Source organism: Methanobrevibacter thaueri (assembly GCF_015062915.1).
Taxonomy (GTDB): domain Archaea; phylum Methanobacteriota; class Methanobacteria; order Methanobacteriales; family Methanobacteriaceae; genus Methanocatella; species Methanocatella thaueri_B.
Genome location: NZ_SUTJ01000007.1, coordinates 3,448 through 61,118, shown reverse-complemented (window position 1 = coordinate 61,118; position 57,671 = coordinate 3,448). Strand labels below are relative to the sequence as shown.

At 36.2% G+C, this 57,671-nt stretch carries 51 protein-coding genes (1 of these 51 running past the window's edge); 19 read left to right on the top strand and 32 right to left on the bottom strand.

Going from position 1 to position 57,671, the window contains the following annotated elements; all coding sequences use genetic code 11:
- Together E7Z78_RS06150 and E7Z78_RS06145 are read left to right on the top strand one after the other, a co-directional pair.
- A protein-coding gene (locus E7Z78_RS06150; protein ID WP_303724284.1) for a hemolysin family protein crosses the window boundary here: on the top strand, positions 1–137 show its final stretch. It extends 1,186 nt beyond the left edge of the window; 137 of the gene's 1,323 nt are visible here — the last part of the coding sequence; the start codon falls outside the window, past its left edge; its stop codon occupies positions 135–137.
- Positions 137–1,081 (top strand): calcium/sodium antiporter, encoded by a 945-nt coding sequence (locus tag E7Z78_RS06145; RefSeq protein WP_303724283.1) that lies wholly within the window; start codon positions 137–139, stop codon positions 1,079–1,081. The genes E7Z78_RS06150 and E7Z78_RS06145 overlap by 1 nt, the downstream gene beginning before the upstream one ends.
- On the opposite strand, the gene E7Z78_RS06140 is transcribed toward E7Z78_RS06145, so the two are convergent.
- Positions 1,049–1,915 (bottom strand): TIGR00269 family protein, encoded by an 867-nt coding sequence (locus tag E7Z78_RS06140; RefSeq protein WP_303724282.1) that lies wholly within the window; start codon positions 1,913–1,915, stop codon positions 1,049–1,051. The genes E7Z78_RS06145 and E7Z78_RS06140 overlap by 33 nt on opposite strands.
- A 51-nt stretch (positions 1,916–1,966) precedes the next feature.
- On the opposite strand from E7Z78_RS06140, the gene E7Z78_RS06135 reads away from it, so the two are divergent.
- Entirely contained in the window at positions 1,967–2,272 is a 306-nt protein-coding gene (locus E7Z78_RS06135) for an MTH1187 family thiamine-binding protein (RefSeq protein ID WP_303724281.1), read from the top strand.
- Between the two features lie 18 nt (positions 2,273–2,290).
- On the opposite strand, the gene E7Z78_RS06130 is transcribed toward E7Z78_RS06135, so the two are convergent.
- On the bottom strand, positions 2,291–3,397 hold the full coding sequence (locus E7Z78_RS06130) for a DegT/DnrJ/EryC1/StrS aminotransferase family protein (RefSeq protein ID WP_303724280.1): 1,107 nt from the start codon (positions 3,395–3,397) through the stop codon (positions 2,291–2,293).
- A 100-nt stretch (positions 3,398–3,497) separates the two neighbouring features.
- On the opposite strand from E7Z78_RS06130, the gene E7Z78_RS06125 reads away from it, so the two are divergent.
- The 5 genes from E7Z78_RS06125 (at position 3,498) to cofG (ending at position 8,057) form a co-directional block, all read left to right on the top strand.
- Positions 3,498–4,655 carry a tRNA (guanine(10)-N(2))-dimethyltransferase gene (locus E7Z78_RS06125; protein ID WP_303724279.1) on the top strand — a complete coding sequence of 386 codons (1,158 nt, stop codon included), beginning with the start codon at positions 3,498–3,500 and terminating at the stop codon, positions 4,653–4,655.
- A 262-nt stretch (positions 4,656–4,917) separates the two neighbouring features.
- On the top strand, positions 4,918–5,394 hold the full coding sequence (locus E7Z78_RS06120; RefSeq protein ID WP_303724278.1) for an Lrp/AsnC family transcriptional regulator: 477 nt from the start codon (positions 4,918–4,920) through the stop codon (positions 5,392–5,394).
- 180 nt (positions 5,395–5,574) lie between these two features.
- Entirely contained in the window at positions 5,575–6,513 is a 939-nt protein-coding gene (mptA, locus tag E7Z78_RS06115) for a GTP cyclohydrolase MptA (protein WP_303724329.1), read from the top strand.
- 12 nt (positions 6,514–6,525) lie between these two features.
- Complete coding sequence (locus E7Z78_RS06110; protein WP_303724277.1) at positions 6,526–6,966, top strand: DUF2120 family protein; 441 nt, start codon at positions 6,526–6,528, stop codon at positions 6,964–6,966.
- Positions 6,966–8,057: a 7,8-didemethyl-8-hydroxy-5-deazariboflavin synthase subunit CofG gene (gene cofG, locus E7Z78_RS06105; protein ID WP_303724276.1), complete on the top strand. Its 1,092-nt coding sequence runs from the start codon at positions 6,966–6,968 to the stop codon at positions 8,055–8,057. The genes E7Z78_RS06110 and cofG overlap by 1 nt, the downstream gene beginning before the upstream one ends.
- On the opposite strand, the gene E7Z78_RS06100 is transcribed toward cofG, so the two are convergent.
- Positions 8,044–8,772 carry a class I SAM-dependent methyltransferase family protein gene (locus E7Z78_RS06100; protein WP_303724275.1) on the bottom strand — a complete coding sequence of 243 codons (729 nt, stop codon included), beginning with the start codon at positions 8,770–8,772 and terminating at the stop codon, positions 8,044–8,046. The two genes, cofG and E7Z78_RS06100, sit on opposite strands and share 14 nt — an antisense overlap.
- Before the next feature lie 182 nt (positions 8,773–8,954).
- On the opposite strand from E7Z78_RS06100, the gene psmB reads away from it, so the two are divergent.
- From psmB to E7Z78_RS06075, 5 genes are all read left to right on the top strand, one after another.
- The gene (psmB, locus tag E7Z78_RS06095; RefSeq protein ID WP_303724274.1) at positions 8,955–9,569 is read left to right on the top strand and encodes an archaeal proteasome endopeptidase complex subunit beta; all 615 of its coding nucleotides are present in this window, start codon (positions 8,955–8,957) and stop codon (positions 9,567–9,569) included.
- 131 nt (positions 9,570–9,700) lie between these two features.
- Complete coding sequence (locus tag E7Z78_RS06090) at positions 9,701–11,614, top strand: beta-CASP ribonuclease aCPSF1 (RefSeq protein WP_303724273.1); 1,914 nt, start codon at positions 9,701–9,703, stop codon at positions 11,612–11,614.
- A gap of 94 nt (positions 11,615–11,708) precedes the next feature.
- The gene (gene purM, locus E7Z78_RS06085) at positions 11,709–12,728 is read left to right on the top strand and encodes a phosphoribosylformylglycinamidine cyclo-ligase (protein WP_303724272.1); all 1,020 of its coding nucleotides are present in this window, start codon (positions 11,709–11,711) and stop codon (positions 12,726–12,728) included.
- 26 nt (positions 12,729–12,754) lie between these two features.
- Positions 12,755–13,783 carry an L-sulfolactate dehydrogenase gene (gene comC / locus E7Z78_RS06080; protein WP_303724271.1) on the top strand — a complete coding sequence of 343 codons (1,029 nt, stop codon included), beginning with the start codon at positions 12,755–12,757 and terminating at the stop codon, positions 13,781–13,783.
- A gap of 244 nt (positions 13,784–14,027) precedes the next feature.
- On the top strand, positions 14,028–16,859 hold the full coding sequence (locus E7Z78_RS06075) for a hypothetical protein (RefSeq protein ID WP_303724270.1): 2,832 nt from the start codon (positions 14,028–14,030) through the stop codon (positions 16,857–16,859).
- A 43-nt stretch (positions 16,860–16,902) separates the two neighbouring features.
- Here the strand turns inward: E7Z78_RS06075 and E7Z78_RS06070 are convergent, their stop codons facing one another.
- The 5 genes from E7Z78_RS06070 to E7Z78_RS06050 are packed head-to-tail and all read right to left on the bottom strand — an operon-like array spanning position 16,903 to position 21,984.
- Positions 16,903–18,687, bottom strand: a complete 1,785-nt coding sequence (locus E7Z78_RS06070) for a DNA-directed DNA polymerase (RefSeq protein ID WP_303724269.1) — start codon at positions 18,685–18,687, stop codon at positions 16,903–16,905.
- The gene (locus tag E7Z78_RS06065) at positions 18,688–19,710 is read right to left on the bottom strand and encodes an AI-2E family transporter (RefSeq protein WP_303724268.1); all 1,023 of its coding nucleotides are present in this window, start codon (positions 19,708–19,710) and stop codon (positions 18,688–18,690) included.
- A gap of 15 nt (positions 19,711–19,725) precedes the next feature.
- Positions 19,726–20,523, bottom strand: a complete 798-nt coding sequence (locus E7Z78_RS06060) for a dihydroorotate dehydrogenase electron transfer subunit (protein ID WP_303724267.1) — start codon at positions 20,521–20,523, stop codon at positions 19,726–19,728.
- Positions 20,516–21,421 (bottom strand): dihydroorotate dehydrogenase, encoded by a 906-nt coding sequence (locus tag E7Z78_RS06055; protein WP_303724266.1) that lies wholly within the window; start codon positions 21,419–21,421, stop codon positions 20,516–20,518. Before E7Z78_RS06055 ends, E7Z78_RS06060 begins: the two co-directional genes overlap by 8 nt.
- Before the next feature lie 20 nt (positions 21,422–21,441).
- A complete protein-coding gene (locus tag E7Z78_RS06050) occupies positions 21,442–21,984 on the bottom strand; it encodes a glycosyl transferase (protein WP_303724265.1) in 543 nt (180 codons plus the stop codon).
- A 75-nt stretch (positions 21,985–22,059) separates the two neighbouring features.
- Between E7Z78_RS06050 and E7Z78_RS06045 the strand changes: the two genes are divergently transcribed.
- Together E7Z78_RS06045 and E7Z78_RS06040 are read left to right on the top strand one after the other, a co-directional pair.
- The gene (locus tag E7Z78_RS06045; protein WP_303724264.1) at positions 22,060–23,211 is read left to right on the top strand and encodes an NOP5/NOP56 family protein; all 1,152 of its coding nucleotides are present in this window, start codon (positions 22,060–22,062) and stop codon (positions 23,209–23,211) included.
- Positions 23,212–23,214: 3 nt separating this feature from the next.
- The gene (locus tag E7Z78_RS06040; protein ID WP_303724263.1) at positions 23,215–23,856 is read left to right on the top strand and encodes a fibrillarin-like rRNA/tRNA 2'-O-methyltransferase; all 642 of its coding nucleotides are present in this window, start codon (positions 23,215–23,217) and stop codon (positions 23,854–23,856) included.
- Positions 23,857–24,420: 564 nt separating this feature from the next.
- Here the strand turns inward: E7Z78_RS06040 and E7Z78_RS06035 are convergent.
- From E7Z78_RS06035 to E7Z78_RS06025, 3 genes are all read right to left on the bottom strand, one after another.
- Positions 24,421–25,626, bottom strand: coding sequence for an ATP-binding protein (locus tag E7Z78_RS06035; protein ID WP_303724262.1), 1,206 nt, complete (start codon positions 25,624–25,626; stop codon positions 24,421–24,423).
- Positions 25,627–25,870: 244 nt separating this feature from the next.
- Complete coding sequence (locus tag E7Z78_RS06030) at positions 25,871–28,096, bottom strand: right-handed parallel beta-helix repeat-containing protein (protein WP_303724261.1); 2,226 nt, start codon at positions 28,094–28,096, stop codon at positions 25,871–25,873.
- Between the two features lie 176 nt (positions 28,097–28,272).
- Positions 28,273–33,828, bottom strand: coding sequence for a PQQ-binding-like beta-propeller repeat protein (locus E7Z78_RS06025; RefSeq protein ID WP_303724260.1), 5,556 nt, complete (start codon positions 33,826–33,828; stop codon positions 28,273–28,275).
- Positions 33,829–34,079: 251 nt separating this feature from the next.
- Here E7Z78_RS06025 and E7Z78_RS06020 point away from each other — a divergent pair, with 251 nt between their 5' ends.
- The gene (locus E7Z78_RS06020; RefSeq protein WP_303724259.1) at positions 34,080–38,819 is read left to right on the top strand and encodes a hypothetical protein; all 4,740 of its coding nucleotides are present in this window, start codon (positions 34,080–34,082) and stop codon (positions 38,817–38,819) included.
- 1,144 nt (positions 38,820–39,963) lie between these two features.
- On the opposite strand, the gene E7Z78_RS06015 is transcribed toward E7Z78_RS06020, so the two are convergent.
- From E7Z78_RS06015 to E7Z78_RS05970, 10 genes are all read right to left on the bottom strand, one after another.
- Entirely contained in the window at positions 39,964–40,578 is a 615-nt protein-coding gene (locus E7Z78_RS06015; RefSeq protein WP_369693469.1) for a phosphopantothenoylcysteine decarboxylase, read from the bottom strand.
- A gap of 31 nt (positions 40,579–40,609) precedes the next feature.
- Complete coding sequence (locus E7Z78_RS06010) at positions 40,610–41,122, bottom strand: flavoprotein (RefSeq protein WP_303724257.1); 513 nt, start codon at positions 41,120–41,122, stop codon at positions 40,610–40,612.
- Between the two features lie 24 nt (positions 41,123–41,146).
- Positions 41,147–41,695 (bottom strand): PsbP-related protein, encoded by a 549-nt coding sequence (locus E7Z78_RS06005; protein ID WP_303724256.1) that lies wholly within the window; start codon positions 41,693–41,695, stop codon positions 41,147–41,149.
- Positions 41,696–41,745: 50 nt separating this feature from the next.
- On the bottom strand, positions 41,746–42,507 hold the full coding sequence (locus tag E7Z78_RS06000) for an endoglucanase (RefSeq protein WP_303724255.1): 762 nt from the start codon (positions 42,505–42,507) through the stop codon (positions 41,746–41,748).
- A gap of 61 nt (positions 42,508–42,568) precedes the next feature.
- Positions 42,569–43,372, bottom strand: coding sequence for a prephenate dehydratase (gene pheA, locus E7Z78_RS05995; protein WP_303724328.1), 804 nt, complete (start codon positions 43,370–43,372; stop codon positions 42,569–42,571).
- A gap of 38 nt (positions 43,373–43,410) precedes the next feature.
- The gene (locus E7Z78_RS05990; RefSeq protein WP_303724254.1) at positions 43,411–44,214 is read right to left on the bottom strand and encodes a CBS domain-containing protein; all 804 of its coding nucleotides are present in this window, start codon (positions 44,212–44,214) and stop codon (positions 43,411–43,413) included.
- A 22-nt stretch (positions 44,215–44,236) separates the two neighbouring features.
- On the bottom strand, positions 44,237–45,172 hold the full coding sequence (locus E7Z78_RS05985) for a CBS domain-containing protein (protein ID WP_303724253.1): 936 nt from the start codon (positions 45,170–45,172) through the stop codon (positions 44,237–44,239).
- Positions 45,173–45,243: 71 nt separating this feature from the next.
- The gene (locus tag E7Z78_RS05980; protein WP_303724252.1) at positions 45,244–45,942 is read right to left on the bottom strand and encodes a 7-carboxy-7-deazaguanine synthase QueE; all 699 of its coding nucleotides are present in this window, start codon (positions 45,940–45,942) and stop codon (positions 45,244–45,246) included.
- Entirely contained in the window at positions 45,939–46,457 is a 519-nt protein-coding gene (locus tag E7Z78_RS05975; RefSeq protein ID WP_303724251.1) for a 6-carboxytetrahydropterin synthase, read from the bottom strand. The genes E7Z78_RS05980 and E7Z78_RS05975 overlap by 4 nt, the downstream gene beginning before the upstream one ends.
- Positions 46,454–47,047, bottom strand: coding sequence for a DUF366 family protein (locus E7Z78_RS05970; protein ID WP_303724250.1), 594 nt, complete (start codon positions 47,045–47,047; stop codon positions 46,454–46,456). Before E7Z78_RS05970 ends, E7Z78_RS05975 begins: the two co-directional genes overlap by 4 nt.
- A gap of 68 nt (positions 47,048–47,115) precedes the next feature.
- On the opposite strand from E7Z78_RS05970, the gene E7Z78_RS05965 reads away from it, so the two are divergent.
- The 3 genes from E7Z78_RS05965 (at position 47,116) to cas4 (ending at position 50,852) form a co-directional block, all read left to right on the top strand.
- The gene (locus tag E7Z78_RS05965; RefSeq protein WP_303724249.1) at positions 47,116–48,189 is read left to right on the top strand and encodes a DNA polymerase subunit beta; all 1,074 of its coding nucleotides are present in this window, start codon (positions 47,116–47,118) and stop codon (positions 48,187–48,189) included.
- 253 nt (positions 48,190–48,442) lie between these two features.
- Positions 48,443–49,921 carry a sodium-dependent transporter gene (locus tag E7Z78_RS05960; protein WP_303724248.1) on the top strand — a complete coding sequence of 493 codons (1,479 nt, stop codon included), beginning with the start codon at positions 48,443–48,445 and terminating at the stop codon, positions 49,919–49,921.
- A 136-nt stretch (positions 49,922–50,057) separates the two neighbouring features.
- A complete protein-coding gene (cas4, locus tag E7Z78_RS05955) occupies positions 50,058–50,852 on the top strand; it encodes a CRISPR-associated protein Cas4 (RefSeq protein ID WP_303724247.1) in 795 nt (264 codons plus the stop codon).
- 49 nt (positions 50,853–50,901) lie between these two features.
- Here cas4 and E7Z78_RS05950 read toward each other — a convergent pair whose 3' ends face one another.
- The 11 genes from E7Z78_RS05950 to E7Z78_RS05900 are packed head-to-tail and all read right to left on the bottom strand — an operon-like array spanning position 50,902 to position 57,653.
- Positions 50,902–51,561, bottom strand: a complete 660-nt coding sequence (locus tag E7Z78_RS05950) for a DUF5612 domain-containing protein (RefSeq protein ID WP_303724246.1) — start codon at positions 51,559–51,561, stop codon at positions 50,902–50,904.
- Complete coding sequence (locus E7Z78_RS05945) at positions 51,554–51,817, bottom strand: energy-converting hydrogenase B subunit P (protein WP_303724245.1); 264 nt, start codon at positions 51,815–51,817, stop codon at positions 51,554–51,556. Before E7Z78_RS05945 ends, E7Z78_RS05950 begins: the two co-directional genes overlap by 8 nt.
- Before the next feature lie 12 nt (positions 51,818–51,829).
- Positions 51,830–52,828, bottom strand: a complete 999-nt coding sequence (locus E7Z78_RS05940; protein ID WP_303724244.1) for a respiratory chain complex I subunit 1 family protein — start codon at positions 52,826–52,828, stop codon at positions 51,830–51,832.
- A 3-nt stretch (positions 52,829–52,831) separates the two neighbouring features.
- Entirely contained in the window at positions 52,832–53,959 is a 1,128-nt protein-coding gene (locus tag E7Z78_RS05935) for a nickel-dependent hydrogenase large subunit (RefSeq protein ID WP_303724243.1), read from the bottom strand.
- 11 nt (positions 53,960–53,970) lie between these two features.
- The gene (locus tag E7Z78_RS05930; protein ID WP_116592432.1) at positions 53,971–54,417 is read right to left on the bottom strand and encodes an NADH-quinone oxidoreductase subunit B family protein; all 447 of its coding nucleotides are present in this window, start codon (positions 54,415–54,417) and stop codon (positions 53,971–53,973) included.
- Positions 54,418–54,909, bottom strand: a complete 492-nt coding sequence (locus E7Z78_RS05925; protein ID WP_303724242.1) for a 4Fe-4S binding protein — start codon at positions 54,907–54,909, stop codon at positions 54,418–54,420. It abuts the gene before it with no gap.
- Complete coding sequence (locus E7Z78_RS05920) at positions 54,910–56,313, bottom strand: 4Fe-4S binding protein (RefSeq protein WP_303724241.1); 1,404 nt, start codon at positions 56,311–56,313, stop codon at positions 54,910–54,912.
- Between the two features lie 12 nt (positions 56,314–56,325).
- Positions 56,326–56,577 carry an energy-converting hydrogenase B subunit J gene (locus tag E7Z78_RS05915; RefSeq protein WP_303724240.1) on the bottom strand — a complete coding sequence of 84 codons (252 nt, stop codon included), beginning with the start codon at positions 56,575–56,577 and terminating at the stop codon, positions 56,326–56,328.
- Positions 56,574–57,050, bottom strand: a complete 477-nt coding sequence (locus E7Z78_RS05910) for an MnhB domain-containing protein (protein WP_303724239.1) — start codon at positions 57,048–57,050, stop codon at positions 56,574–56,576. Before E7Z78_RS05910 ends, E7Z78_RS05915 begins: the two co-directional genes overlap by 4 nt.
- Positions 57,047–57,325, bottom strand: coding sequence for a hydrogen gas-evolving membrane-bound hydrogenase subunit E (locus E7Z78_RS05905; protein WP_303724238.1), 279 nt, complete (start codon positions 57,323–57,325; stop codon positions 57,047–57,049). The genes E7Z78_RS05910 and E7Z78_RS05905 overlap by 4 nt, the downstream gene beginning before the upstream one ends.
- On the bottom strand, positions 57,318–57,653 hold the full coding sequence (locus E7Z78_RS05900) for a hydrogenase (RefSeq protein ID WP_303724237.1): 336 nt from the start codon (positions 57,651–57,653) through the stop codon (positions 57,318–57,320). Before E7Z78_RS05900 ends, E7Z78_RS05905 begins: the two co-directional genes overlap by 8 nt.
- Positions 57,654–57,671 lie beyond the last annotated feature (18 nt).

Genomic DNA, 57,671 nt, shown 5'->3' with positions numbered 1-57,671 from the left:
GTACAATACCTGATGAAGAGGACAGATACGATTGTGGCAGATTCATTTTTGAAATCGTAGATATTGACGGACACCAAATCGATAAAGTCCTTGTGATTGATTTGGGACCTCAAGAAGAAATTAAAGAGGAAGAGTGATGGATTTCGGAATTATTATACAAGTTGTTTTATTGCTTGTAGGTTTTGTATTTTTAATTAAAGGATCTGACTTTTTTGTCGATGGTGCAAGCAGCATTGCATCACTTCTAAAAATACCTACAATAATTGTTGGTTTAACCATTGTTGCATTTGGAACAAGCGCACCCGAAGCGGCTGTTTCAATTACTTCATCATTGGTTGGAAATAACGCAATGGCTGTAAGTAATGTTATTGGAAGTAACCTTTTCAATATGCTGATGGTCATTGGTATTGCAGCATTACTCAGTAACCTGTTAATGGAAAAAAGTGTTTTAGAAAAGGACTTGCCTTTCCTTGTTGGAATAACTGCTTTATGGGCAATATTCATATTCATCGGATGGGACATCAACAATATTGAAGGAATAATATTACTCATTATCCTCCTTGCTTATGTATATTACCTTATCCGTAGCGCAAGGAAGTCAAAGGACGCTAATGAAGTTGAAAAACCTAAACTAAGCCTTCCAAAAAGTATAATCTTCATCGTTGTCGGACTTGCAGGAATCATTATTGGTGGAGACTTTGTTGTAGATAGCGCTTCAGCTATAGCAATGGCACTTGGAATGAGTGAAACATTGGTAGGTTTAACCATTGTTGCAATCGGTACCTCTTTACCTGAACTTGTAACCTCAATTACTGCTTTAAGGAAAGGGGAAAATCAGCTGGTTATAGGTAACGTAATTGGTTCAAACATCTTCAATATTTTGTTTGTACTGGGAGCAAGTAGCGCAATAAGTTCAATACCTCTTAACCCAAGTATGATAATAGATGTCATATTCATGATTGCAGTTACCATTTTATGCTTCATATTCGGTAAAACACAAGACAAATATGATAAAAAAGAAGGAATAATTTTAATTGCTTTGTTCATATTATATATGGCCTTCGCAATTATGAGAAATTAATTCTTTTAATTCACAAGCTTTACAAATATTTGATGAAGTCGGCTCACCACAGACTTCACATTCATTTAAGCTTGTGGTCATTTCATTTTCAAAATTCAATATTTTCTGGAAGGACTCCATCACATTATTTTTAACTCCAGGATACTTATCCTCACTGACATTTAAAAACTCTTTTATTTTAGCTCTCAATGACAGATGGGAGTATGGGCATTCATCAAGGTGAATGTCAATATCATTTAGCACAGCCCACATTCCAACTTCCTTTTCCGGAGTGTTCCATAACGGTTTGATTCTTGGAACGAGTTTTGGATGTATAACGTCAAGCTCCGGGCCGAACTTTGAGAACTTGATGGTATCTCCACGGGCAAAGCTCATCAGGAATGATTGAATCTCATCATCCAGGTTATGGCCTGTGGCTATTTTAACCGCACCTAGATCATAAGCGGTTTTGTTCAGTATGTTTCTTCTAAAAACACCGCATGGAATGCATGCACTCTTGAAATCAGCGTAAATATCGTCAAGCGCAAATCCTTCCTCATCCTTAAATGATTTCTGAACCAGTTCAATGCCCAATTCCTTTGCATTATTCACTGCTGAATCGATTCCGTGTTGCCTGTATCCTTCAATTCCCTCATCGACACTGATGGCCACCAAATCAAAATCCAGATATTGCTGATAGTTTTTAAGGGCATGCAATGTGAGCACACTGTCCTTGCCTCCGGACAATGCAACTGCAATTAGCTCATTTTCCTTAATTAACTCATAATCAGAAATCAGATTGTTAATTCTTGTAAAAATCTTGTTGTTGAATTCTTCCTTGTTTAATTTTACCATTACTAAATTGATTTATAGAAAGATAAATAAATAATTTTACCAGGTGAAAAAATGATAACTTGTGATTTTGCAATATTACCTGTTGGAACCGAAACTACAGAATGTAAAGACTACGTAACCGCAGCGGTTCAATCAATCAAGGATTCAGGTTTAAGCTATCAGCTGACTGGAATGGGAACACAGATAGAAGCGGATAATCTGGAAGAGCTATACTCTGCAATAGCCAAAGCCCAAGAGGCAGTTTTTGAAGTTGGTGTCGGTAGGGTGTACACTGTCATAAAGGTTGATGACAGAAGGGATCTTGAAAACAGGACTTTGGACGCCAAAGTCGATACTGTAAATGAAATGTTAAAATGAAAAAGAGAAAGTTAGAATTTAATCTAACTCATTTGAGGCGGTTTTTACCGCTTCAATTACTAAATCTAAATCTTCTTTTGTTAATGATGGATGAACTGGTAGGGAAATAACATTGTCCGCTGCAAGTTCAGCATTTGGACAGTCCCCATCAAATCCTAGGATTCTGTAGATTGGCTGGTTGTATAATGGAATAGGATAATGGATTCCTGTTCCAACACCGCAATCGTTGATGATGTCAACCCAATCGTCACGGTCTCCTTTTTCAACCCTGATTGTGTATTGGTGATATACATGCTTGGAGTCATATGCACAGTAAGGAGTTATCACTCCATCAACATCTTTTAATCCTTCGTTTAAATATGCTGCATTGGCAATTCTTTTGTCGTTGAACTCATCAATCTTGTTTAATTGTGCAAGTCCTATTGCTGCGGAGATATCGGTCATTCTAAAGTTGTAACCTATTGCGTCGTGGTGATATCTTACGCTGGCCCCATGTGCCCTGAATATTCTTGCATTTTCAGCCAATTCCTCATCATCAGTGGTGATTATTCCACCTTCTGAAGTGGTCATGTTCTTGGTTGGGTAAAAACTGAAACAAGCCATGTCTCCCATGCTTCCCACTTTTTTACCGTTGCAGGTTGCACCATGTGCCTGAGCTGCGTCCTCAATGACAATCAATCCATATTTTTCAGCAATTTCATTGATTTTATCCATGTTTGCTGACTGACCATATAACTGTACAGGCAAAATAGCTTTAGTGTTTTCAGTGATTAATGATTCAATTGAATTAGGATCTAAAGTGTATGTTTTTAAGTCAATGTCTGCAAATACCGGTTTTGCACCAGTGTATACAATTGAGTTTCCGCTTGCTATGAATGTGAATGGTGTTGTAATCACTTCATCCCCTTCGCCGATTTCACATGCAAGAAGTGCAGTGTGCAGTGCTGCAGTTCCGGAGTTTACTGCAATACCGTATTCAGCTCCAACCCATTCAGCGAATTTTTCCTCAAATTCTGCAACTTTTGGGCCTTGGGCAATCATTCCTGATTTTAAAACTTCAACCACATTTTCTATTTCTTCGTCTCCAATTATTGGTTTTGCAATAGGTACTTTAATATCTGACAAGATTATCACCAATTAAGATTTATCATAATAATATTTAAATCTAATAATATTTAAAACATTATTACATAGACTATAAAAAAAGAATTAAAAGTGAGAATTAATGGAAGAATATAAAATAAAACACATTGAAGAAGGATTGACACAAATTGAATTTCCCGAATTTGATAAGGTTTCATCAGACGCTCCAGTCTTTTATAATCCTCATATGGAGATGAATAGGGACTTATCTATCCTTGCAATACAAGTATTTCAAAAGGAACAGGACCGTGAAATTAACATTTGCGACCTGTTTGGAGGCAGTGGAATACGCGGAGTCAGATACAAAAATGAGATAGATGGCGTTGGAGAGGTTTCCATAAATGACATCAGCGAAACCGCAAACCATTATGAAAGGCACAACATCGAATTGAATAATTTAAGCGATGTTGAGGTTTACCAGCATGACGCAAGCATGTTTTTAAGGTTGAAACGTGGAGAATTCGATGTCATTGACATTGATCCTTTCGGAACACCTTCCCCATTTCTCGATTCAGCAGGCTATTGTGCCCGCAGAAACTCACTTTTATGCGTTACCGCAACCGACACCTCAGCATTATGCGGAACATATCAGGAGCCTTGCATCCGTAAGTACAATGCAAAGCCATACAAGAGCGAGTATTGCCATGAAAACGGAATCAGAATACTTGCCGGTTTTGTTGCACTGACACTTTCAAAATATGCAAAGTTCATTGAAGTGAAAATGTCACACAGCACTGAACATTATATGAGATTATACCTGGAAATTAAAAAAGGTTCAAAAAGGACAGATGAATCCTTGAAAAACATTGGATATATCAGCCACTGCAAACACTGTCTGCACAGGCAGGCAAGTGAAGGTTTGGCAAGCCCAATTGATGAAGTGTGCCCTGTTTGCGGCGAGAAACTTGTCCATGCAGGACCATTATGGATTGGAGACATCCAAGATGCTGATTTTATTGAAAAAATGATTGATGAAACCAATCATAAAAAAATCAACACTGAAAAGGATGCATTGAAACTGTTGAACAGTTGCCTTTTAGAGGCTGGTGCTCCAGTTACTTTTTATGATGTGCATTCAATCTGCAAGTCCCTAAAAATCAGTGCACCCAAGCTGGACTTGATTTTTGAGGGAATTAAAAATAAGGGATTTGTCGCCATTAAAACCCATTTCAGCCCGATAGGCATAAAGACCGACGCATCAATTGAAGACATTAAAAACGTTTTGATGGAATTGCAATAATCAGTAAAGTAATGATTTTTTCATTGATGAAACAGAATATTATGAATTATAACATGTATATAAATTATTTATCAAAATCGCATTTTTGGGCCAAACTGTTTAATGGATATTTAATTGTAAAGGTCAATATAAAAAATCTATAAATTTAATATAAAAAATTTTTAAAAAAATATATAAAGTTTATATATTATGATGAATTTATAGTTATATAAGTTAATTTTTCAATTAACAAATATCAAATTAAATAAAAGGGAGAAATACAATGGTAAAAACTAAAGACAATATTGTTAAATTGGATAATACCGATATCAATATTCTTAAAATAATTAATGAAGATGTAAGAACTTCTTACAGACAAATTTCCCGCAGTTTAGATGTTTCTGTTGGTACTGTCCATAACCGTATTGACAAAATGGTCAAATCAGGAGTTATCAAGAAGTTCTCACCTATTATCGACCATGAAAAGTTAGGTTTTGTCTTAACTACCATTATTGGCGTCAGAGTAAAAGGTGGAAAACTCAAGAACTGGGAAGAAAAAACATTCTTTAATAAAAATGTTGTTGGAATCTATGACGTTACAGGCGAATATGATGCATTCTTAATCGCTAAATTCAGAAACACCAACGAATTGAACGCTTTCATTAAAGAATTATTGAAAGATCCAATTATAGAAAGAACATACACCCAAACTGTATTGGATGTAATCAAAGAAGACATGGGTTCTTCAAACATTTTATAGACTTTTTTTACAAGTAGTTTTTAACTACTTTTTTTTCTTATTTTTTTATTTTAAAACTTCTTTTTAATATATGTGTAAAATATATTACATAAGTTACATTGAGATTACAATAATCATTTAACTATATAAATAAAAAGAAACAAAAAATATAATATTTAATTTAAAAAAGAGGTTATGAAATTGGCAGTTTGCTTACCCGATACTCAAGACGACGCTCCCAATATACCTATCGAATTAACTAGAGTGGGTGTAACCGGAGTAAAAAAATTATTACAACTAGAAAGAACAAATAAAAGACCTATAATTTTATTACCAACTTTTGATGCGTTTGTAGATTTACCAAGCAATCAAAAGGGCGTACACATGTCTAGGAACCCGGAAGCTATTAGCGAAGTTCTCGAAGAAGTGGCCAACGGCTCAACAGTAGATGTTGAATCATTATGTGCAAAAATTGTAGAAAAAATGATGACCAAACATGAATATGCAAGACGTGTTGAAATATCAATGACTACAGACTTCATGTTCATGAAGGAATCACCTGTAACCAAAAACAAGACCCAGGAAATGGCTCAGTTAAAAGCAAAAGCTATTGGTTACAGAACTGATGATGGTGACATTGAAATCAGAAAAAGTGTTGGTGCTGAACTAATCGGAATGACCGTTTGCCCATGTGCACAAGAATCAGTAAAAGAATCAGACAAAAATAAACTATTAGAATTCTTAGATGAAGAAACCACTCAAAAAGTTTTAGATACTGTTACTTTTGCTTCACACAACCAAAGAGGAGTTGGAACATTATTGATTGAAGTTCCTGAAGACAAGGTTGTTAAAGCGGAAGACCTAATTGAGATTATCGAAACTTCAATGAGTTCCCCAGTATGTGAATTACTTAAAAGGCCTGATGAAAACGCAACAGTAATGAACGCACATCGTAAACCTGTTTTTGTAGAAGACTGTGTCCGTAACATGATGGAAAAGATAGTCAAAAAATATGCTGATTTCCCAGATGACACATTAATCACTGCACGTCAGGAAAATCAGGAAAGTATCCACAGACACAATGCATTTGCAGAAAAGGTAACCACATTAGGAGACCTCAAAGAAGAATTGAATATCTAAGGACTTGATTTAATGAAAAAAACTTATGAAATTGCAGGAGAAGTAATGGGCTTTTTTGATGCATTCAAAGGCTCAAGACCTGCGATAAACAATGAAAGTATTTTAATCGTTAGAGGAAGATCCAGAAAAGTCATCCCAATTGACGAATTCGAATCAAAACTTAACGAGATAGGAGAAATCCTTGGTGGAAAAGAAGTCGTTGACGATTCAGATAAGATTACTGACATCTTAAAATCAGGAGATAAACATATCAAGGCCGCAGAAGCCAATGCCGTAGATGTTGACGACCATGGATTCATAAGAATGAAAGAGGAACTGGAGTCAATGGGACTTGTAGTGGCATACAAAGTGTTTGAGCTTCCAAGCTTTGACGTGGTTATTGCAATCTGGGAAGACAAGAACGAAATTCCTCCATTATACGTTGAAGTAACTGTTTCAGAAAGTGAAGCATAATGACATCAAATTTAACCAAAGAAGATATTCTCCAGATACTGAATGCAACAGACAGTGAAATAATTAAATACATGTCTGAAACAGTCAAGTACAGGGAGAATAATCTCATTACTTATTCTAAAAATGTTTTCATACCATTAACTGAAATCTGCAGAAATGATTGCGGATACTGTAACTTTAAAAAGAATCCTGAAGATCCTGAAGCAATCATTCTCAAAAGCAAAGAGGAAGTATTGGAAAGCTTGAAGGAAACTGAACAGTACGGATGCAAGGAAGCACTGTTTACTTTTGGTGAAGATGCAGATGAAGAGGAAATCGTTCAGTTGAAACTGGCTGAATACGGTTATGAAAAAATGGTCGATTATGTTGTCGACATCTGCCAGATGACAATCGATGAAACCACATTGATTCCTCATACCAATGGCGGAAACTATTCTTATGATGACTTGAAAAAGCTTAAGGAAGTCAATGCATCAATGGGTTTGATGCTTGAAAACTCATCCAAACGATTGATGGAATTGCCTGCACATAGGAAAAGTCCGGGTAAAAACCCTGAAGTTAGACTTGAAACTATTGAAAATGCAGGAAAGCTAAAGATTCCATACACCACAGGAATCCTAATAGGAATAGGTGAAAACAAGGAAGAAATAGCTGAATCATTGCTTGCAATTCGTGACCTTTATGACAAGTACGGCCACATCCAGGAAGTAATCATTCAAAATTTCACACCGATTCCAGGAATCGAGATGGAAGATTGGCCAGAACCTAGTTTCTTGGACATGATTAGAACTGTAACTGCAGGAACTTTATTGTTTGGCGACACTGACGTGAGCATACAGGTACCACCTAACCTGAACAATGACACTGCACAGATTTTCCTATTGTGCGGCGCTGACGACTGGGGTGGAGTATCACCAGTGAGTCCTGATTTTGTAAACATCACATCCCCTTGGCCGGGAATTGATGAGCTTAAAAAATTAACAGAGGATGCTGGTTTTGAATTGATTGAAAGATTATGCGTTTATGAAAAATACATTAACTCAGAATGGCTGAACGATAATCTTTTAAACCATATTTCTAACTTATCCTAGCATCGACAACAACATGCTCCACACCGGGAGCATACTTCTTTATTTTATTTATTTTTAAAAGTTCAACCTCACGACCACCAGCCTGTGAAATTATCCTTTCTATTGGACGTGTTTTCATGAGCTTTTCTGGAACTGTCTCATGATAGTGAAGTATTCCTCCTTCATTTAAGCTGTCTATTGCTGCTTTTAGGTAATGGTGTGTTGTTTTGACGTAACCCATTATTATGCGGTCCGCATTATATTTTGGAGTCTCAACCTTGCAGTCCCCCAATACGGGAGTTATGTTATCAAGTTTATTCAATTTGATGTTTTCACAGAGAAACTCATAGGAATTCGGATTTATTTCAATGGAAATCACCTCACGGGCATTGGCATGAACTCCAATCGGTATTGAAAAGTATCCTATACCTGCAAACATGTCAATGACTGTTTCGCCATCCTCCACGAGTTTGGCAATTCTCAACCGCTCATTGTTGTTTCCTTTTGACCACATCACCTTTGCAAGGTCAAGCTTGAACAGGCATCCATTCTCTTTGTTGACTGTTTCGGTTTCATTTCCGTATAATATCTGATATACTGGTTCCCTTTTTGTCCCTTGAATGTGATTGATTTTCATTATTGTCTTGACCTTGTGTTTTGCGGACAGCTCCTCAAAGTCACAACCTGAATAACTGTTATCCAAAATTAAGATATCCCCGATTTTTTTATATTTCATTGACACACCTAAAAGAAAACTTTATATATGCAAATAGATAATATTAATATTGTTAGTTTATACTAATTATTGATTCTGATTTTAAATAAAATTAATCTTCCTAGATTAGTTTATATTTTGTTATATTAACCTATAAGTAGTTGAAATAAGATATTTTAAATACTTATACGAGGTGTATTTAAATGGATGATAAAATACTAGAAGGTACAACAACCGTTGGAATTACATGCAAAGACGGAGTTGTATTTGCAAGCGAAAGAAGAGCTAGTATGGGAAACCTTGTAGCTCACAAAGTAGCAGAAAAAATATTTAAAATTGATGATCACATTGTAACAACCATAGCTGGTTCCGTTGGAGATGCTCAAAGCTTAATGAAAGTCATTGAGGCAGAAGTATCATTATACCAAATGAGAAACAATGATGAAATCAGCGTTAAAGCAGCTGCATCATTAACTGCAAACATCTTACGTTCCGGACCAATGTATGTTCAAACATTACTTGGTGGTATGGACGGGGACGAACCATCTCTCTACTCACTTGACCCAGCAGGTGGTATGATTAAAGATACTTACATCTCAACTGGATCAGGTTCAATCGTGGCTTACGGTGTTCTTGAAGACAGATTCAGAGATGACTTAACAACCGACGAAGGAATTGAAATAGCCATAAGAGCTATCAGAGCTGCTGCTGAACGTGATACCTACTCCGGTAACGGATATCTAGTCGCTAAAGTGGACAAAAACGGCTTTGAAATGTTAGACAGTGAAAAAATTAATGAGATTCTTGATAAAATATAAGTAAGCTAATTTTTCATAACTAACTATTTTTCATATAAAAAAGTGTACATAGTTTATGAAATTTAACTGATTATAGCTTAAAACGCTTTCATAAACTATTATACTACACTAACTTTTTTTGAAGGGATTATATGACTTCAGATATTTTAGATGACATTAAAAAAGAGATTTTAAACAAACTACCAGATGAAATTCAAGTTTCAAAAGTGGAATTTGAAGGACCAGAAGTGGTTGTTTACACAAAAAATCCAGAAATTATTACTGAAAATGGCGATCTTATAAGATCACTTGCAAAAGAACTAAGAAAAAGAATTATTATCAGATCTGACAAAAGTGCTTTACTTGAACCAGAACCAACAATCAATAAAATTCATGAGATAGTTCCAGACGGAGCTGAAATTACCGATATCTACTTTGACACAGTAACCTGCGAAGTGGTAATTACCGCTAAAAAACCAGGACTTGTTATTGGAAAATATGGAGTTACTTCAAGGAGTATCGTTAAGAATACCGGATGGGCACCTAAAATCTTGAGAACCCCACCAATCAGCTCAGACGTTATTGGAAAAATCAGAACTATCCAGAAAAACAGTAGCAAAGACAGGAAAAAATTATTACAACGTCTCGGACGCCAAATCCACCAGGGAAGCAAATACCCTAATGACTGGGCTAGAGTGACTTCAATGGGAGGATTCAAAGAAGTCGGACGTTCATCAATGTTATTACAAACACCAAACAGTCGTGTTTTATTAGACTGTGGTGTTAATGTTGCTGCATCAGACAACAAGAACGCATTCCCTTACTTGAATGCACCAGAGTTTTCAATCGAGGAATTGGATGCAGTAATCATATCTCACGCTCACTTAGATCATTGCGGATTCGTACCATACCTGTTCCATTACGGTTATGACGGACCGGTTTACTGTACAACCCCAACCAGGGACTTGACAACCCTTTTACAATTCGATCACTTGGACATTGCTCACCGTGAAGGAAATCCTTTACCATTCACACAAAAGCATGTGAAACAGGCAATCAAAAACACCATTACACTAGACTATGGTGAAGTGACCGACATTTCCCCGGACATAAGGTTGACATTGCATAATGCAGGACACATCCTGGGTTCAGCAATTTCCCACATGCACATTGGAGACGGAGCTCACAATTTAGTGTACACTGGGGATTTCAAATACGAACCTTCAAGACTTCTTGAACCTGCAACCATCCGTTTCCCTCGTGCTGAAACAGTGATTATGGAAAGTACCTACGGTGGAAGGGAAGACGTACAGCCTTCCAGAAACAACGCAGAAAAAGAAATGATGAAAACCATCTACAAGACCCTTAAACGTGGCGGAAAAGTATTGGTACCAGTATTCGCTGTGGGAAGGGCACAAGAGCTTATGGTTGTACTTGAAGAGTACATGAGACACGGAATGATTGAGGAAGTGCCAATCTACATTGACGGAATGATTTGGGAAGCAACCGCTATCCACACCGCAAGACCTGAATACTTAAGCAAAGACTTGAGGGATCAAATCTTCCACATGGGCAGAAACCCATTCGTTTCAGACATGTTTGAGAAAGTCCAAAACCGCAACCAAAGAAAAGACATTGTGGAGTCAAAACAGCCTGCAATCATATTATCCACTTCAGGTATGTTGACCGGTGGAAACTCTGTCGAATACTTCAAATGGTTATGTGAGGATGAGAAAAACACAATCATATTCGTAGGATATCAATCTGAAGGATCCATGGGTAGAAGAGTCCAAAAAGGATGGAAGGAAATACCTCTTGAAGATGATGATGGAAGAACCAGACAGTTCCATGTCAAAATGCAAGTCAAAACCATTAACGGTTTCAGTGGTCACTCCAACAGAAGACAATTAATGGAATACGTCAAAAGACTCAATCCTAGACCTGAAAAAGTCATCACTTGTCACGGAGACCCTTACAAGGCAGTGGACTTGGCCTCATCAATTCATAGAAGCTATAAGATTGAGACTAAAACCCCAATTAATTTAGATTGTGTGAGAATACATTAAAAATTATTATATAGTATATAAAACAAAGATAGTAATGTGAAAATGTTGTAAAAATTAATACAACATTTATTATTTTTTTAAATTAGGTGTGATTATGGTTACTTATTCAGAATCCGGTGTTGATATTGATTTAGAAGCAGTCACTGTTTCTGCCTTGGCTGATAAACTTAAATCAACATTAGAATGTAGAGACATTATCACTGACAGTGGTCATTATGCAGCTTTAGTCAAATTAGGAGACAAAGGAATAGCAATGAGTACTGACGGTGTTGGAAGTAAAATTTTAATTGCTGAAATGATGAACAAATACGATACAGTCGGAATTGACTGCATTGCAATGGTTGTAAACGACATCCTTTGTGTCGGTGCTGAACCAATCGCATTAGTTGATTATCTTGCTGTTGAAAAACCAGACCCTGAAAGAGCAGCTGAAATTGCTGAAGGTCTTGTTGCAGGTGCAATCGAATCCAAAATTGCAATCATTGGAGGAGAAACAGCATCATTACCTGGAATCATCAAGGATTTCGACCTTGCAGGAACCGGTATCGGATTTGTGGATATTGATAAAATCATTACCGGTGAAAACATTGAACCTGGAAACGTTTTAATCGGTATCAACAGTAATGGAATTCATTCCAACGGATACAGTCTTGCAAGAAAAGCATTGTTTGACGATGCCGGATTTAGCGTTGACGATAAAATGCCTAATGGTGAGACAACCATCGGTGAAGAATTGATCAGACCAACTGAATTATATGTCAAACCTATAGTGGCACTATTTGAAAAAGAATACAATATCAATGGACTTGCTCACATTACCGGAGGAGGATTCACAAATCTCAGACGCCTGAAAAAAGGTGTGGGATATGACATTAACGACCTTCCGGAAGTTCCAGAAATATTTAAACTTATCTATGAACAAAACGTCGATATCAAGGAAATGTACAAAGTATTTAATATGGGTATCGGTTTTGTTGTTATCTGCGAAGAAGATGAAGCAGATAAAATCATGGGCACTTTAAAAGAATACTGTGATTGCCAAATCATCGGTAAAGTTACAGATGATGAAAAAATCACTGTAAAAGCTTTTGAAGGCTCTGAAATTGAATACTGATTTAATAACTAAGAGGGAGAGAAAACATGAAGATAATGAAAGATAAGGAAATGGCTCTTGTTAAAGAGATTTTAGCAAAACTTGGAGCCAGCGAAGAAGATCAGGAATTAGTTGCAGAAGCTACAGTCGATGCTGACTTAAAAGGATTTACATCACATGGACTTGGAAGATTCCCACAATACCTCATTAGTATTAAAGCAGGCACAATCAACCTAGAAGACAATATCACTATTGAAAAGGAAACCCCTGCAATAGCTTTGATTAACGGTAACAGCGGATTCGGACAAGCAGTATCCTACAAGGCAATGCAAATTGCAATCAAAAAAGCTAAGGAAGTGGGAATTGCATGTGTCGGAGTTCACAATACCAATCACTTCGGTGTTACCGGATTTTATTCTGACTTAGCATTAAGAGAAAACTGCATCGGTTTAGTTTTAGCCAACACTGACCCTGCAATCGCACCTTTAGGAGGTAAAGAGGCATTGATTGGAACCAACCCTGTTGCACTGGGAATTCCATCCGACTCATACATTACAGTGGACATGGCAACCTCCGTTACCGCTCGTGGTAAAATCATCGAATCAAAAAGAAAAGGATTGGACTTACCTGACGGTTGGGCATTAGACAAGGACGGAAATCCAACAAACGATCCTGAAGCAGCACTTGAAGGTTCAATATTACCATTCGGCGGATTCAAAGGTTATGCATTATCCTTATTGATTGAAATCTTAACCGGACCACTAGTAAAAGCAGGTTACGGACATGGAGTTACAGGTACAGCTTCACCAGATAAGGACTGTACCAAAGGGGACTTATACGTAGTTATTGACCCTTCAAAATTCGGTGACTTTGATGAGTTCAAGGCAGACACCGAAGACTTCATCTCACAAGTGAGAGCCACCGGTGAAACCGTTGCAATTCCAGGTGACCTTGAAGTCAAAAGGATTGCAGAAGCAGAAGCAAACGGTGTTGCAATCGATGAAAAATTATATGAACAATTAAAAGGAATCTGTGACGATTTAGACATTGACATAGACTCTTATGTTGAAGAATAGACTTATTCTTCATCAAATCTTTTTTTTTACAAACATCGATAGTAATAATTTATATATCGATTTCAAAATTAAATAATTCAAGGTAATATAAATTTTAACTTATAATCAATAAATCATAAGTGAATTTTAAATAATATAAAAATAAAAACTATAAATGTTATAAAAATCTAAAATTTTAGTACTGAAAATCTTAAACTTTTTTTCAATCAAATAAGATTTTCTTTAAACAGGAGGATAAAAAGTTATGAAACTTAAAAACTCTTATGTCTTATTAATGGCGATGGCAATATTCCTGTTAATAAGCATCGGATCTGTAAGTGCTAGTGATGATGTCGCTGCAGATAGTGACGTATTGGCAAGTGCAGATGAGAGTGTTGTTCTCACTAACGATATAGAAGAAGTCAGCGATGATGCTGTACTAAGTGAGGAAACACCTGAAAAAACTAATACTACAGTAACAGCTACAAGTGATAAGGAAAAATTCGGATATGATGACGAAAAAAATATCACAGTGACTGTTAAAGACAATAAATCCAACCCAATATCTGGAATTAATGCAAGTAATTTAACTGTTCATGAAGGAAAAACCACAGTAAACTTCACATATAACAATTCCATGATTAGCATACTAGATAAGTTAGCAGTTGGAACTCATAATTTAACTATTAATTATAAAGGAAACGATAATTATAATTCAAGTACAACCAGTTTCCTACTGAAAATATATGGAAATAAGACTCTAGAAGATGTTCCAGCAATTGTAGACACTAACGGAACAACAGTTGAAATCCCATTCACAATAACCGATGGGGTTGAGAATTTTACTGAGACTGACTCATCAAAATTCAATATTACTGATAGTGAAAATAATCAAGTATCATTCAATATTGATGGAAGTAAACTTATAATAAATAATATTGCAGTTCCACAAACTCTAACCATAAATTATACTGATAATGGTGCATCTAGCGTTAAAAAGGTTCAAGTTAAATATAAAACTAATGTGACTATTGTTCCAACACTAATTGAGATTAATGAGGGAGACAATGCAACATTCACCATAACAGTTTATGGTGCAGATGGTCAAAAAATCAATATCACAAAAACTAATTTGACTATCACAAAAACTGGTGCTATCAATAAATTTAATGAAACCACAGGTAATTTAACTTTAACCGGATTGAAAAAAGGAGTTTACAACCTTACAATCACATACAAAGGAAATGATGTTAACAATACTTCCAAAGGATATGTTTTAATCAATGTTCGTGGTGCTACTGAAATCAATACAAACGGCACTAAACTTAATGTGAATTCAACCAAAAAAGGTGAAGTTCAAATCATTAACATTACCAACGGAGTGGACAACTTTGATTTCACAAAAGATGACTTGAACCTTACAGTAACATATAAAGATGGTAATCAAACCAAAAACATTACCATTACTGAATGGAATGTTGTAAACGGAACTGTAGCATTCACTCTTGAAAACGCTAACTTCACCACTGCAAACTTAACTATTGCATACAATAAAACCACCATTAAGAACATTACCCTTAATAGAATCTATAATGTAATAATTGAAGCAGTGACCCTTGTTAACGAATATCAAGATGGTAACTTCACATTCAGGGTAACTGATGTGGATGACAGCACAACCTCATTAAAAGGTAAAAAAGCATCATTAATGATTAAGGGAAACATTTCAGTTGGTCACTCTGCAACAATTGGTGAAAATAATATAGCTTCATTTAAAACAGCTAACTTATACATCTTCGATCAAAGCGGTGGCGGACTCAGCATGAAACAGCTTGAAGTTGGAAACTATACTGTTGAAATAACTGTTTCAGATAATTTAATAGCTCAAAATCCTGATAAAAAACTTAATACTACCCTTACTGTTAAAAAAGCAAATATTAAAATAGAAATCGCTCCATACAACGAATATTACGGCAGCAATAAGAACGTTACAATCAAAGTAACCAATGTTAACAGTGGACTTGCAGTTCCTGGAATCATCCTTAAATTGTACATGCCTCAAACCAGCGGTCAAACCTACTACGTTCAAACCGATTCAAACGGTACAGGCAGAATCTCTGCTAAAAACCTTGTAGGTGGCGAATATCAGTTAACTGTAAGCAACAATGACACTAAAAACATTAACAATGCTTCCAATTCATCAACTGTAGTCGTTAAGAAGATCCCTGTTACAATCACCGCTAAGGATGCAACTATATACTTCAATTCAGGAGCAACTTCAACAATTACAGTTAAAAAAGACGGTAAGGCATTAAGTGGAATGTATCTGCTTGTAAGAGTATATGAAACTTCCAAAAAATACAATGATTACCTTTTCCAAACCAACAGTAAAGGCCAAGTTTCATTCAGTGCTTCATTAGCTGTTGGAAAACACAAGATTGTTATAAATTCTGCGGACAGTAGATATGATGCTAAGCAAGTTACCCAGACTATTACAGTCAAGAAAGCTAGTGCAAAAATCACTGCTAAAAAAGTAACTGATTACTACAAAGGTGTCAAATACTTTACCGTAAAATTAACTAACACTAAGAACAACAAACCAATCTATGACGCTAAGGTCAACATCAAGGTTTATGTTTCCAGCACAAGATACTACAACTACAACGGTAACACTGGAGCTAACGGTCAATTAAGATTAGCACTTGACACATTAAAACCTGGAAGTTACAAAGTTGTTGTTGCAGGTGCTGATTCAAAAGACTACTCCGCTAAACAAGTAACTTCAAAAATTGTTATCAAAAAAGCTCCAGCTAAATTGACTCCTAAAAAATTGACTGCTAAAAAAGGTGCTAAATCATACTTTAAAGTAACAGTCAAAAACAAAAAGACTAAAAAAGTAATTAAAGGAGTTAAAGTTAAAATTAAAGTATATACCGGTAAGAAATCAAAAACCTACACTGTTAAAACCAATTCAAAAGGTATTGCTAAACTTTTAACCAAAAAATTGAAAGTTGGAAAACATAAAGTAGTTGTTTCATCAGCTAACAAGTATGTTACCGCTAAAAAAGCAAAATCAACTATTAAAATCAAAAGATAAGGGAATTAATTTCTCTTAACCTTTTTCTTTTTTTTAAAAAAAATTAATCTTTTTTATACTTGGCGTAAAAACCGTCAGTATCAGCATATATTGCGTAAAACCCGAATTCTTCAGCTTTTTTTATTGATGATTTAATGTATTGCCTTCCCCATGAGGTGATTGCCTTTGCGCATTCAAAGGAATACCATCTGAAACGTGGGAAACCATAGATACCATACATTGTATTTGCCAGTCTCTTGATGGCCTGCTGCTGTACATTCAATGCAATCTTGAGCTGAGGGTCTTCAGTGGCTTTCATTTCACGCTTGATTCTGAACCTTTCCTGAAGGATCTTGTCAATAACGGATGGAATGAAACCTTGAGGTGATTTCCTGAACTTTATTCCATGCTCAGGTGAAATGTTATACTCCTCCTCGTTTTCAACCTCTCCAAGTTCCATCACGTCAGGTGAGATGTTTTTAGAGATGATGATGCTCGGATATAGGCTTCTGAAGTCGAACTGAACCAGGTTTTCATGAAGTCCCTTTTCAGGCTCCCTGACATATCCCCCTTCATTGTCATCGGCTGAGGCACGGTCTGCAAAATTGGACCCTTGCTTGTTTGGAACAACCTCATCATCGAAATAAGCTTGTTTTACCAAAAACCATTCTGCCTGCTGGCCTGTTGCCATACGGGACACGTCAAACAAGGGTTGTCCTATGATACGTGTAAGCTCTAAATTCAATGGTAATGTCTGTTCTGCAATCTTTAAAGTGGACACCACATCGTCCAGTGAATAGTCAAAGAGATTGTCAAGCTCCTCTCCGCCATTGTCCCAGAATTCATATATGCGCTCACCGGGCACATCTATCTTTTCCTCGCCGAAAAGCTCATAGTAAACCCTTTCCAATGTATATCTGTCAAGGGTCATGTACCTTCTCATTACAAGGTACAAATCAACATGAATCAATCCCTTGAATGAAGCGGCATTGGCATATCCTCTTCTGATGAATTTGACATCTGACCCGTCCATTCCAATGTCCAGGTCAACTCCAAGTATCTTTGCACGGTCCTTGAGGTATGGGAAGTCGAAATTGTCTGAATTGTATCCTACGATAATGTCGACATTGTTGTCCTTGATGAGTTTAACGAATTCCTCAATCATTGCCTTTTCTGATTCCACCTGATTTACAAAATCATCCTTTTCCGGAGAGTTTGTCTTTGTTGAGATGACCTGATTGATTCCGAAATTGCTTGAAACCCCAATCATGATTATCTCATCCTCTTCAGAGTTCGGCATTCCGTGAGGGTTTCTGACTTCCAAGTCAAAGCTCATTATCCTGAAATCCTGAGGATACTCAGGCAGCCTTTCAAGAGGTTGTGTGAGTTTTATTATCTCAACATCCTGCTTTGATGAGTCCAAGTCAAGGAATGAGTCAATCTTATCGCCGACGGCAACGACTTCAGTCATTGGTATCACGTCACGGTCCATCAGGTACCGTCTGTAGAACGGAATGTCGAATTCCCTTATTTGAATTACTGATTCAAGATCCCTTAATGCGTCCCTGTTTTTTGCCAGTTCCTGAGGATGCTTGAATGTTACCTTGATGAACTCGTATTCCACCTGAAAGTCCTTCTTGATTACCTTTTCGACTTTTGTCACATCAAGATTATCCTCGATTTCGGATATGCACTGGTCAATGTCATCGCTTACAACATACAGGTACGGTTCAAACGTATCGTCGATTAAAACAATGTTCTTGTCCCCATCCTTTGAGAACAGTCTGATTACTGGCTTATTCTCGTAAGTGACATAATCAATGTCCAAAATTACAACATTCCTTTGCATCTATGCATCCTCCATCAAATATTCCTTTCTGTAATTGTCCAAAACCGTATATGTTATTCCCAAAATCAGCGGTCCGACAATGAATCCAACAATTCCATAGACAAGCGGACCGGAGAGGAATCCTATTAAAAGTATCAATGGGTGAATGTCGGCATAATGGCTTGAAAGTGCCGGCCTTATGTACATGTCTATTGTGCTTAGGAAAAATCCAAAAAGAAGTACAATTACGGCTCTTGGATAGTTTCCGGACATTATATCCATAAAGAACAGTATCCAGTATATCGGCCATGGCCCAAATACCGGTATCAGCTGCAGGATTCCAGTGATTACTCCTAAAAATATTCCATAAGGATATCCAAGGAGTGAATATCCTATTGCTGCGAATATTCCTATTATGACTGAGGTGAGGAAGTGACCGTAGAATATGCTTCTCAAAACATCCTTCACTGATTCGACTGTCTTGTCAAAGAAGTCCTTTGAATCGTCGGGAACGAATGACCTGATAAACGCAAGGCACCTGTCACCATCACGGACAAAGTAGAAAACTGAACACACCAGTATGAACAAGTCCAAGGTAATGTTCATTAGGCTTCCTGCAAACTTGACAAGATAGTTCAGGGCATAAGATCCTATTTCACGGATTGATGAGTTTAGCGTTGTGGAAATGGAATTGATGTCAAAACTGCCCGGCAGGTAGGATGTTACTGATGAGATTGTTGCGTTAATGTCCTGATATGAGTTGGTTGCAAGAAAACCAGAAAGCATTCCTGTCAGCTCAAAAACAATATATGCAACCAAAAGAATCAGCGGTATCAGTATGACAACCATCGCAAGAAGAATTGATACTGATGAGTATTTAAGCTTGGACTGGACTTTCCTTGCAACCGGCCTGACCCCATAAGCCAGGATGGCACCCAGTACAACCATGTTCAAAACGGGAAAGACAAACATCAGTGAAACTACCAATAGGAATATTACCAAAAGTGTTGGTGGAGTCAAGTATTCCTTAATGTCAATTCCCATTTTATCCAATCCTCATCAGTGCTTGACGCCTGCTGCGTCCCTTCTGTATTTTGCAAATTCAGTGATCTGTTCAATCTTGTCGTTTTCAAAAACAGGTCCTTCCACACATATTCTCCATCCTTCGCTGTCAACACAGCACTGGCCGCACACTCCTAGTGCGCATTTCATATATCTTTCAAGGGAATATTGTGCAGGAATTGATGACGCTTCAAGAATCTCAAAGATTCCTTTCATCATTATCTCAGGACCACATACAAATGCATAATCATAAGTGTTATCTTCAAGCAAACTGCTGAGACAATTTGTTGCAAATCCCTCAAACCCGAAACTTCCGTCATCAGTGCATGGGTAAACGTCAATGCCCAAGCTTTCAAGTGAGTCCAAGAAGAGCAATTCATCTTTTGTCTGGGCTGCGGAAATGACACTTACATCATTATTCTTGGCCAAATCAGTGGCAATTGCATTCATAGGAGCCATACCAACTCCTCCACCGATGGCAATGACTTTTTTGCCTTCAAATGAATTGTCGAATCCGTGTCCGTAACTGCCTCTAACACCGATTTGGTCACCCACTTTCAATTCATGAAGTTGTGAGGTGAACTTTCCAATGTTTTTAACGGTAATTGCCAACTCATTATCATTGATTTGTGAAATGGACATTGGCTTTTCGTTTTCGAAATTCCAAATCATGACGAATTCACCAGGATTAGGCTTACCGAGTGTTTCAAAATCCCAATCGAACTTGAAAGTCTTAATAGTAGGAGTCTCTTCAATAATTTCAGTTATCTCAACTATTTTAGGTTCGTTAATCATGTGCAATCCCCACCATTTCATCTATTGATCCATAGCCTTTTTCTGCCATGAATTTTTCCAATCCTTCATTAATCCTGCTGAATACTTCAACGCCTTCATCCATTATTGCTGTTCCTATCTGCACTGCACGGGCTCCTGCAAATATGAACTCGACAACATCCTCGAATGTGTATATTCCGCCGACACCTATCAGTGGAATGTCAACTGCCTCGTAAACTGAGTAGACGTTGCGTATTGCTATTGGCTTGATTGCCTTGCCGCTCATACCGCCAAACTTATTTGACAATACTGGTTTAGCAACATCGATGTTGATTTTCATTCCAGGACCTAAAGTGTTGATTAAGGATAAGCAGTCCGCTCCAGCATCCTCACATGTCTTGGCGATTTCAGTGATGTCTGTCACGTTAGGTGTCAGTTTTGCAATGATTGGCACGTCACTTGCATCCTTTGATGCTGAAACGATAGTGTGTGACAAGTCACAGCTCTGACCGATTGAAGCCCCGTATCCGTCCATCGCATGAGGACATGAGATGTTAAGCTCAATCATGTCAACGTATTGCTGAACTTCACCCACAAGGGTTGAAAACTCATCAGGTGTTGCCCCATATATTGAAGCAATAACTACATTGTCTTTCCTTTCGATTTTCTTCAATTCCTCCTTGAAGTTTTCAACTCCCGGATTTGAAAGGCCTATTGCATTTATTATACCCCCGTCAACCGCAACGGTTGTAGGGTTTACATAACCTGGATGAGGATTCAGTGAAAATGACTTTGACACGACTCCTCCCGCACCAGATTTTAAAATCCAATTCATTGATGAGGCATTGCTTCCCATTATTCCCGCTGCCAGCATCAATGGATTTTGAAATTCCACTCCACAAATATTTGTCTTTAACATGATATCAACTTTGTAATTAATTATTTATTAGTTTTTGTAAGATTGTCAATGATTTCTTGATATTTTTCATTTTGCAGTTTCAAACTGATTACATTGGTTTTGTTGGATTTGACTATTTCTTCATTTGCTTTTGTGAGATTTGCAATCATTTCATCCTGTTTATTGATGATTGAGTCCTTTTGGTTTAGCAATTCTTCATACTGTTTAGAGATTTTTCTAAGTTGGATTTCCAGTTCCTCGGAATTTGACTTGATTTGGGTTTTATAATCGTCAATTAGGGATCTTAAATATTTAACCTGGTCCTGCTTATCCTCAATTATAGACTCCTTTTCGGCAATCTTTTCAGACAAGTCATCCAGTTCCTTGATTCTTGCCTTATCGTAATCTATTTTAGTGTCAAGCTTGTCTTCCAGGTTTTTCTTTTCATATTTCAACTTGGTCGAATACAGCTTAAGCTTGTTTATTTCCTCGTTTTTGCTTTCAAGCTCCATCGACAGCTCATCAATTTCCGCATTTTTCAGTTCAATCTCATTTTTCAAATCTCTAAAACTTTGTTTTGACATAATTAAAACCTATACAATAATTTAATTTCGATAGTATAAAAATACTTATTAAAAATAAAATGAATAAATTATCTCATGGAATGCTATATAACTTATTGTGTTAAAGGATATTTTGCTTTTAACGGGGAAAACGAGCTAATCTCCAAGAAATTATTTCCAGAAGATGAGATAATCAACAGATTGGCTGAAATTAATGATAAAAAAATCGTTAAAGAGGAATTGGACATTATCAGTGAAATCAGCGAAGAGTATGACGAGATAATAATTGAATCCAATAAGCGCTTATCAGATTATGACAATGCCAAACTCACCATCAAAAATCCAAATCAGGGTGGAGAATACCTGAGAAGCCATTATGACGAATTCGGATTGGATGATGAGGAGATTACCAAAATATATCAAAGCTTTGCGATTTATAAAATCAAAAAGGAATCTGCAAGCGAAGACAAGCACTTGATTCAGGCAATCAACTCAATTGATGAGATTGACGAGTCAGTTTCAAAGCTTATTGAAAGAATCAGAGAATGGTATGCATTGTATTTCCCTGAAATGGAAGTTGTCAGAAACAATGAAACCTACATCAAGCTGATTTCAGAAAACGCAAGCAAGGACGAGATTGTAAAAGCAAAACCAGAAGCATTCCCAAATGACATTATCGATTTAGAGGATGACATTAACCCGCAGGATTTGGAGATAATGAACAATTATGCCAAATCCATTCATGAGCTTCAAAAAACAAGAAGAGACATTGAAGATTACATAGACTCAAAAATGGAATCCATTGCCCCTAACTTGAAACTATTGGTAGGATCAACATTAGGTGCCAAACTTATTTCTCATGCCGGTGGAATAAGACGCCTTGCAATGTATCCATCAAGCACCGTTCAGATAATGGGAGCTGAAAAAGCATTGTTCAGGCATTTGAAAAGCGGAGACAGGCCACCGAAATATGGATTGATTTATCAACATCCACAAGTGAGAGGAGCAAAATGGTGGAATCGTGGAAAGATTGCCCGTATGCTTGCAGGCAGAATATCACTGGCCGTTAGACGGGACGTCTTTACAAAAACTTTTGATGAAAATGTTTTTGAGGATTTCAAAGCACAAGTTGAAGAAATAGAAAAGAACAATCCTTTTCCAACAAAAACAACCAAAAAAAGAAAAGAAGAAAAGTCCAAAGGTAAAAATAAGAAGAGAAAAGGTAAGAAAAAAAGGAAGAGGAGGTAGAGCATGAAAGTTTATTTCAAAGACGGCAATGTTGCAACAAAAAACTTGACTCCCGGAATATCCGTTTATGGAGAAGAGTTGATTATGGAAGATGAGGAATACAGAATATGGAATCCTAGACGTTCAAAATTGGCTGCAGCACTTTTAAACGGATTGGAAAATCTGGACCTCCAGGAAACCTCAAAAGTTCTATACCTTGGTGCTTCAACAGGAACAACAGTTTCACACATTTCAGACATTGTAACCGAAGGAAGGGTTTATGCCGTTGAGTTTTCACCAACAACCGCAAAGAAACTGGTTCAGCTTTCACGTCAGAGACCTAATATTGCTCCGATTTTAGGTGATGCAACCAAACCCAAAGGATATCTCAACATTGTTGAAAAAACAGATCTTGTGTACTGTGATGTGGCTCAACCTACACAGACCGAATTGTTCATGAGAAATATGAACCTATTTTCAACCGATGATGGTGTTGGTCTATTAATGATTAAGGCCAGAAGTATTGATGTTGTTCAAAAGCCTAAAAAGATATTCAAGGAACAAGAGAAGAAATTGAAGGAGAAAGGTTTTAAGATTGTTGAAAAGGTGAAACTGGAACCTTACGAAAAAGACCATATTGCATTGTTAGTGGAAAAAAATTTTTAAAATAATTGACTAAGTTTACAAGGGATTTTTCAAAAAAAAATACATTAGAGAAATGTAAAAAAATACTACAAAAATTGCCAAAAAGTATTACTTAGATACTTGTCAAAATATATCAAGCTTTTGCTACCTCACTAATCTAATATTTTGAATTTCATTATAAATAAGACTTGATGCAGTGAAAATCAATTTCACTAACCCAAATACATAATCCCCATGAAATTATTAAAAAAATATAGTGCAATCCACATCAACATGAATAAAAATACACGACTTGAAAAGACAATTACAATAATAAAAAATATTGTTAATGAAAAGGCAGGATTATAAAAAAAGTAGTTATTTAATTAATTACTAAATCAATTATTCGATAGGTTCGAATCCCAAGAAAAAATAATAATAAAAAAAGAGATCAACTGCAATGGCAGTTAATCTGTAATGTCTTCACTTTCCTTTCTCCCGTATCCGACAACAAGCAGAATCTCACACGCCACCGCAAGAGCTATGGATTTTAAAATACCACTTTAAATCTGCCCATAGACTTAATTAATCAGCATCATATTTTTTTTAAGTTAAAACTTCACCTTCATTTGCCTTGATCATGAAATATGTGAAGTACAAAATATTGCTGAATTCATATTCCCCACTGTTTTTAACACCTTTTGAATTCAATATGCCGATTTTAATCATTTTTGCTAAAAAATTGCTTAAAACACCCTTTTCATCATCGGACAAATACTCCTCCAATTCAGATTTCTGAAAACTGTAAATCTGATGCTTGCCCAATTTCAAAAGAATATTAATGTAATGTTTAGATCCTATCCTATTTAAGTCCGGACGTATCTGTTTGCTTCCAAGTTCATTAGCCGCATTCAAAACTCCAATTGTTGCAGTTTCCTTTGTTATGATTTCACCATCTGATTTCCAAAATACTGCATCACCAATATGCTGCATCATTAATGGGGACCCTTGAGAAAACAAAACAAGCAGTTCCAGCGCATCATCTTCACATTTCATACCCACACTATCAAATGCATTGATGAAAAATTCACGAACATCAGTATTTTCAAGACTGCTAATTTCCTCATGGTGAAATATCCTGCCGAATGACAAGTCCTGCAAAACAAGATTGTCGAATTTTTCCGGATACCCTGCAAATAGAATATATAACGGCAAGTCAAATGAGCTGTCAACTTCAATTGTGTCTGCAAATCGTTTATACCAGTTTACAAATTCTTCCTGCTGGGACAATCCGTTGATATCATCAATCACCAAAAAGATACAATCATAATCATCAAACTCATCATTAATCAACTCATTTAATATATAATGAAAACTGGCCACCAAATCTCTTGATGTCTCCTCATCCGGCTTGAAACGGATTTTAGTGCCCATGAATTCAACGCTTTCAATACTTCCAAACAACCCTTCAAAGTTTCTTTCAAAAAATCCTCTTTCCACATTATTCAGGAATGCTTCAAATATGGAAGTTACAAGATTTTCCAGAGAATGCTGACCTTTATTGGAAACATAAATACCTAAAGCATTTTTATTGTCTTCAAGATATTGCTTGACAAATTCTGCAAGAGATGTTTTACCTATCCCTTTTTTTCCAGTCAAAAAGAAATGCTGCACATCACAGTTACAGGCATTGTTATAATATCTTAAAATCTTTTGAATGCTTGCATGTCTTCCTTTAAAAAAATACGGAGAAACTGGCTTACCTGGTTGAAATGGACTTTCACGATCAATGCTTAAATCAAAGTTCATCATTTTATTCCTCCAAAAATCTTTCCTAAATATCAATATATCTAATAAAATATTAAAAAGTTTTGAAAGTGCGACAGTGTGTAAAATCACAAAAGCATTTATGAATGGGATGAACCTATCCAATTTGAAAAAATCATACAAAAATAAATCAAAAAGTTAATATAAAAATCAAGTGTTTGCTTAATCGTAAAATCAATAATTCGATGCTTTTGAAAAATACAAAAAAAGAGATCAACTGCCATGGCAGTTAATCTGTAATGTCTTCACTTTCCTTTCTCCTGTATCCGACAACAAGCAGAATCTCACACACAACTGCAAGTGCAATGAATTTTAAAATATCATCAGGACCATTCTCCACAATATTCTTGCTAATCTCATAAGCCTTGCTTGAATCCTGTGATGCACCACTGCTTCCCGCAGCACCCGCTGAAGAAGCAGCACTGGAAGACCTTCCACTGACAGCCACACCATCAACACTCGGAGCATCACTAGAAGTAGAATTCGAAGATGCCACAAGATTATTATACGAATTACTATTGCTTCCCTCGTTATTGAATGAATTCACGGTTTTAACATTATTTCCCTGATTTGTTTTGCGTGACAGGCTTTCACCATTGTCACCGCTCAGGTCCGGAAAACCGTTATATCCATTGTCACCATCAGCCGCATCCGGACTGTGGAAACCACCAGGACTATTGCCGCCGGTGTTTATTGAGCCCCCACCATTGTTTCCCGGAATCAAAGGATTGCCACCAGGAAATCCCGGCCTTTGAGGTGCAATGCCGCTGCCGTTGATTACATTGGTTCTGCCGTTTACGTTTTCAGGCGGAACATATACAAACGGATCACCGCCGTCAACCTCATCGCTTTGATGCTCCAGACCATACTCGAATATTGTGATTACACGGTTTCCAGAAAAGTCATTGTTCCTGGACTCATCAGTATCCGCACCAATAGAATCACCACGCTTGAACGGATCATAATCGGTGTCAGCATACTTGTCAGTACGCACCAATGTATTATTGGTCACTGTGGTATTGTCCGCATCAAGCATATGAGACACGTAGTATCCGTCACTTATAACAGTGTTGTTGATGACCCTGTAAGTGTGTGTGCTGTCGGTTTTCTGCGAATATGAAATACCATAAATGTTGTCCTCCCATTTGACCTCACCGGTATTGTGAACCTCAATGATATTGTTCATGATAATGTCATTATTGTCCTGTGACTCAATACCAGCCACCAAAGCCCAGCTGTGGTTTCCCGCACGACCGGTGACATTGATGTAGTTGTTGAGTATTGTAATGTAGTTGTCACCGTTGAAGTTATGGGAATATATACCGATATTCGGACCGTTGCTTTTGGAGTAGAGATTGTTATGCTGTATCAATACACCGCTTGCAGGACCGGTCAACTGTATTGGATATGCAGTACCCGCAGCATAAGCACCACCTGCAGTTCCAAGACGAATACGGTTGCCTTCAATTAACAGGTTATCAACCCTGTAGCCGTCCAATGCATACAGGTAGTTCGCCTCATCCTTATATGTAATGTCATCAATCAATGTGATTACATTATTGGTAATGTTGCAGTCCCTGGAATCGCAGATGAACACTGCATCCAAAGTAGGATAGGCGCACTCCGGTCGGACATTGACATTGGTATTTACAACATTACTGTTGAATACCAGATTATCGCAATTGGATATTCCCACCGCCAGACAGAACTCAGAGTCCAGGTCTGCAGTGGTACCCCTGAACGCAACAGTATGCAAAGGCAGATTTGCATTTATTGTATTGTTTTCGAGTATTGCATTTGGCGAATATTCCATCCTTATACCATAGACACGACCCTCAGCACGGTTATCACCATTGATGCCGACTGTAGTGTTGATTATTTTCAGGTTATTGATTAGTGAGTATCTGGTTCCCTGTGAATAGATTCCGTAGGCGCTGGTGTCACGTGGAACATTAAAGTCAATGTTCACATTGCTTATTGTAGTGCCACTTGCCCTCCAAAGGTCAATGGCCGCATAATCATTATCCTCATCGCTTTCAGTCAAACAGAGTGTCAGATTGTTCAATGTAACGCCGGTAGACTCAATGCTGAAAAAGGTGTTTTTCAATGTATGATTGTTGCCGTTTATTGTCACATTGTTTGCCCTGATTGTCAATATGCCAAGATCCTCCATATCCTCGGATATGAACAGGTTAGCATATGAGTAAGTGGACTTCAAGGTTCCCCTTACAAAATAATCATCGACGTTGTCGCTTGTGATATTGAACACCAAATCCTGAGAATCCGGATTATCCATAATGGATTCATCCTGAAAACTGCTTGAAACATCAACTTCCGTTACATTGACCTGTAGAACATCCGTTGCGTTTTCATCTGCATGAACACCATTCAATACCAAAAACAATAATACTAATGAGATAAACATTAATCCGACAGGTTTTCTTATCTTTCTCACCTCCCACACATTCACATTTTTTTATAAAACTATTTTAATAAATATTAAAATACGATTTAATTTTTGTTTGAAGTAGAATATAAAATTTAGTAAAATGAGGTATGTGAAAGGTTATTTTTAATTAAAAATGGTGTTTAGAAAAAAATAAAAAAAGAAATAGAGATTTATTAAAATCCCTATTTAACTGTTATTTTAACTTTTTTACTGCTTGCCTTGTAGTTTTTGTTTCCTTTGAACTTAATCACTGCAGTGTACTTGCCTTTTTTGGTTAATTTTTTAAGGTTGAATGTTGCCTTACCTTTAGCATTGGTTTTTGCAGTGTAAGTTTTCTTGCCAACCTTAATGGTAACCTTAACTTTACTGATTGCTTTTTTACCTGCCTTCAAAGTAATTGAATACTTTTTAGTTTTCTTAGCCTTTTTGAATGTTTTCTTTTTAGCAGTGATTTTAGAAGCAACAGGAGTTACTTTAGCAGGAGTTACAGGAGTTTTAGCAGGTTCTGTGACTTTTAAGGTAGTGTTTGCAGTAAATGCAGCATACTTATCATCACCAAGATACTTATAAGTTAATACCTTATCACCAGCACTTAAACCAGCAATATCCACATTAGCAGTACCGTTAACCACATCAGCATAGTATTTCTTGCCGTCAACATCAACCAATAAGATACCGTTAGCATCACCAGGTAAAGTAATAGGCAAACTAATAGCAGATCCTGCAGTAATGCTTTCAGGCGGATTCACTTTGCTTTCAGGAATTCCTTTAGCAACATTAACTGATTGGGTTGAAGTGTATGATGGATAATTACCTTCATAAGCCACAGTGATTTCATGTTCACCCGCAGTCAAGTTTTCAACAGGATATGCTGCAGTACCATTAACAACTGGCACAACAACAGTAGTGTTGCCGTCAATAGTGATTGTCAAGTTACCGGTAGCGTCACTTGGCAAATCAAGACTGATAGTATTGTCAACAGTATTCAAATCATCAACAGGAGTGATTTTAGGAATTACTGTGATGTTGACATCAACATGCAAACCGACAGGATTTCCCTGATAAACCATGTGAAGAGTATAATTGCCAGGCTTGAGGTTAGATAATTTGAAAGTCGCGCTACCGTTTACAACAGGAGCACTAATCGGATCTTTACCATCAATTTCAATGCCCAACATACCTTCAGCACCATCAGGCAAGACCGCTACCACATCAGCATCACTATTATAATCAATGTCATATTTCTCAAGAGCAATAGTGAAGACATTGAAAGTTTCGGATGTTTCATTAGCACTGAATGTATCGTCACCGGAATAGACCACTTTAACAATATGAACACCAGCACCTAAAGTACTAATGTTATATGTTTCCTTAACGTCAATGGTTACAGGTTCCAAATCATCAATAGTTATTGTAATATTACCAGTGGCAGACTCATTCAAACCACTGATACTAATTGAAACATTATCACCTAAACAAACATCATTGACATTGATTTGAGGAATACTTTCATATTTTATAATTCTAAATGTAGGTGCACCATCCAAATTGCCTATACTAGAAATGGACTTATCTGCATAATTACCATTAGATGACCTGAAAACATACCAGAACCAATATTCATGTACACCTAATTTATCATCAAATATAAGAGTTACTGTAGCATTATCAATATTTACATTTTGTTTTGCAGTAGCAGCCTGATTATGATTTTTATTTGCAAGATTGCAGATTTCAAAATATCCTTTAACATCTTCTGGTACAGTAACTGTAACTATAATCTCATCACCAACATAAATAATCGGATTAACAGTTACAGTAATATCCGGAGTAGCTTTACCCACAGTTAAAGTTTTAGAATCACTTGCACTACCATACCTCTCACTACCAGTATAACTAACACGGAGAGTATATGATCCAGCATTCAACTTATTATTGAATGTAGCATTAGCAAAACCATTGGTGACTACTGCAGTAGTGGAATTAATAACATTACTGCCTTGAAGAATAGTGAAAGTCACATTTTCATTATTGATATCTTCTTTTAAAGTAGCGTTGACATTAATTACATTATCACCATAAGTAATGGAATTGGTTCCATTAATTGTTAATTCTGGGTCTGATACAACAATAACATTAAATGGAGTTACTTCAGATAATTCAACATTATCACATGAAATGCTAACCGGAAGTTCACCAGATTTAGTTGGAGTGTAACTTAATCTATAAAGACCAGTAGTTTTATCAAAACTTGTAGGAGTTATAGGTTCACCATCATCAAGAATGAATTTTAATGCAGAAGAATAAATGTGATTGCCATCTTCATCCATTAACTCTGCAAAAATATCTCCTGGATTATTTAAAGTTAAATCACCATTAGTAAAAACATTGAAAGAAACTTCAGAATGCATTGTTCCATCACTTATTGTAATTGGTGCAACAGAATCGAAAGTATTATTTGTTAAATGAATATCCGCATTAACAGTAATCGCTAAATTGTAATTAGTAACAGTACAATTTTCAAAATTACAATTAGTTACAGACACTAACTTTACATTTTTTTTTTGAGCATTTCCAATAGATAAAATGTTTTGTGCACTACAATCAATAAATTTACAATTATCAATTTTTATATTATTAGTAGTCTCCTTATTTGGCATTGATGCGATTAATATAATACATGCAGTGTTGCCTTTTGAACTCATATCTTCAAAAGTACAATTTTTAAAAGTTATATCCTGACTTTCCATGATACTAAAAAAACCAGTTGGAGTAACAAAACCTGAGCCCGCAGTAAATTTCAAATTTTCTAAAGTTATATTATTACTATAATAAATATTTAAGAAGGCTCTTTGTTGACTCGCTGCTGTTTTAGTTGTAACAAAGTTTATAATTACATTTGCAGTACCATTTGGCTTAATAATAATATTTTTTTTTGCTCCAGATGCTTGAGGTCCACCACACCATACAATTGTGTCTGTGATATTATATATTCCTTCATTAAGATAATAAATAGTATCAGATAAAAACTCATCTTGGGACAATTGTTTCGGATTAAGATATATAATATTAAGTTCATTTTCTAATATCTCGTTTGAAGTACTGCCTAATAACTCATTACTAGAAATAAATTGATTATTTATTGAAGACGGCAATGAATTAGTTGATCTTAAAAAAAATAAATTTATAGAGGAAGCAGATAATGCGTAAAACGTATTATCTGTCCCAATATAAATAACACCATTCTTAATTAATGGTGTACCTAAAATAGGTGAAGAAGCATTGTATGTGTAAGTAATTTCAGCATACCAATTAAAATAATCATAAGTATAAGGACATATTACCCAAAAGATGCCTGCATCGTCACCAATATATAAGTTGCCATCATTTCCAACTGCCAACGCAGAGGAAACTGGATTGAATTGATAAATAGAATATGCTGCACTAGAACTAAGATCTGCAAGATAAACCTCACCATTAGCATTAACAGTATATAATGTAGCATTATCATTACTAATTGCTAAAGTACTGCCAACATTACCTCCAACAGCAATATTCTCTACAACATCACCACTAGCATTCACACCACAAATGTGGTTATCACTTGTTAAAACATATATAATGTTTCCACCAACAGCAGGTTTACCAACAGTATTAGTTAAAACAATACTGGAAGCATTAGTGGTTAAATCAACACGCATTAAACCATTAATGGTATTTACCCAAAGATAACCTCCATTAAGAATTGGTTGTGAAAGTAAAGCTTGACTACCATACTCAACACCAGCAATATCTAAAATACTACCAGTATAAGTATAAACACCGTCAACAAGTTTTACAACTGCAATCCACGCATTACCACTAGCACCATAAGGATATTCGCTACTTACATAAATAGTATTTCCATCTATTGCAGGAGCATAGTAACTGGAAGCTTGATACATATTACTATCTGGTTGAATTTCACTACCATTTATTGGATTAAACATATAGAATTTATCCCATGCACAAGGAGCAATCAAAACACCATTATGCAAAGCCAATTCATGGAAATAACCTGCACTAGATGAAACATTCCACAATAAATTACCATTAGTAATATTTAAACAGTAAATTGATTGACCATTAGGCACATAAATCCTATCACCAACTACTAAAGGAGTGCCACCTAAAGCACCTTCAAGACTAGCATTCCACAATTGATCACCATTAAAACTATCAGGAACAATTATAGTACCAGAAGACCCATTAGTATCGTTAGTTGTATTTTCTTCACTAGGAACTACATATTCACTAATGTCATGGAAAATATTGTGAGTTCCATTATCCACACTTAAATAATCTTTATTATAAGCATATATTGAGCCGGAAGCATTATTTTCGCCCCAAAATTCATTATAATCATATGATAAAAATGCTTTATTTGTTCTTTTAGTAGTGTAGTGATATGCTATATCATTACCTTCACTTGCAGTATTATTTACAAATTGACAATTATAAACATTTAAATGGCCAGCACTACCTGCGAAAATAGCACCACCCCGACCATAAGCATAATTGTTGGTAAAATTACAATTATTAATGGTTGTTGTTGAACTTCCACTACTAATTGCACCACCATTAGTGGCATTTGCTTTATTATTTTCAAATCTTGAATCATCTACAATTAAAGTACCTGATGCAACAATAATTGCTCCACCATTACCTGAAATACCAGTGTTATTAATGAAATCACAATTTTCTACAATAATATAAGGAGCACTACCTTGGTAAAATCCAAAAATAGCACCTCCACCCCTATTTGTTGTTGCATTATTGCCAACAAAAGTAGAATTAACAACTCTTAAATAACTGTAGGTACATAATGCTCCACCATTCCACCCTGCAAGATTGTCTTTAAAGATAGAGCGGACAACAGTAGTATTGGCATTTGTATGTGTGTGTATTGCACCTGCCCACCAGGCAGCAGAATTATCTTCAAATGTGGAATCATAAACAGTCAAATGACCGCAGTTATTTATTACGCCGGGTTCAACATTTGCATAATTATTTTTAAAGGTACTGTTCCTAACAACCATATGAACATTATTGACATTAGTTTCATGGTAGTTACTTAAGGTACCATAACTTGTACTGCATTTTTCAAAAGTACAATTGATAATTTCACAATAACCATAGTTTAAATGGACCACAACCTGTTTTGTTGAAGTTGCAGTTATATTTTCAAAAGTACAATTATCAAGAATATAATTTCCATTTCCAGCAAACTTCATAAGAGTGTTACCTCCACAGTTCTGGAATTTAATATTTTTCAAAGTTATTGATAAACCACTTCCAGTTGATAAAAAAAGGATATCACTATAACTTGCAGCATTACTTGAGCTAGCTCCACCAATATATGTATCATCGGAACCAACAATAGTTACATCGTGATTAATAGTAATTTGACTGCCTGGAGTTAAATTAGACTCAATATTAACAACATCCGGACCACTACTTCCCCCTACTGCACTAGCCAAATCATTCCAATTATTAACAGATGTTGGATTTGAATCAGCCAGCACATCACTTTTTTCTACACCAATATTATCATCTAATGATTCATCTACAGAAATTACATCATCTGCATCAATAGTTGATAACTCACTTATATCATCAATGTTTTCGGCAGAAACACATGTGATTCCTAAAAGAAACATGATGAAAATTAAAGAAATTAATATTTTACGAAACTTCATATTATTTCTCCCTTATTCTTAAACATCAAAATCCAATGCAAAATAACCCATTTTACATCAAACAATTAAATTTTATCATTAGAAAAAAAATTATCAAACCCCATAACCTTAATCAAATATAGTTGATAATTATTCTAATAAAATATTATTTATAGTAAAAGATATATAAAGTTATCTTGATAATGTAAAAAACATATTGAAATTCAAATATGCATCTGCCTAAAAGAATTAGTTTAAAGGAAAGAGGAATAATGAAAATAAAAAAATACTTATTAATAGTGATTATTCTATTAATACTTCTAAATATAAGTAGCATACATGCAACAGCCAACAATACCAACTCCATAAATAAAATAAATGATGAAACAAATCCCATCACTGTAGATTATAATAAAACAACAGACAATGAATTAAAAATAGAACCAAACACTACAGAACATACATTTCAAAGAGCTGAAAACCAAAATATTTTAACCAATTATTATGATGCAAGTAATGGAGCAGTCTATAATACCCAACTTAAATTAACTATTAATGACACAGACAAAAATGCAACATTAAATCTTCATGTTGAATGGGATTTATTGATGAGCCAAGAACATTATAACAAATGTCAGATACAAATACATGAAAACAATACAATAATACAAACAATAAACATTAATGAAACAAATAATCCCTACTCTCACAATCTACATCAAACCTTAGACATTCCATTAAGTTACAACATCAAAGATAAAACAGAAATAAAAGCAACATTGCTCAAAATAAACTCAAACATATTAAGTTTTGAAAAACAAAAAAACATCACACTAACCAACCTAAAAAACAATACAATACTCATAAACAACAACAATTACTCAAATGAAAATTGGACAAACACACTCAAATACTTAAAAAAAGCAATCAGCGAAGCCCCACATAACAGTATAATCAAATTAATTAATATCCAATTATTAAACGATGAAATCCAACCAATTACAATTAACAAAAACATTACAATAATCGGAAAAAATGCTACACTTAACGGACTAGAAAAAGGAACAATATTCATTATCAGCCCCCAATGTCATGTTACATTAATAAACCTAACATTTACCAACACCACAACAAATTATTTAATAAAAAACGATGGAAACCTTAAAATCATAAATAACAAATTTACCAATAATTTTGGAAGAATATTATACAATAATGGAGACTTAACACTAGAAAACACAATAATTGAAAACACCTCTGAAAATCATGCAGTTATAATGAGCAAAATAGAAGATACATTAGAAAACGGATTGATATACAATAATAAAATACTCATACTTAAAAACACTACTTTCAACAATATTCAATTGAATCCCCTGACAATACAAAATAAAAAAATAAACTGGCAAGGAGTAATAATAAATCAAAATAAAACTCTTATTCAAGATTCGAAATTCACAAACATCAACAACAGATTAATACAAAATAATGGCCATCTTAAAATAAACAACACACTAATAGAAAACATAACATCCACAAACATTGCCTACACAATCCAATATGTCAAACAGTTAAACAATGAGGTGATGTATTATTCTTATATTAAAAAAGCGAATTCACATGAAGAAGGCGCAATATACAACAACAATACATTAAATATAATTAACACTACTTTCCAAAAAATCATGGGAGGAAATGGCGCAGCAATATACAACAACGCCTCCCTGAATATAACTCATTCTAAATTCCATAATATTGAGGGTAATGACGGAGGAGCAATATACAACAATAAAAATCTAAATATATCAACATCAACTTTCCAAACAATCACTGGAAGCAATGGTGGAGCAATATACAACAAAGACAAATTAACAATAAAAGATTCATTATTTAACAATACACAATCCAAATCAAAATTTGCATATGGCGGAGCAATATTTAATATAAAAGAATGCATTATAAACAATTCAACAATAACTGAATCCAAAATTTCTCAAGGTTACGGAGGAGGAATATGTAACAATGGAATACTGACAATCAACAATACAATAATAAGTAAATGTAGCGGATCTGCCGTTGGAGGTGTAGGTATACACAATAACGGAATAATGACTATTAAAAACAGCCAAATAATCAACAATTTCATATCCCAAGCATATCAAATAGTGAAAGAAATGGATGATGGAGCATACAGTGTAGCAACCAACATATACAGTGGAGCAATATCAAACAGTGAAAATGGAAAGGCAACAATCGAAAGAACAATAATCAAAAACAACACACAAGTCAAAACTTTAGATGGAGCATGGGGATATCATTATTATTATGGAACAATAAAAAACAATGGAATAATGGAAATAACAAGTTCAATTTTTGACAACAACCAACCAAGAGACTGGAGTGCGAATGGTGCTAAAGGGTCAATAAACATTTACAATACCGGAACACTGACTGTAATGTATACATATTTATTGAACACCAAAACTTATGCCGGAACCCAATATTCTCCATTTAGCTTTTTATACAATACTGGAACATCAACATTAAACTATAATTTCTACTGCTTAAACCCAAGTAACATTATCCAAAATGCGAATCCAAATTATTATTTCATTCCTTCATTTAAATATGAATACTATCCAATCAAACTCAACGAAAACAAAAACATCACACTAACACTATCCCTAACCAACGGGCCAAATACCATAGAATTCAATGACTGGGACAAACTGCTCACCCCAGGTTTAAACGCAACAATTAAAACAATCAACGAAAACGGAGAATACATCAATATCACAACCCTCCTAAAAGACAAATTCACATTCAATTTCAACAACACTGCAATCAAAGGACAATATATAATATATGCAAGTATTTTAAATTATAATACTTCATCAATAGTTGATGTTGGAAAACAGTTCACTAACATGACCGTAACCTACAACAACATCACATACAATGACGGAAACAACATCACATTCCATGTTAAAATAAACAACGCAACAGGAAACGTAACATTCACCTACAACAACAAGAAAACCACACTCAACCTAACCGGTGGCGAGTGCAGCTTCACAATCAGTGAAACATTAAAACCGAACAATTACACCATGAGAATTGACTATAACGGCGATGAAAACTATTTCAAGATATTAAAAGAACACTTCCAGTTCACGGTCCATAAAATACCATTCAACGTTACAATCACAGCTAAGGAAATCAAGGTGGACCAGCAGGGCGAGATAAGAATAACCGTAACACCAAACACATCAAAACTAATCGGATACCTGTACATAAGTGACGGCAATAAAGTGCGTAAGTTCTCTGCCGACACTCAAGGATCAAGAACATTAAAGCCTAAAAACTTTGAGGAAGGAATATGGAATGCAACCGTAATATTTAATGAGGACGAATACTACATGGGCGGCAGTGCAAGCACCATCTTTATCGTAAGCAGATACACCACCAACATAACCTTAAACACCAGAGACGTCAAGGAAGGAGAATCCAATGCAACTGTAAACATCACAATCACACCAGGTGACGTCAGGGGAGAGGCAATCCTTGAAATCAATGGTGTTAACCAGACAATATTCATAAACAGCACAGTGACCCCTATTACAATCACTGATTTAAGGGAAGGACTATATACTGTAAACATCCACTATCCCGGAGATGCCAAGTACCTCCCATACAATGCCACAGCCACATTCAGCGTGGCCAGAATAACCTCAAAGTTAAACGTGGAGATAACATACAATGAAAACCTGACCGGAATCATCCATATCCAAACCAACTACAGAAACTGCACCGGCGAAGTGGGAATCTACATCAACAACGAACTGACAATAATAAACCTCACTGATGGTGAAATCAACACACCAGTCAAGTTCAAAAGAGGAACTAACTACATATACATCCACTACAACGGTGACAGTTATTATTCAATAAGCAACTGGAGCGACACTAAATTCCTGGATGGAAACCCTCAAATGACACTTGAAACAACAGCATTATTATCCAATCAGGAAGGATACATCAAAATAATCCTAAAAGACATTGGAGACAATCCATACGAATACACTGACATCACACTTGAGTTCAACAACCAAACAATAACATTGAAAACCGATGAAAACGGAACCATATACTATCCGGTGAAGGTGAACGCCGGAATATACACCATAAAAGCAACATACAACACAACAACAGTCACTAAAACACTGAACGTGAAAGTGCCAGTAAAAATCACTGTACAAATTCCAAACATCAGCCAGGACGATGACCTGATGGTTTATGCAACATTGACCAGTGATGAAAAAATCAACGATAACGTCATGCTTGAAATAAACGGCCAATACTACAAGATCATAATAACCAACGGTGTGGGATCAAGAAACCTCGGCGAGTTTAAAACCGGCCAATACACATTCAATGCAGTTTATCCTGGAACACAACTTTTAACATACGCAAACACCACCGGAACATTCAACGTAGCTACAAACAACTACAAGATAACCGGAAACACAAATATAATACAATACTATGGAGCAACCAAATACTACAAAATAAGACTCACCAACAACAACCAACCAGTAAAAGGAGAAATTATAAACATAAAAATCAACAAAAACACAGTACAAGTAAAAACCGACAGCCAGGGTTATGCAACACTAAAACTCTCACTAAAAGCAGGAAAATACACAATCACATCAACATATAAAAACATAAAGGTTTCAAACAAGATCACAGTAAAACCAACATTAATAACAAAAAACAAGAAAATCAAAAAGGGAAAAACACTAACATACACCGCAAAGCTTTTAAACAAAAACGGAAAGAAACTCAAAAACAAGAAAATAACATTTAAAATCAACGGCAAAAAATACAAGGCAAAAACCAATAAAAAAGGAATAGCAAAAATCAAAATCAAAAACCTCAAAAAAGGAAAATACAAAATAAAAACAAGTTATGGAAAACTAAAAAACACTAATACCATAACAGTCAAATAAAATACCTTTAAATCCATCACCTAAAAACCCACCACCATTATTCTTTTTTATTCAAAGATGATATGATATACTCATACACTGGAAAACCACCAACCAATAAAAAGTAACCATTCAAACACCAAAAACAATAAAAACCAAACAGCTACATTAAAAATAAGGCATTCACACATCAAAAAAATTCACATAAAATGAAAAATCAAAAGATTTACCCGGATATTAACAAAAAAGTATACAAATGATACTGCAATAAATAATCAAATACTTTAAAAGTATACAATCAAAAGATCCGAAAAATACACACAAACAAAAAAGACAAACACAAATATTCATATCATACACCAAACACAGACAACATAACAAAGACTAAAAACAAAAACAGATAACTTTAAAAAGAAAACACCCTAGAAATTATTTAAAATTAATCAAAAAATAAAACAAAACCACCATGAAAAAGACAATAATACATTGCCCATACAAGAAAAATTATTAAAAAAAATCAAGTGAAAAACAAGTGATAACAAGTGAAAAAATACATCTGAGAAAATTAAAAAAATACTACAAAAATCAACAATTAGTAATACTTAGATACCTTTTTATACTATAAAATAAAATATTATATATGCTAATGCAAATAAAATAAAAGTTCATTGAAACGTCCTTTAGGTTGATTCACTCTATTAATCACTCCATTTAACTCATTCCTAAAGGCATGGACTTTTTTTATTGAATAACTTATTTTCCGAAAACTTTTTTTTAAAGACTGATTTACCGTATTTTAATCTAAAAAGTATTACTCAATAATGCTTATATTCGACTGCAAATTTATGTTTTTATCCGAAAAAATAAATGTTGTAAAGACAACATTGAAAATCAACTTTAAGTATAATACAAAATTGCAATTACAAAACCATATCAATTTACAAACATTAATGGAAAACAAAAGCTTTACATGACACTTTAGTTTTTGCCAAAAAATATAGGTCAACATGAAAAACCAGAGAGAAAATAACTTTAAGGAAATGAAAATTATGATAAAATAAAATATAGGTAAAACACATACCCTATAAGATAATAGATTGGAATTTTAAAATACAGTAAACTATTCTATAAAATTATGCAATAAAACTAGTGCATATAGATTGACTCATACCTTTTTTGAAATTACATCAAAAATACGTTTTGCAATCTCCCTTTTTGATGCCAATGGTATAGTCAAAACATCCTCATCAACAATCAGCACCTCATTATTGTCAGATCCGAAGTGACAGCAATCCCTGGAAATGTCATTGGCAACAACCAGGTCGGTACCGGCATCTGCAATCTGTTTTCTGGCGCATTCAATAATGTCATCTCTTGAAATGTTAAATTCCGCCTTAAATCCTACAAGGAATATATCCGGATTGATTTTCTTGATTTGGCGAATGATTTTTGTTGTAGGTTTCAAATCTAAAAATAGTGAATTAGAGGAATCCAGTTTCTTATCGGATTTCTGCTTGAACTCAAAATCAGAAACGGCAGCGGTTGATATGAAGATATCATAGTCAGGTACCAGTTTCAAAACCGCATCGTTCATTTCCTTGCTTGTCTCAACATGGACAACATCAAAAACAGATGGGATTTCAACGCTGACATTAGCTACAATCAATGTCAAATCAGCCCCTCGAATATATGCTTCACGTGCAATGGCCAAACCCATTTTTCCTGAAGACTTGTTTGTTATTCCCCTTACTGAATCAATAGGTTCATAAGTACCGCCCAGACTAATCAGAATCTTTTTGCCTTTAATCATATTAATCTTTTTTGTTTAAATTGATGGCTCTCAATGATTCAAGAACAATATCCTCTTTTGATGGGAACTTAGCCTTTCCCTCATCCATTCTTGGCTTTATGAATGTTGCAGTGCCTTCACTTTTGATCTTTTCAATATTCTCCCTGATTGCCCTGTACATTGAATCATGCATTGACGGGACAAAAATTATTGGTGTGTCGTGTCCCTGGGCTGTTATAAGGAGTGTTGAGATAAGATTGTCTGCAATCTTGTGGGCAAATTTGGAGATTGTGTTTGCAGTGGCTGGAGCAACCAGTATCAAGTCTTCCTGAGAGTATTTCACATGCTCGATTTTGCCTGTGAGCTTGGTTACCACCTCATTGCCTGTGGCAAATTCCATGGCATTCGGATGAATGATTTCACATGCTGACTCGCTCATGAAACATTTGACTTCCATGCCTTCTCTTCTCAGCTCACGAGCCAATTTAATTGATTCGGTAGCTGCAATACTGCCTGTAACACATAATATAATCATAAGAACACCTAAAAAAATAAAAGATTATGTAATTTGAATATCGCTTAGGATATAATCAAATACATATAAGTTAGCTTCGAACTGGTCCAATGGAGCACTGTACATCATAACATATGCCTGGCCTCCTTTTTCAAACCAGACTGCCTTATGCTCCCTTTCAATACCGTTGTCAGTGGAAGTGTAGACATACTCGAAGGCAGGTTTTCCCGCAACAACTGAGTCTCCGGAAGACACGAGCTTGAATGAGGAATCATACTGCATTTGCTTATAGGTATCGTTTACAAATGTATTGAACTCCTTGTCAAGCGCTTTTTTCTCGAAATTGATGTTGACCTGACCCACACCTGCTGCGTCTATTGAATCAAGTTTTGAAATGGACATTATTGAATAATTTGAAGTTGCCTGTGAAGCACCCCAATTTGATGGATATGTGATTGAAAGCCCTCCTTTTGACAGGGTTTCAATAGTTGTATCGTTGTTGGAGCTTCCTTGGGCGCTAACTCCAGAAGCTATGAACATCAAGCATATTATAACGATTAATGCAATTACACTTCCCTTTAATATTTTATTCATGAAAATCACCTTAATTGGATTTTATCTTACATTACTCCATTATAATTAATTTAATCATCGGATCCTGAATCAGAGCCTCCACCAGAATCGGAACCGCCACCGGAATCAGATCCACCTCCTGAATCGGAACCGCCACCAGAGTCTGAACCTCCTCCTGAATCAGAGCCCCCACCTGAATTGGAACCTCCACCAGAGTCTGAACTGGAACTTGAACTAGATGATTCGTCTGTTGTTGTTTCCGTGGTGGTTTCAACCTCTACTTCAGTATCATCATCCTTATCATCAGTATCTGTATAATTTGTATTGTCGACTGTTGTATTTGTCACGTTAGTTACAACTGCATTAATTTCAGGGAATGCTGTATCCTCAACAATTGCGACTGTGGCTGGGGCAGAACCTGTTTGGAAATCAAAGTTGAATACTCCATAGGCTACACCTGCAGTGAATGCAATGACAAGCACCAAAACTGCAATCAACCTGAAAGTACCCCCGTCAAGGGATGACTTTTTCTTTTTATTGTACTTCGCATCGTCTTTTTTCGGATTAATAATATATTTTTGAACTAAATCTTGTTCCTGTTTTTTCTTGTCTACCGCAGGCCTCTTGCTTCTTTTTTTACTGTTTTTAGGAGCACTTGGTTTGCCTTGCATAGACCTAATTCTTCGAGTAGCTTCCACTGCATCGATAGAATTCAATTTATCCTCATACTTGGAGCGGAAATAAATGTATTTTTCCCTGGAGATTTTTCCAGAATTATAATCTGCTTCCAGACTGCTCATAATATGCAGAAGTTTATCTCTATCATCTGACATGCCTACCCTCCCTGAAATTATTATAATGTAAATTATATTAATACAATAATTTAAAGTTTACTTAAAATTCAGGATATGAACCGAGAACTTTTAAAAAATAAGTGTTTTCATCTATCTCACTCAATATATCTTGAATGATTTTATCTTCTATATGGCCGTTGAAGTCAACAAAGAACAGATATTTGCCCAAACCTTTCTTGGACGGTCTGGATTCGATTTTAGTCAGGTTGATGTTATCCTTTTGGAATATTCCGAGAATATTATACAATCCACCCGGCCTGTCCTCATATATTGAAAATATTATTGAAGTCTTGTCCTTTCCTGTAGGCTTGTGATTTTCTTTTGAAACAACAACAAACCTTGTCTCGTTATTGTCTGTGTCCTGGATGTTTGCCTCGAGAATCTCCAATCCGTATAGTTCCGCAGCAACCCTGTTTCCAATGGCTGCCTTGTTTTTAAAGCCAACAATATCCTTTGATGCCCTTGCAGTACTTACTGCATAATGGGGTTGGATCCTGTGTTCACTTATGAATTCCTGACACTGGGCTATAGCCTGGGCATGTGAGTAAACGTCCTCAATGTCCTCCATTTTTGTTCCTGGATTGACTATCAGATTCTGATTGATCGGAATGATTATTTCCTTGTAGATTTTCAAGTCGAACTTATGTGCCAATGAATCCAATGTTATTCCAACCGGACCCTCAATAGAGTTTTCGATAGGAATGATTCCAAAAGAAGTTTCTCCATTAGCAACGCTTTCCATTACTGCAGGTATTGTGCAGTATGGGATTAGCTCATCACCCACCAATTGTGCTGCCTCGTGAGTGAATGTTCCTTTAGGACCTAGAAATGAAATTAAAGTAATACTTAGACCCCCTTAAAAAAAATAAAAAAAGAGATATTTTAAGATTCTAATTTTTCAATTAGTCTTAAAATATCAGTTTGGGTTATTATACCAACTACATTGTCATCTTCAACAACAGGCAAACCGTTATAGCCGGTATCCATCATGACCTTAGCCACTTCGGATATTGTAGCGTCTTTTGTGGTCACTGTTGGGTTTGAAGACATGATGTCCTCAACAAGAACCTCCTTGATTTGAGATTTTTGATATTTTTCAGGCACTTTTTTCCTGAAGTCGATGAATGCTCTCATCAAGTCTTTGGAAGTTACCATACCCTTGAGGTCTTCCTCGTCAACTACAGGGACTCTGCCTACATGAGCTTCCATCATTTGTCTTCTTGCGTGAACAAGTCTGTCAGTTGGTGATACAACAACCAATTCTTTTGTCATGATTTCTTTAACAGTGATCTTATCAAATGCAATTCCTACTGCAAGAGTAACGAAATCGGCCTTTGAAACAATTCCAACCATTTTGTCATCTTCATCCATGACTGGAACGGATCCAATTCCATTTTCCAACATTAATCTTGCCACTTCATCTAATTGCATAGTTTCAGGCACTGTAATTACATCTTTAACCATTACAGATGAAATATGAAGTCTTGATGCAGGCATACTTTCATATTTTGCAGAACCAAGTTTAGCGGCAATGTCCCTTTCGGAAATAATTCCCACCAACTCTTTATTGTTTGTTACCGGCAAACGTGAAACGTTGTGTTTACGTAACAATTTCAAAGCATCAGAAAGATTTTGATCTTTGTCCACGGTAATAATATCCTCAGACATCAAATTCTTAATTTGCATATTATCATCTCCTAAAATAATTTTAATATCTTTTAACTGCGTTCAATATGTCTCTTTCGGTAATGATTCCTATTACTTCATCACCTTTAACAACTGGAACTCCACCAATGTTTTTATCAGCAAAGAGTTCACATAACTCTCCAATAGTCATGGTTGGTTCAACTGTGATTGGTTCTTTGGCCATGATATCGGAAACTACTGTTTTCAATACGTCAGTTGCTAAATTGGAATTTAAATTATCGAAGAGTTCTTTAGCGTTTAGGAATCTTATTACATCGGTAGAGGTAAGGATACCTAATAATTTTTTAGCAGCTTTGGAAATGTCTGCTTCACCACCTACAATAGGAATTCTCCTTAAACCATTTCTTACCATGATTTTACATGCATCTCCTACAGGAGTTCCAGGAGTGGTAGTGAATACTTTAGGACTCATGTAATCTTGAACTGTGTCTTTACCTGCAACGCCTGCTAAGGATAATGCAATATCCCTTTCAGTTACGATTCCTGCAAGTTTTTCATCAGCATCCACAATAGGTATTGCACCTAATTGGTTTGCTAGCATGGTTTCAATTGTTTCGCCAATTGAAGATTTGTTAGATTCAGTAATCAAATCGCGAGTCATGATTTCTTTAACAGGCTCGTTGATAGCGGCTAGGAAATTGTCTTGGTATTTTTTCTCAATAATGTTGAATTTTTTTCCTCCACCAAAGAAATCTAATATATCCATTACGGTTACAATACCTAATAATTTACCAGAACCAGGATCAGTGATTGGTAACCTTCTAAATTCATGTTCCATCATTACTTTTGCAGTATCCTTGATACTTTTTGAAGGAGGAATTGAAACAACATCTCTGGTTGCAATAGCCATTATGTCTCCTTCTTTGTCATGAACTTTGGTTTGACGTTCAACTGCACCTGTGTTTGATTTTCTATTAACGGATGTTTTATCTTTCATTTTCACACCTCATTTCTTCATAATTGCTATCTCTAAAAATAAAATCATAAATATAATATTAAAACAAAAATTCACTCTATATCCAAAATCTTATGGATTTGAGGAATGGTGGAAACATCAAAATATTGCCCAACAACTTCGGAAAACTCAAATAATTTAAAATTAATGTCTTTCCATTCTCCTAATGGACTAGAAGGTTGGATAATTATTTTAAGGTTGCTTTTGTTTGAAATATTCTGTGATAATTTTTCAACTACCTCTTTAAATGACTTTATTTTTGTTGACGGCAATATAACTACTTTACAATATACATTTATTGACTTTGACATTAATAAATTTAGTGATTTAATTTCATTTAAAAAAATACTTTCATCAAATTCTCCATCAAAATGCTCAGGAAGCTTAATGTCCAATGAAACCATATCCAATTTCTCAATTGAAGAAATTTTATCTGGCAATGTTCCATTAGTCTCAAGCATGATATTCAAATCAGTATGGCGAGACACCTCAGATATGAATTCAGGATAAAGGCTTGGCTCACCACCTGTGAAGGATATGCTTTTGCAGTCAGGAGTCAATAGTTTATTAATCTCCTCGAGAACCTCACTAGGAGTCATCAGCTTGCCGGATTTTTCGGATTTGCTGCCATTGGTGTCGCAGTAGTTGCAGTTCAGGTTGCAACCTGCAAACCTCACAAAAATCTGTCTTTCACCTATCAGGAGGCCTTCACCTTGAAATGATGAAAATATTTCAATGACTGGAGCTTTCATTCGAAATCTTTCCTATATTCTGCACCTTGACCTATTCCCTCATTTACACAAACTGAAATGTATTCGAGATTATCATAGGTTTCAGAGAGTTTCTTGGCCAGACTTTCTGCGAAAAACTTGGAAAGTTCCTCAGCGGATGTGTAAGGCAAAGGAAGCAATATGCAATCTTCGCTAGGTATTGTGTATCCTTTCTCTTCAATTTTAAAGAATACTGATTTTTCCTTTTTCAAATTGAAGATTGAATCCTTACCCTTGTCAAAATCCTTGAATTCAATTAAATCATTGTAAACGGGAATCAGCAATCTGTGGTCCAGTTCGTCACATATTGCTTTTGTGTATTTTTTAATATCCTTGAAATCAACTACAAAATCAAATTTTCCTGCCCTTTCACCTTCGATTTCAATGTCTACGAAGTAGGAGTGTCCATGAATGAATCCGCATGATTCATGTCCTGGAATCACATGGGCGGAGGAAAACCTTAAGTTTGATTGAATGCCATTAACTAAAATTTTCATCCTAACACCTTTGTCTTGCTTATGTCATTTTCTATTGTTTCCAATTCATCAATGAATCTTTTTACTGTTTCATTGATCAAATCCAATAGATTGTCTTCATTGAATACTTGTTCATCATCAACTCTAATGTCATATAATCCTATTGTTTCAACATCGCTAGGGGTTCCCTTATCCTCCAGATTCAGTGCAAAATGGATTTTGGCTGAGCTTAAGGAGACGCTTGCAATGGAGATTGACAATTTCCTGCCATCTACGAAAATGTCATCGCCTTCCCTTTTGGTTGAAACACCATATTCTGTTAATATTTCCCTGAAAATCATTACAAGAAGCCTTTGCCTTAGATATGCAATCCTCATGTTGGTTGGCTGCTGGTCAAAGAATTCGCAGATGAAGTTAACCATATGGTTTGATTTGATTTCAAGCCCTACGTCGGCAAAATCCTTCAGGTTATCCGGAGTGATGTTGACCGGACCAATCCAGGTTATTATGGAAGATCCGTAGATGCCAAATTCCTGAAACGCCCAGGATGGATTTATTTGGCTTCCATCATATTCGAATATTTCATCAACATGTTTATGAGTAATAGTCATGAATTAATTTAAGATTAAATATTTATATAAATATTAAGATTGAAAGTTTATACAAAGGAGATTATAATATGGAACAAGTAAGAACAAGAGATTTTATCTACACTACTGACGATTTATATTTCGCATCAACCAATTACATTCACCCAGAAAACAGAGTGATATCATTCCTGAGATATATTCCAGACCCTGAAGGAGACCGTGAAAAGGACGGCAAAAGATACAGAAAAGTCGGGTCTGAAGAGGCTTACAGCTTTTTAAGGAAAAACTATCCTGATTACTTATACTTTTCCGATGTCACAAACGTTGAAATGATGGGTGTGCCATTGGACAAGGTTGAAAGAATAATTAAACCTGAAAACAGACTATTAGGTCTTAAAAAGACTTTCGATGAAGGAGGAGAGGTCAAAAATCCGGAGCTCATCGCAAAACTTATGGATGTTGCTGACTTTTTCCATTTCATGGCGGACATCCCATATGACCATCTTGGAATTTCAGGTTCCATATTGCCTGGACTTCAAAAAAATGACGTTTCCGATTTGGATTTTGTAGTTTATGGTCTTGACAATCACAGAAGAGCAATAGCTGCATTTAAACAGCACAGAGGAAAGGAAGTCTACATTGAAGAGGTTGACAAGCACATTACCGTGGAAGGAATCACCAATGACTACTGGGATTTCGTGTATGACAAGAGAATGTTTGATGAAAGCCTTACAAAAGAGGAGTTCAGATGGTATGAAAACCGTAAGGCAAACCGTGGAACCATCAACGGAACCCTGTTCGACATTCTTGCAACCAAGGATTATGATGAGATTGAAGGTGTCTGGGGAGATACAGTCTATGAGCCTCAGGGAATCGCACAGATTGAATGTGACATCGTAAGTGCACTTGGAGCATTCGACAACCCTTCACTTTACACAATCGAGAATGTGGAGATAATTGATGGAGTGGACGTTCCATTAAAAGAAATCGTTTCATTTACACACACTTATGCCGGAGAAGTTGTTGACGGCGAGCACGTGGTCGCCAAGGGCAAAGTGGAAAAGGTTATCGTCAATGGAGAGTTCAGCCATTACCGCATAGTAGTGGGAACCACACGAGAAGCCATTGATGAATACTTGAAACTTAAGGAAAGTCCTGCATAGATTTTATGAGAGAATTTTTTTCTCTCAAACCATTTTTTTAAACAACTTCTAATTTAAATAAAGAAAAATCATTATTTTAATATTAATTTAACCTATTTTTTACCAAACGAATAATATTCACTGCTAAAAATAACAACCTAATAAAACATTCAACTATTTTAAAAGAAAATTATCACAATTAAAGCAAAATTAATGCAAATAGTATATAAACTTCAATGACATAAATATTAAGCATTGATTAAATTGTGATAAAATGACAGAAACCAAAAAACAAGAATGGAATAGTAATCTTGCATTCATGATGGCAATGATTGGTTCCGCTGTTGGACTTGGAAACATCTGGCGTTTCCCAAATGTATTGTATTCCAATGGTGGAGGATCATTCATGATTCCATATATAGTTTCATTATTTCTCTTAGGTATCTCATTCGTTCTCGTGGAATATGCCGTGGGATTTAAGTTCAAGAAATCCATTGCAAGAATATTATACTCTATCAAAGGAAAATTAGAGCCAGTAGCATGGTTCATATTATTAATCGTATTTCTGATTACAACATATTACGTTTGTGTAGTTGGATGGGACTTTATATATATTATTTTAAGTTTTACAAAGGCTTGGGGTTCAAACCCTGACTTATACTTTGCAAATCATGTGTTACATGCAACAGATTCAATTTCCGGAATAACAACCATTGTTCCGAACGTTTTAATTTCAGTGTTCATAATCTGGTTCATTGCATGGGCAATCATCAAAAGGGACTTGAATGATGGAATCGGTAAAGTAAGCCAAATCCTATTGCCTTTGCTATGTCTAATCGTTATCGGAATTGTGGCCTTTTCACTCACATTGCCTGGTGCATCAATCGGATACACACAGATTTTCACACCGGACTGGAGTGCATTGACCAACCTGGACGTTTGGCTGGCAGCATTCGGACAAATCGTATTCTCTTTAAGTCTGGGTATGGCTATTGCAATGACATATGCAAGCTACTTGCCTGAAGGATCCAAACTGGTTGACAATGCATTGATTGTTGCATTTTCAAACTCCGGTTTTGAAGTGTTCAACTCAATAGGAATCTTTTCCATTTTAGGATTCATGACCCTTTCAAGCGGAATACCATTCAATGAGCTTGTAACCGAAGGAACAGGTCTTGCATTTGTTGTTTTCCCACAAGTATTCAATACCATGGGACCTGCAGCATATGTAGTAGGACCATTGTTCTTCATATGTATCTTATTTGCAGGAATCACATCAGTTATTGCTCTTCTTGAAGGAGTATGTTACTCAATTTCAGAAAAATTCCTCATTGAACGTAAAAAGACCGCTACAGTAGTGTGCATTATCGGATTTTTAATATCCTGTATCTTTGCAACCGGTGCGGGAAGCATAGTTCTAGGAGTTTTCGACGCTTACCTGAACAACTTCGCATTGCTATTTGCAATACTGCTTGAATGTATCATCTTCGGTTGGATTTACAAATTCGATGACCTTATCGATACATTGAACAGGAACTCCTCAATCACAGTGGGCAAAACCTGGAAAGCAGTGATTAAATTCATATTGCCTATCTGTATTTTAGGCCTTTGGATTCAAGGGGTTTACTCAACTATCAGCAGTGCAGACCAAGTGAGCGTAATAATCATGGCAATATTGACAGTCGCCCTGATTGTCGTGCCTTTCATATTTGCAAAATTGCCTGCAATCAACAAAGATTACTACAACGTATAAAATTAACTTCAAATAGCTAAATTATTAGCTATTTACTTTTTTTATTTTAAATAAACTTATTTACTTCATTTATAACTTCTTATTTTATATATTATTCAAGATATAATAATATTGAGAATTTTAAGAGGTTATAAAAATGATTAATGTCTCTTCCATAAAACAATATATGTACTGTCCAATGAAACTATACATTCAAAATCATGTGGACATGAGCGAAAACGATAATTATCAATTGTCAATAGAGATTAAAAAGCTCAGGATTGACATTCAGGATTTGATTGAGAAGAATATGCGCAAGGTCAAAAAGGACATGACCATAAACGAGATTGAAAATATTCTCTCACAAAACATCGACCCATACATTGAAAGCACAACCAAAGCCATCAGGTCAATGGATTTAGGTCTTGAAAGCTCACAAATCAATGAAATCATTGACAATGCATATTTCAACATCAAGATAACCGCATTGAGAACCAAACAGGCAATGACCATTCTAAATAAAAATGCAAATGGCATAATCGACATGTTTTTCCCGAACTGCATGTACTCATACATGCTGAAGGACAAGGGTCTTGAAATGATTGGGATTTGCGACAAGATTGAAATAATCGATGGAATCTACTATCCCATAACACTCAAGAACACAAATCCTCCACTTAAGGGAGTCTGGGACCAGGATGCAATCGAGCAGGCAGCATATGCAATACTGATTGAGGAATCGTTTAAAACAGAAGTCTATGTCGGGTTTGTGAACTATGAAAAGATAGGAGAGAAACGTCCTGTCGTCATGGACATCAACCTTAGAAAGGATCTGTTTGACATTATCCGTGAAGTCAAGGAAATCGTTGAGAACAAGAAACTTCCAAGTGTTAAAAAAAGTGCTAAGAAATGTGAAAAATGTGAATATAATGATATTTGCTTAAAAAATTAGTAATGAAGGGAGTTAATGAGTAACTCCCCTATATGTCCATAAACATGAATTAATACTTGATTTTGTCGCCTAAGCGTTCAATATTAAAAACAGCAGTGTCAGCTATTGACATTACCGCCAAAACCCCTGCTTGAATTGGGTCAGTAATGATTAAATCTGCATATTTGGTTACGCTTCCAGGCATGTTAAGGCAGATTACAGTCAAATTGCTTTGCTCCTTAACCTTTTTGACAGCCTCGGTTATTTCACCACCCATAAGTGAACCTGCAAGCACTAAAGCGCTTACACGAGGAAGTCTTGAAATCGCCTCAATAGCTTCAGCAAGATTTTTTTCACCAACCAACGGGATTGTATCGACACTGATACGCTCACCGCGTATATTATGCCTATCGGCTTCGGTAATTGCTCCAGTGGCCACTTGGGACACTTGGGCACCGCCACCAACAATGATTATACGCTTACCCCATATGTCGAATTGTGAACCGTGCAGCTCAACTGATTGCACTTCAGGGATAGCATTCAAATCATCCAAAAGATCATCGATATTTTCAACGTGTTCAAGTTCCAGATTGATGGAACCCATATTCTGTTTTTCAACAAAAAGATGAACATAACTGATATTGGCACCATGATTGGTGATAACATCAGTGATATCGTCCAAAACACCTTTTTTCTCATCTGATTTGATTGTTAATGTATAATCACTCATTTTCTGGCCTTACTTTATCAAGTTCTGCATGGGCTCTTTTCCACATGCTTAAAAAGTTATCGTTTTTGCTGACTGGAATTACTTCAAGCCCTAAATCCTTGTGCTCCTGAATCCATTCCTCATGAAATACTGGTATTTCAATCTTTATAGGTTCAGAGGTTTTATTTACTACTATAAGATTCCTGTAGGGAAAATCCCATTCAACAATATATCCTCCAAGACTTACCATGTGATACGGTCTCATAACAAATTTCATAAATAATTCCTCCTATAATAATCCAAGTACGATAGATAGTATTCCGAGTAATGTTGCTCCCAAGATTGTAGGCAGCAATTGTCTATTTGTAAACACTGGGCTGAACGCTGAAAATATTCCCATCATGAACACGAATATCAATGCCACAACAATGTTGACCAGAATTCCCCAGGACATGATTGTTGGCGGAACTCCAATGAACAGCACTGAGAACACTGCACCAAGCACGAACATGAAAAATCCTCTTGTCAGATAGACAATGGAACGATATTTTGCTGCGTATTCCATGTATGGTCCTTCAATAACGTCACTTTTTGCCTTAATTATTGAAAACGGATATTCATTCAATATAATCATGTAACCGATGAAGAATACGATAGCTGCAATTCCACCTGCCACTGTAAAGAGGAACGGTCCGTGAGCATGCTGGTATGCAACAATGTCAGACAGAAATATGCTTCTAGCTGCAGTTACAGGTGCAAACAATGCAAGGTACAATGGGAATGAACCGTAGGTAATCATCCTGAGTGACCTTTTTGCACTGATGTCTTCAATGAATGACCTTTGAGCATTTAAGTGTGCTCCACCTTTTACAATATCTGGGAAAGGCATTTTTAGAGACATTACAGACTTGGACAGTGCACCCATCAGCACGTAACAGATTTCCTCGACTTTCAAAAATCCTACAATAGCCACAAGGCTTGAAAGTGCAGGGATTTGATATGCCTGAGGAGTCAATGCTATGAGAATGCATAAAACCACAATAAAGCATATTATCGGAAGGGACTTGTATAATCCTGGAACCGGTGATGACACTTCTACATTCTTTTTATATAGGAATTTCAATGGTGCCATGATTCCCGGAGCGATTACAATCGGTCCGATCCTTTGCTGTATTCTTGCATGAACATATTTACGCTCGATTCCTGGAAGTAATGTTGAAATTACAAAACAAACAAGTACTGTAAGTATTACTGCTAGAACTGAATTAACAATTGTACTTTCAAACATTTTCTACCTCCTTATAATCTCTATTGCTCTATCTGTACATGTGAAACATGGGTCACATTGTACGATACATAATTGTGCGTCTGTAATCTGATCACCAATACATGCGTATTGCATTGCCCCAATATTGGCCATTGAAGGTGTTCTTATAATGCAATGCCTTACACGGCCGCTTTCAAGGGCGTATGAGTGGTAAAGTGTTCCCCTTGGAACTTCAATGTAACTTTCAGTTATGTCTGTGTCAAACATTTCCCAGTCACGGTTTATAACCTTGCCTTCAGGGATATTTGCAATAGCTTGTCTAATTAATTTTATTGATTCGAATGATTCCAATGCCCTCATAATCAAGTTTGACTTTACGTCACCGTCAGGCTGTGTTATAACATTGAAATCAAAATTATCATATTCGAACATGGTTGTCCTTAGGTCTCTTGCAACACCGGTTGCCCTGAGGGTCGGACCTGTCACTGCAAGCTCAATTGCTTGCTTTTGAGGTAATACTCCTATTCCGGTCACCCTTGACAAGAGTATGGAATCCGCTAGGAACCTATCTACAAAATTGCTAAGACCTTCTTCCAAGGCATCCATGTCATTTTTAAGCCTTAAGAGTTTAGCTTCATCCAAATCACATCTTGGCCTTACTCCACCTAAAACGGAACATCCGTATTGCACACGGTTTCCTCCAATCATTGCAAGCAGTTCCATGACTATTTCCCTCATGTAGAATATTCTCATGGAGAACGTTTCATGGGACAATACCTCACAACCATGCGCCAAATATAAGAAGTGTGAATGCAAACGTTCAAGTTCGCCCATTATTACACGAATGTAAGTGGCCCTTTCTGGAATTTCAATGTCCAAACCGATTTCAGCGGTTCTGCATGAATTCCATATATGTGAATTTGAACAGATTCCGCAAATCTTTTCAGTGAGTGCATTAGCCTTTTCCACAGGAAGCCCTTCCATAATCCTCTCGATTCCTCTGTGATTGACTCCAATTGTGATTTCAGCCTCTTGAACGATTTCATCTTCTACAAAAAACCTAACCCTATACGGTTCCAATGCAGCAGGGTGAACTGTACCCATTGGAATTTCTGTTTCAATAATATTGCTTCTCGGTACTTTCTCATCCATCTTATCACCTCTCAGTCCGCATCTAATAATGTAGGTAAAAGTGTTACAACACCAGCTAAAACATCCTGTGGCCTTACGGCACAACCCGGAACCTTAGCAGCTACAGGTATGATGTTTTCAACCGGTCCTTCAATCTCTTCTGAAGGAATGTCACCATAACAGTTCTTATAAACACCACCCATCAAAGCGCAACTTCCTGCAGCCACGACCAGTTTAGGGTCAGGAATGGCTTCATAAATTGCCTCCAATGGTTTTCTATTCAAGTGAGTAACTGGTCCTGTGACAACCAGAACATCGGCTTCACGAGGATTCCATGTTAAAAACACATTATATTGCTCAGCATCAAATCTAGGTGATAATATTGAGTTTACAATTTCAATATCGCAACCGTTACATCCTCCGGTGTACACCAGCATGACATGTATTGCCCTTGCTCTTGAAAATGACTTAAGTCCCATCTAATCACCATCCTCCTGATTCTTCAATACTGTCTTGTCGGACAGGTATTGAGCAATGAATTTAAGTTTATCGTCAGAAATTTTAAATGGCTGTTCGAGTGCGCTTGCAATGTCGACTTCCTGGTCTCCGACGTTGCTTGGGTGAATTGTTCCCTTTTCACCGTAAAGTGAAAATACCGGACAGAAGTCGTGGCAGTAATAGCATACAACACATTTTTCAAGATTAATTTCAGGCACTTCAGTTTTAACCCAGTCGTCTGTTATCTTGACCGGACTTGCCAGTTCCTTCATCTCCACTGCACCTGTTGGACAGACGTTGGCACATCCTGCACATCCAATGCAGGCCTTCTCGTCAACCCTGTCGTCAACCTTAACTGATAGTGTTGCGATTTGATTTCTCATATCCATATCAGTTACACGGTCAGCTGCAAAAAAGATTCTTTTAAAGTTAGTAAATGCTCCTTCCAAAGCTATTCTTAGTATGCTACTCATTTAAATACCCTCTATTGAATCTTTAAAATTTCTCTCGAACAGGAATGCCCTTGCAGGACATGCGTTCTTACATGCTCCACAGTATGTGCATTTCTCTTCATTAACTACATAATTACCATCAATCTCTTCGATTGCATCATATGAACAGATTCCGTGACAGACTCCGCAATGCATACATAATTTCTGCTCGATGAAGTTGAATCCACCATCAATCTCATTCTTGTACATTGTGGATTTTGGAATCGCATCAACAGGACAGTGGACTGCACAGTTTTCACATAGGATACATTTATCCATATCAACACTGATTGTTCCCCTGTGAAGGGTAATTGCGTCCTCCTGACAGAATTCAACACAGATTCCACATGATATACAATCGTCGGACACCTTGCCGTCCCATGTGTGAGTCATGAACTGACGAGCCTTGGTGTCGTCACAAACCTGTACACATTTTCCGCAGCTTACACAGAAGCCTGCGAGTGTAGGCAATTCCTCATCTTCCATCTCATCATAGATAAACATCTCATAATCCTCATGAAGAGTGTTTATCGGACAGTAGTGAATTGCCACATCATGAGTGACGTTTTCAGTGTCAATTGTCGGATCATACCTTAGCTTGCCTTCATCTCTTTTAAGTGACTCGTTTTCACATAAGTCAGCGCATAAACCGCAATTGAGACAGGATATGAATGAACCTGTCGGTTTTTGGTTCAGCTTGTTGATTACGATATTTGAATTGTCAACAGAGATTGCATTGTTTGGACATGCCTTCATACAATTTAGACAAAGAGTGCATGTTGACTTGTTAACGATTTGAAGCTTATTCATTGAGCCGTTTGGACAGACGTCCTCACATAATCTGCATTGCCTGCAGATTCCATCGTCCCAGTCAACCTTCACATGTATCGCATTGGTAGGACAGTACTCCTCACATCTGCCACACAGTATACATTCATCAAGGTCTGTTCCGAAGTATCCTCTTGAAACCTCTTTGACCTTGCTGTCCTTTTTGGATGGCAGATTATCAATCGGAGGATTTAGAATGTTCAATGAACGGATTAATGTCAATTGCTTTTCCTTTTCATATTCAAATCCGTCAACACGGCATTCAGGATATTCTTCAGCACAGACTCCGCAACGGGAGCAGATTCCATAAACAATACCATCCTCGATGGTTATATTGTTTGTTGGACAATTGTACATGCACATTCCACAGCCGTTACATTTGGCTCTGTCTACAACATATCCACCATAACTATTCTTGAATATTGCGCCATTCGGACAGTTCTTATAACATATTCCGCATGTCAGACAACTGAATGGCACTCCATTGATTAATTTAATAGATTTTGTAGGACATGTTTTAATACAGCTCTCATCACATACATTAGTCGATAAAAACATTATAAAAACCCCTTATTTACTCCTTGCAAATATTAGTTTGCCTACAAAAATTCCAATTAAAGCAGATAAAAATGCGGTGGAAATAGGCAAGTCTGTGTAGAACGGATAATTGCCTGATTGCCATGCCACAATAATTCCTGCAATTAATATAAATACAAATGATCCAAGAGTGAACTTTGCATCACTGACATTAAGCTTGATTTGTGAACCTATTACCAAGCCCAATATCAAACCGAATATTATTGGTCCTAAACTTAACATCATTCACTCTCCTCCACAATTTTCTTGAATCCTGCAAATGCGATTACAATGGAAGATAATCCCACGAACACTTTCAAACCAACAAATATGTTGAGGTATGGGATAATTCCCGCATTTGTCACGTCCGGATAATGTGCTACGCTTTGAATTGCCTGAGGAACTACATTAAGCAAGTCTGTACCGAAGTTGTACAGGTAGAACCCTCCTACAAACAAACCGATCAATCCGAAAATGATGAAACCTAATGCACCTACGGATTCTAAAACTTCAATATAAGTGTGAGACAATTCAAGTGGGGAGTTACCCAATCCATAAACAAGAATGGAGAGTATAATACCACTTGCTATCATTGCACCACCTTGGAAACCTCCACCAGGAGTGATGTGACCTCCAAGAATGGTCATTACACCTAAACAAATCAATATGATTGATATTGGTAAGGATATTAACTTTAAAATCATGCTGCCTTGACTCATCTTTTATCCCCCAATAATCCTCTACCGAATATTAATAAAACTACTAAACCTGCAGTTAACAGTATGATTGATTCTCCTAAGGTATCGTATGCCCTGAAATCGAATATGACTACTGTAACCAGGTTTGGAGCGATTTGTGTTCCTAAAGCATTATAAATGTTACTTATGCCAGGGTTAATCATGCTGCTTAAGTGGAATATAGCGTCCAGCAAAGTAACTGAGAATATTGCTGTTAGGACTGTTGCTAGTAAATTACGAATTGTAGTGTTAGACAAGATTACCCCCCCAGTACATGAATACTACAAGTATTGAAAGAACCGCTATTGCATAAAACAACATTTTTTCAAGTGAATCATCCTGTTCCATCTTAACCTTAGGGATGAGCGGAATATTATAGATTAATACAATAGCAAGTATTAATGTGACTAAACCTGCAAGCAATACACTTATATGCCTTAAAAGTATTGCAGCCAGAACCAATGAAACAATCAGGAATATTTCAGCAGTGATGCTTCCGGAAACATCGGCATTTGTAACCGGTCCCGGTGAGAACACTTTCCTGAATTGCTTTACAACATTGAATATTTGATCATAGAGTTTCATAATATTCCTCCTACAAAG

Coding starts and splice junctions, on each gene's coding strand:
- E7Z78_RS06145 (WP_303724283.1), top strand. CDS start 137: ATGGATTTCGGAATTATTATACAAGTTGTTTTATTGCTTGTAGGTTTT.
- E7Z78_RS06140 (WP_303724282.1), bottom strand. CDS start 1,915: ATGGTAAAATTAAACAAGGAAGAATTCAACAACAAGATTTTTACAAGA.
- E7Z78_RS06135 (WP_303724281.1), top strand. CDS start 1,967: ATGATAACTTGTGATTTTGCAATATTACCTGTTGGAACCGAAACTACA.
- E7Z78_RS06125 (WP_303724279.1), top strand. CDS start 3,498: ATGGAAGAATATAAAATAAAACACATTGAAGAAGGATTGACACAAATT.
- E7Z78_RS06120 (WP_303724278.1), top strand. CDS start 4,918: ATGGTAAAAACTAAAGACAATATTGTTAAATTGGATAATACCGATATC.
- E7Z78_RS06110 (WP_303724277.1), top strand. CDS start 6,526: ATGAAAAAAACTTATGAAATTGCAGGAGAAGTAATGGGCTTTTTTGAT.
- cofG (WP_303724276.1), top strand. CDS start 6,966: ATGACATCAAATTTAACCAAAGAAGATATTCTCCAGATACTGAATGCA.
- E7Z78_RS06100 (WP_303724275.1), bottom strand. CDS start 8,772: ATGAAATATAAAAAAATCGGGGATATCTTAATTTTGGATAACAGTTAT.
- psmB (WP_303724274.1), top strand. CDS start 8,955: ATGGATGATAAAATACTAGAAGGTACAACAACCGTTGGAATTACATGC.
- E7Z78_RS06090 (WP_303724273.1), top strand. CDS start 9,701: ATGACTTCAGATATTTTAGATGACATTAAAAAAGAGATTTTAAACAAA.
- purM (WP_303724272.1), top strand. CDS start 11,709: ATGGTTACTTATTCAGAATCCGGTGTTGATATTGATTTAGAAGCAGTC.
- comC (WP_303724271.1), top strand. CDS start 12,755: ATGAAGATAATGAAAGATAAGGAAATGGCTCTTGTTAAAGAGATTTTA.
- E7Z78_RS06075 (WP_303724270.1), top strand. CDS start 14,028: ATGAAACTTAAAAACTCTTATGTCTTATTAATGGCGATGGCAATATTC.
- E7Z78_RS06070 (WP_303724269.1), bottom strand. CDS start 18,687: ATGCAAAGGAATGTTGTAATTTTGGACATTGATTATGTCACTTACGAG.
- E7Z78_RS06065 (WP_303724268.1), bottom strand. CDS start 19,710: ATGGGAATTGACATTAAGGAATACTTGACTCCACCAACACTTTTGGTA.
- E7Z78_RS06060 (WP_303724267.1), bottom strand. CDS start 20,523: ATGATTAACGAACCTAAAATAGTTGAGATAACTGAAATTATTGAAGAG.
- E7Z78_RS06055 (WP_303724266.1), bottom strand. CDS start 21,421: ATGTTAAAGACAAATATTTGTGGAGTGGAATTTCAAAATCCATTGATG.
- E7Z78_RS06050 (WP_303724265.1), bottom strand. CDS start 21,984: ATGTCAAAACAAAGTTTTAGAGATTTGAAAAATGAGATTGAACTGAAA.
- E7Z78_RS06045 (WP_303724264.1), top strand. CDS start 22,060: ATGGAATGCTATATAACTTATTGTGTTAAAGGATATTTTGCTTTTAAC.
- E7Z78_RS06040 (WP_303724263.1), top strand. CDS start 23,215: ATGAAAGTTTATTTCAAAGACGGCAATGTTGCAACAAAAAACTTGACT.
- E7Z78_RS06035 (WP_303724262.1), bottom strand. CDS start 25,626: ATGATGAACTTTGATTTAAGCATTGATCGTGAAAGTCCATTTCAACCA.
- E7Z78_RS06025 (WP_303724260.1), bottom strand. CDS start 33,828: ATGAAGTTTCGTAAAATATTAATTTCTTTAATTTTCATCATGTTTCTT.
- E7Z78_RS06020 (WP_303724259.1), top strand. CDS start 34,080: ATGAAAATAAAAAAATACTTATTAATAGTGATTATTCTATTAATACTT.
- E7Z78_RS06010 (WP_303724257.1), bottom strand. CDS start 41,122: ATGATTATATTATGTGTTACAGGCAGTATTGCAGCTACCGAATCAATT.
- E7Z78_RS06005 (WP_303724256.1), bottom strand. CDS start 41,695: ATGAATAAAATATTAAAGGGAAGTGTAATTGCATTAATCGTTATAATA.
- E7Z78_RS06000 (WP_303724255.1), bottom strand. CDS start 42,507: ATGTCAGATGATAGAGATAAACTTCTGCATATTATGAGCAGTCTGGAA.
- E7Z78_RS05990 (WP_303724254.1), bottom strand. CDS start 44,214: ATGCAAATTAAGAATTTGATGTCTGAGGATATTATTACCGTGGACAAA.
- E7Z78_RS05985 (WP_303724253.1), bottom strand. CDS start 45,172: ATGAAAGATAAAACATCCGTTAATAGAAAATCAAACACAGGTGCAGTT.
- E7Z78_RS05980 (WP_303724252.1), bottom strand. CDS start 45,942: ATGAAAGCTCCAGTCATTGAAATATTTTCATCATTTCAAGGTGAAGGC.
- E7Z78_RS05975 (WP_303724251.1), bottom strand. CDS start 46,457: ATGAAAATTTTAGTTAATGGCATTCAATCAAACTTAAGGTTTTCCTCC.
- E7Z78_RS05970 (WP_303724250.1), bottom strand. CDS start 47,047: ATGACTATTACTCATAAACATGTTGATGAAATATTCGAATATGATGGA.
- E7Z78_RS05965 (WP_303724249.1), top strand. CDS start 47,116: ATGGAACAAGTAAGAACAAGAGATTTTATCTACACTACTGACGATTTA.
- E7Z78_RS05960 (WP_303724248.1), top strand. CDS start 48,443: ATGACAGAAACCAAAAAACAAGAATGGAATAGTAATCTTGCATTCATG.
- cas4 (WP_303724247.1), top strand. CDS start 50,058: ATGATTAATGTCTCTTCCATAAAACAATATATGTACTGTCCAATGAAA.
- E7Z78_RS05950 (WP_303724246.1), bottom strand. CDS start 51,561: ATGAGTGATTATACATTAACAATCAAATCAGATGAGAAAAAAGGTGTT.
- E7Z78_RS05945 (WP_303724245.1), bottom strand. CDS start 51,817: ATGAAATTTGTTATGAGACCGTATCACATGGTAAGTCTTGGAGGATAT.
- E7Z78_RS05940 (WP_303724244.1), bottom strand. CDS start 52,828: ATGTTTGAAAGTACAATTGTTAATTCAGTTCTAGCAGTAATACTTACA.
- E7Z78_RS05935 (WP_303724243.1), bottom strand. CDS start 53,959: ATGGATGAGAAAGTACCGAGAAGCAATATTATTGAAACAGAAATTCCA.
- E7Z78_RS05930 (WP_116592432.1), bottom strand. CDS start 54,417: ATGGGACTTAAGTCATTTTCAAGAGCAAGGGCAATACATGTCATGCTG.
- E7Z78_RS05925 (WP_303724242.1), bottom strand. CDS start 54,909: ATGAGTAGCATACTAAGAATAGCTTTGGAAGGAGCATTTACTAACTTT.
- E7Z78_RS05920 (WP_303724241.1), bottom strand. CDS start 56,313: ATGTTTTTATCGACTAATGTATGTGATGAGAGCTGTATTAAAACATGT.
- E7Z78_RS05915 (WP_303724240.1), bottom strand. CDS start 56,577: ATGATGTTAAGTTTAGGACCAATAATATTCGGTTTGATATTGGGCTTG.
- E7Z78_RS05910 (WP_303724239.1), bottom strand. CDS start 57,050: ATGAGTCAAGGCAGCATGATTTTAAAGTTAATATCCTTACCAATATCA.
- E7Z78_RS05900 (WP_303724237.1), bottom strand. CDS start 57,653: ATGAAACTCTATGATCAAATATTCAATGTTGTAAAGCAATTCAGGAAA.